Origin of the sequence: Streptococcus sp. oral taxon 071 str. 73H25AP, assembly GCF_000146755.1 — a bacterium.
Taxonomy (GTDB): Bacteria; Bacillota; Bacilli; order Lactobacillales; family Streptococcaceae; genus Streptococcus; species Streptococcus oralis_T.
This window is the reverse complement of sequence record NZ_GL397254.1, coordinates 1,715,850-1,773,520: the sequence shown is the minus strand read 5'-3', so window position 1 is coordinate 1,773,520 and position 57,671 is coordinate 1,715,850. Positions and strand designations below refer to the sequence as shown.

Here is a 57,671-nt window from a genome sequence, read left to right as displayed (position 1 = left end):
TCCAGTAAGTTGACAGAAAATACATCAACCTTGACAGCTGGAGTAGATGCGTTAGCTGGAAAAGCTCCAGAATTAGTATCAGGTATAGAAAGTTTGTCATCTGGTTCTGCTCAATTGAATAATAAGAGCCCAGAGCTAATAGCAGGTCTCACTAAATTACAATTTGGCTCTGGTCAATTAACAGATAAATCAACACAGTTACTTTCTGTGGCATCTCAACTAGGAAGTGGCGCTATGAAGATTGCAGATGGTGCTGGAAAACTAGCAGATGGTGGAACAAGCTTAACCTCTGGTCTTGAAGATTTACAGACAGGAGTTGGTTCATTAGGACAAGGATTAGGAAATGCTAATAATCAGCTCAAATCAGCATCAACAGAATCTGAAAATGCAGAAACATTATCTAATCCTCTAGTTCTCTCAAAAACAGATAATGACCAAGTTCCTGTAAATGGGATTGCCATGGCTCCTTATATGATATCAGTTGCTCTTTTTGTTGCTGCTATATCTACTAATATGATTTTTGCTAAGTTGCCTTCTGGACGTCATCCAGAGAGCCGCTGGGCTTGGTTGAAGTCTCGCTCTGAAATAAATGGGATTATAGCTGTCTTAGCAGGTGTTTTAGTTTATGGAGGTGTCCATCTTATTGGATTGACTGCGAACCATGAGATGAGGACCTTGATTCTAATTATAATCACAAGTTTAGCTTTCATGTCTATGGTTACAGCTTTAACAACTTGGAATAGCCGTATAGGAGCTTTCTTCTCTCTTATTTTACTTTTATTACAGTTAGCATCAAGTGCAGGGACCTATCCACTTGCTTTGACAAATGATTTCTTTAAGGGTGTCAATCCTTGGTTACCAATGAGTTACTCTGTATCAGGTTTACGACAAACAATCTCTATGACAGGAAATATTCATCACCAAGTGATTTTCCTTATTATAACACTAGCTTTCTTTACTGCTTTAGGTATGCTAGCTTATCAACCTAAGAAAATGGAAGAAGATTAAAAAGATTGGCCAAGGAATTGGTCAATCTTTTTCTGTCTTAGATAAATTTTGTCTGTGATTATAGATCCCAAAAAGAAGAAGGGCAGTTAGTGAGCAGGCTGCTCCAATAACAAAACCATTAGGGATAAAGGAAAGTGTAATGGTACCTTTTCCCTTTGGAACATCAACCTTCATAAAACCAGTTTGAGCCTGCTTAATTTCAAGTTTTTTTCCATCTTGGTATGCAGACCAACCTTTGTCATAAGGAATAGTGAAGAAAATAGAGGTATCTTGTTTTACTTCATATGTAGCAAAGACTTTATTTTTAGAGGTGGATACTTCTACAGGTTGTTCTTCAATTTTTTGGATTGCCTCAGTTAGGGCCTGAGTATCTAAACGATAGAAGGCTGGAGATTCAAATGATACCTGAGAATTTCCAGGGAAGCTAACACTGATATTGAAAGTTTTTTGTTCCTCAGTATAACCCAAATTAAAGAAGTTAAAGGTATTGTCAGTTGTAAAAGTCTTTTTTTCACCGTTGACAAGGATGTCAACTTTCTTTTGTTTATCGTTTGTAAAATGAAGATTTGAAAAAGAGAGATAGACCTGACTATTTTGAGGAACCTCAATTTGATAATCAATCTTTGCATCTTCATTCGCAGAACCTGTGATACTGGTTAAACCATCTGAAGTATCTGTTTTATCATGTGCTATTTGGGAGAAGTAATCTAAGTTGAGATTAGCAAGCTGGTTTATAAATAAAGCCTGATTATCTAGAGTATGATTATTAAAATTTACATCTGTGTAAATAGATTGAGTAGCAAAAGCAATGGGGAGGGAAAGTTGATTTTTATATAAGGTTAAATGATCCTTTTGATAAATCTCTTGAAAGCCATACTTATCAAGTGAAGTTTCAGAAATATTGTACTGGATTCCAAATAAACTGTCTGCTAAAAGGCTGTTATTTGCATAACGGAGATTGAGGTTGGTTCCAGAGGATTTGAATCCCAGTTTATCTAAACTAGTGCTAGCTGAGCGATTTCGTACAGACGAAAATTGAGAGATTCCATTGTAGTTAAATTTCATACTGTCATTTCCAGTCTGAATTTGCAATTTTTCAGTACGTGTAAATGGATTGTCAATTTGGGTTAGAATGGATTTCATAGCGGTGATATCTCTATTATAGGCGTTACGAGAAGCAAAGGCCCATTCTTTAGCTATTCCTTCCATTTGAGATGAAGCATTTAAGCTTATCTCAGCTGTTATAAATAAAGACAAAAGGATTGCAAATAGATTTACAGAGATAAATTTTTTAATGACTGCAAGAAGTAAAAGAGCATAAACTAGTAGAAATTCAAGAGTGAGTAGGATATTCAAATCAGTTAAAAAAGAATAGTGTGATTTAAAATAGACAGTAGCCAAAAATCCTGTTAGTACCAGAAAAAGTGAGACAAATAGATTCCATAGCTTCAGTTCTTTCAGACGATTTAAGACTTCTGCTGCAGTATAAATTAACAGAGTGGAAAAAATCCAAGCATAGCGATGCAAAAACATATTTGGGGTATGCATCCCTTGCCAAAATAAATCGAGGGCTTCTATGTAAAAGCTTGTTATTAAAAAAGTAAAGAAAATTGCATAGGTAAGTTTCACGTGAAACTTAATGGATTTTATTGTGAAAAATAGAATGGTTAAAATAAAAGGAAGCAATCCAACAAAAATCATTGGTATAGATCCATACTTAGTTGTATCAAAAGATCCAATGAATTGTTTTACGAAAATATCCAGATACCAGCTACTATCTGTTTTTAATTTTGTGATGGCAGTTAACCTCTCCCCATGAGTTTGTAAATCAAACAGTGTAGGAAGAGTCATAATCAAACTAGCCATTCCAGCTAAAAAGGAGGTAACAACAAAATCAAGAAAAGATGATTTTCGAGTTTTAAAGTCCCAAGAAATTTGGCAGAGATACCAGAAAATAAGAAACAATGCTGTCATATACCCAAAATAATAATTTTGAATAAATAAGATTGACAAACTTGTAAAGTATAGTAGGCGCTTCTTTTGTGTTATAAGTAGGTGTAAACCAGTTATAATTAAAGGAATCAAGATAAAAACATCTAGCCAGGTTTTTATCTCTAACTGACTGACAGTGAAGCTCATTAAAGCATAGGAAGTAGATAAGGTAAGTTTTAAAAATTTTGGGATATCTTTAAATAATCTATTCAAACTAAAGAAGGTTGACAGACCAATCAATCCAAATTTTAAGAGAGTGGTCAGATAGACAGCATCTGGCATATTCGACAGATTAAAAAAGTAAACCAGAGGTGAAAGAAAACTACCCAAGTAATAACTAGATAGAGCATAGAAATTCAGTCCGAGGCCACTTGTAAAGGTGTAAAACAAACTGCCATTTCCATGTAAAATATTTCGTAAAGCTACATCAAAAATAACGTATTGATGGAAACCGTCTCCTAATAGTGGAGATGTATCGCTATTCCAGTAGATACCCTGAGATAGATATACTCCTAACATAATTACTAAAGGAATAATGAAAGAGACAAAATAGGTCCAATATGTTTTAAAAAATGATTTCATGTTACCTCGTAGAATGATAGAAAACTCAGTTGGTTAATCCAACTGAGTTTTGAAGTCTTATTTAGTCTTTCCAAAGTTCTTTAACTTTTGCTTGTACTTCTGCATTTTCTAAGAATTCATCATAGGTTTCATCAATACGATCGATGACGCCATTCTTAGACAAAACAATGATGTGGTTTGCCAAAGTTTGGATAAACTCGTGGTCATGACTGGCAAAGATGATTGATTCTTTAAAGTTTTTCAATCCATCGTTTAAGCTTGAGATAGATTCCAAGTCCAAGTGATTTGTTGGATCATCAAGTACAAGGACATTTGATTTCAAGAGCATGAGTTTTGAAAGCATGACACGTACTTTTTCTCCCCCTGACAAGACGTTTACAGGTTTGTTAACCTCATCACCAGAAAAGAGCATACGACCAAGGAAACCACGTAGGAAGGTATTGTCATCTTCTTCTTTACTTGCAAATTGACGCAACCAGTCAAGGATTGACTCTCCTCCTGCAAAATCAGCTGAGTTGTCTTTTGGCAAGTAAGAACGGCTAGTAGTAACTCCCCACTTGACAGTTCCTTCATAGTCGATGTCCCCCATAATTGCACGAATCAATGCAGTCGTTTGGATGTCATTTTGTCCAATAAGAGCTGTCTTATCACCTGGACGCAAGATGAAACTAATATTGTCTAGGATAGTTTCGCCATCAATCTTTACAGTTAGATTTTCTACTGTCAAGAGATCATTACCAATCTCACGTTCTGCTTTAAAGTTGACAAATGGATATTTACGACTAGATGGCACAATCTCTTCTAATTCAATCTTGTCAAGCATTTTTTTACGAGACGTTGCCTGTCTTGACTTAGAAGCGTTGGCAGAGAAGCGAGCAACGAATTCTTGCAATTGCTTAATTTTTTCTTCTGCCTTGGCATTACGGTCTGCTAGCAATTTAGCAGCGAGCTCAGAAGATTCTTTCCAGAAGTCATAGTTTCCGACATAGAGTTTGATTTTTCCAAAGTCAAGGTCGGCCATGTGGGTACATACTTTGTTTAAGAAGTGGCGGTCATGAGATACCACGATAACAGTGTTATCAAAGTCAATCAAGAAGTCTTCTAGCCAAGTAATAGACTGGATATCCAAACCGTTAGTTGGCTCGTCCAAGAGAAGAACATCTGGTTTACCAAAAAGTGCTTTAGCAAGGAGAACCTTCACTTTTTCACCATTGGCCAATTCGCTCATGTTTTGATAGTGCAATTCTTCTGGAATGTTTAGGTTTTGAAGTAGTTGAGACGCTTCACTCTCTGCCTCCCAACCTCCAAGTTCGGCAAATTCACCTTCGAGTTCGGCAGCACGCACACCATCCTCATCAGAGAAATCTTCCTTCATGTAGATAGCATCTTTTTCCTTCATGATGCTATAAAGTTTTTCATTTCCCATGATAACGACATCAATTGCACGTTCATCTTCATAGTCAAAGTGATTTTGACGAAGAACAGAGAGACGTTCATCTGGACCAAGAGAGATGTGACCAGTTGTAGGTTCGATATCACCAGCTAAAATTTTTAAAAAGGTTGATTTTCCGGCACCATTAGCACCGATTAATCCATAAGTATTTCCTTCTGTAAATTTGATATTGACATCATCAAAAAGTTTGCGATCACTAAAACGTAGTGAAACATCAGATACTGTAAGCAATGTTTTTCTCCTATATGTGTAATATATTTATTCTACTAGAAAAGAGAGAAATATTCAAATTTTTCTTTGTCAATTTTATGTCAATTAAGTTTACAGGTTTGTTTACAAAGAGTTAGTTGTTTGATTTAAATAATTTTCTGTTATTTTAACAAAAAAATGCTATAATTGAAGAGACCATTTCGAAGGAGAAAAAAATGACGAAACCCATTATTTTAACAGGAGATCGCCCAACAGGAAAACTGCATATTGGACATTATGTTGGGAGTCTTAAAAATAGAGTATTACTGCAGGAAGAAGACAAGTATGAGATGTTTGTTTTTTTGGCGGACCAACAAGCCTTGACAGATCACGCCAAAGATCCTCAAACAATTGTAGAGTCTATTGGGAATGTTGCCTTAGATTACTTAGCAGTTGGATTAGATCCAAGTAAATCCACTATCTTTATTCAAAGCCAAATCCCAGAGTTGGCTGAACTATCTATGTACTATATGAATTTGGTGTCACTAGCTCGTTTGGAGCGCAATCCTACGGTGAAAACAGAGATTGCTCAGAAAGGGTTTGGAGAAAGTATTCCGACAGGATTTTTGGTTTATCCAATTGCGCAAGCAGCAGATATTACTGCCTTCAAGGCTAATTATGTTCCTGTAGGGACAGATCAGAAACCAATGATTGAACAAACTCGTGAGATTGTTCGTTCCTTTAATAATGCATATAACTGTGATGTCTTAGTGGAGCCAGAAGGGATATATCCAGAAAATGAGAGGGCAGGACGCTTGCCTGGTCTAGATGGAAATGCTAAAATGTCTAAATCCCTTAATAATGGTATTTATCTAGCAGATGATGCGGATACTTTACGTAAAAAAGTCATGAGTATGTATACTGATCCGGATCATATTCGAGTGGAGGATCCAGGTAAGATTGAAGGAAACATGGTTTTCCATTATCTAGATGTGTTTGGTCGTCCAGAAGATGCTCAAGAAATTGCGGATATGAAAGAGCATTATCAATGTGGTGGTCTTGGTGATGTGAAGACGAAACGTTATCTACTTGAAATATTAGAACGCGAACTTGGTCCTATTCGTGAGCGCCGTATCGAATTTGCTAAGGATATGGGTGAAGTGCACAATATGCTTCAAAAAGGTAGTGAAAAAGCTCGTGAGGTTGCAGGGCAAACTCTATCTGAAGTTAAGGGAGCAATGGGACTAAATTATTTTAAACAATAGATAAAATATGAATCGTAAAACTATCTCTTCCATAGAATAACAGGGATAGTTTTTTTATGTTTTCTGCTATAAATATAATTGACAAATTTCCATAGAATGGTATGATAGATACAATACAAAAAGAGTCAAGCTCAAAAAGAAAGAAAAGAGGAAACTTCAATGTCTAATTGGGACACTAAATTTTTGAAAAAAGGTTTTACCTTTGATGATGTATTGCTCATTCCAGCAGAAAGTCATGTGTTGCCTAATGATGCAGATTTAACAACAAAATTGGCAGATAATCTGACTTTAAATATCCCAATTATAACAGCCGCCATGGATACAGTCACAGAGAGTCAAATGGCTATTGCCATTGCTCGTGCCGGTGGTCTTGGAGTAATCCATAAAAATATGTCTATTGCGCAACAGGCAGATGAAGTTCGCAAGGTAAAACGTTCTGAAAATGGTGTCATTATTGATCCATTCTTCTTGACTCCAGAACACACTATTGCTGAAGCAGATGAACTAATGGGCCGTTACCGTATCAGTGGTGTCCCAGTAGTTGAAACACTTGAAAATCGTAAATTGGTTGGTATTCTAACAAACCGAGATCTTCGCTTTATTTCAGATTACAATCAGCCAATCTCAAATCACATGACCAGTGAAAATCTTGTTACTGCTCCTGTTGGTACAGATCTTGCAACAGCTGAGAGCATTCTTCAAGAACACCGTATTGAAAAACTTCCTTTGGTTGATGAAGAAGGTCGTCTTTCTGGTTTGATTACTATTAAAGATATTGAAAAAGTGATTGAATTTCCAAATGCAGCAAAAGATGAATTTGGTCGTCTTCTAGTTGCTGGTGCGGTGGGTGTCACTTCAGATACATTTGAACGTGCCGAAGCCCTTTTTGAAGCAGGTGCTGACGCAATTGTTATTGATACTGCACATGGTCACTCTGCTGGAGTTCTGCGTAAAATTTCTGAAATTCGTGCTCATTTCCCAGATCGTACTTTGATTGCAGGTAATATTGCAACTGCAGAAGGAGCGCGTGCTCTTTACGAAGCAGGTGTAGATGTTGTCAAAGTTGGAATTGGACCAGGTTCTATCTGTACCACTCGTGTGATTGCAGGGGTTGGTGTCCCACAAGTGACAGCAATATATGATGCGGCAGCTGTTGCGCGTGAATATGGTAAAACGATTATTGCTGATGGTGGAATCAAGTATTCTGGAGATATTGTAAAAGCCCTTGCTGCAGGTGGAAATGCAGTTATGCTTGGTTCAATGTTTGCTGGAACAGATGAAGCACCAGGTGAAACTGAGATTTTCCAAGGACGTAAGTTTAAGACTTACCGTGGTATGGGATCAATCGCTGCAATGAAGAAAGGTTCAAGTGACCGTTACTTCCAAGGTGCGGTCAATGAAGCAAACAAACTCGTTCCAGAAGGAATTGAAGGTCGTGTTGCTTATAAAGGTGCTGTAGCTGATATCGTTTTCCAAATGATTGGTGGTATTCGCTCTGGTATGGGTTACTGTGGTGCAGCTAACCTTAAAGAACTACAGGATAATGCTCAATTTATTGAAATGTCTGGGGCTGGTCTAAAAGAAAGCCATCCTCATGATGTACAAATCACTAATGAAGCACCAAACTATTCTATGTAAACAAAAAAGAACTCCTGAAAATTAGGGGTTCTTTTTTGTTTACAACAGTGTCAATTTAATTTACAGATATCTGACCGTTTTGAATATTGAAAATACTAAGGTTTTCTGGCAAGTTTTGTAAGTGATCCAAACTTGTTGTTGTGATAAAAGTTTGGATAGATTGAGAAATGGTTTCTAGTAATTTTAGTTGCCGGGTGTTATCAAGTTCGCTCATAACATCATCAAGCAAGAGTATCGGAGACTCGTTGGTAATACTTTCCATTAACTCGATCTCTGCTAGTTTGATAGAGAGAACAAGACTGCGATGTTGACCTTGACTTCCAAAACTAGCGTCCATACCATTGATGTAAAAGGTAATGTCATCTCGATGAGGGCCAACACCAGTATTCTTTTTAAACAAGTCTCTTGATCTACTTTTATCTAAAGCCATTTTAAAAGAATTCGTTAGCTGTTCTTCATCAGTGAAGTTGACAGATGATTGATAAAATATTGACAACTCTTCTGATTGATTTGAAATTTCTAAGTGTTTTTTTTGACCAAATTTTTCTAAGTCTTTGATGAATTTTATCCGATGCTTTATGACGCGACAACCATACTCTACTAACTGATCATCTAAGACCGACAGAAATGTTTCGTCAATCTTCTGGCTGGATTTTAGGTAAGTATTTCTTTGCTTGAGTATATGGTTATAGTTTGATAAGTCTGACAAGTAGATTGGTTTAATTTGTCCCAGTTCAATGTCTATAAACTTTCGACGAACGGAGGGGGCTCCTTTAATTAACTGGAGATCCTCAGGTGCGAAGAGAACCACATTCATATGTCCGATGTAGTCTGAGAGACGAGCTTGTTTTAAGTGATTGACTTTAGTTACACGCCCTTTTGGTGTTAAATCAATTTCTAAAGGGATAGAGCCTGTTTTTTTCTGTAGCAAGCCAGAAAGATGGAGTTGTTCTTCATCAAAATGAATGAGATTTTTATCTGTCCGAGTCCGATGACTACGTGTTAAGGCCAAGAAATAGATTGCTTCTAGAATGTTGGTCTTTCCTTGTGCATTTTGGCCTAAAAAGACATTTAGTTTTGGATTGAAATCAATTTTCGTCTCTTTGTAGTTGCGAAAGGTTTTTATTGTTAAATGTTGGAGCCACATGATTATCTTCCTGGAAAACGTGGAGCTTGTTTGGTTTTAGGGGATAAAGCAGTTTTTTGTTTTTCTTTCTTTACACCCTTATTCATCTCTTTGACAAGTTTAGCAATCCGCTCTTTTTCAATCTTATCTGCTTGGTATTCTTCTTGCTCTTTTAAACTTGGTTGTGTCAAGGTGATGTCAATCTTTAAATCAGGGATGTCAATTACATCTCCTATACGGATCTTTTTCCCACGTCTAGTTTCTAATTCACCATTAAAGGAAACTTGATGTTCCATCAAAAAAGATTTAATAGCACCACCGCTTTGTATAATTCCAAGCTCTTTTAGGAGGGCTTGGAGCGTAATAAATTCTTCAAATAATTTGTATTCCATAATTCACCTCAATCTAAGGTATTATACCATATTTCTTAGAATTAAGTGAGCGAAATCACTGAAAATGAAAACGATTTTTATTTTAAAAGCGGTAAAGAGAATAAGAAATATTTTCCTTTTCGTGATATAATAGAACTCTATATGTAAGGAGGTAAGGTATGGAGTTAGTGCCTGGAATTTCAGCACATTTTGTTCAATCCAAAAAGTTTAAAACAAATAAAATCACTATTCGTTTTACTGCTCCCTTATCTCTTGAGACGATAGCAGGACGCATGTTAAGTGCAAGTATGTTGGAGACGGCAAATCAAGTTTACCCAACATCACAAGTATTTCGCAGATACTTGGCAAGTTTATATGGAACTGATATTTCCACAAGTGCTTATCGTAGGGGACAGGCACATATTCTTGACTTAACGTTTACTTATGTGAAGGATGATTTTTTAAGTAAAAAGAATGTCTTGACTTCTCGAATTTTGGAATTGGTGAAACAGACTTTATTTGCTCCCTTAGCTCAAGATGGTGCTTTTGAGCCAGCCCTATTTGAAATTGAAAGAAAACAGTTGTTGGCTAGTTTAGCTACTGATATGGATGATTCATTTTATTTTGCTCATAAGGAGTTGGATAGTTTGTTCTTTCATGATGAGCGTCTTCAATTGAGATACAGTGATTTACGAAATAGCATTTCAAATGAGTCTCCGGAAAGTAGCTACACTTGCTTTCAAGATGCTCTGAAAAATGATCGAATTGATTTCTTTTTCTTGGGTGATTTTAATGAAGTAGAAATTACAGAATCACTGAAGTCATTATCCCTTACAGCTAGAGAGAATTGTGTTCCTATCCAATATTATCAATCTTATTCGAATGTCCTACGAGAGGGAATGGTTCAGAGGAATGTTGGGCAATCTATTTTGGAATTAGGCTATCATTCTCCTGTAAAATATGGTGATGATGAGCATTTGCCTATGCTTGTTATGAATGGTCTGTTGGGTGAATTTGCACATTCGAAACTCTTTACAAATGTTCGTGAAAATGCTGGAATAGCCTATTCAGTCTCTAGTCAATTGGATTTGTTTAGTGGTCTGTTAAGGATGTATGCGGGTATTGATAGAGAAAATCGAAATCAGGCTAGAAAAATGATGAATCATCAATTGCTAGATCTGAAAAAGGGCAACTTTACAGATTTTGAACTTGAACAAACCAAGGAGATGATTCGAAGATCTTTATTGATTGCTCAAGATAATCAACAGACCCTGGTTGAAAGAGCCTATTTGAATGCTCTATTTGGAAAATCAAGCTTTGATATGGATCGATTGGTGGCAAAATTAGAGAGTGTTGATAAAGAAGCGGTATGTAAAGCTGCCAACAGTTTGAAGTTACAAGCAATTTACTTTATGGAAGGAGTAGAATGACAAAGGTTACTTTTGAAGAAAAATACTATCCTGCTGTAAAGGAAACAGTCTACAAAACACAATTGTCAAATGGATTGACAGTTTCTTTACTCCCTAAACAAGATTTCAATGAGGTTTATGGGGTTGTAACGGTTCAATTTGGTTCCGTAGATGCAACTTATACAAGTTTAGACAAAGGTTTACGTCATCATCCAGCAGGAATTGCACATTTTCTTGAACATAAATTGTTTGAAAGAGAAAACTCTGAGGACATAATGGCTGCTTTTACTCGATTAGGTGCGGAAAGCAATGCCTTTACAAGCTTTACTAAAACCAGCTATCTTTTTTCAACAATTGACCATCTATTAGAGAATTTAGATTTGCTAGATGAGTTAGTCGGAGATGTTCATTTGACAGAAGAGTCTGTTTTGAGGGAACAGGATATTATCCAGCAAGAACGAGAAATGTACCAAGACGATCCAGACTCACGCTTGTTTTTTGCAACATTGGCCAACCTTTATCCTGATACTCCTTTAGCAACAGATATTGTTGGAAGTGAAAAATCAATTTCTGAGATTCAAGTTTCAAATTTAAAAGAAAACTTTACAGACTTTTACAAGCCTGTCAACATGTCACTGTTTTTAGTTGGGAATATTGATGTGGAAGTTGTTGAGGAATACTTTTCGAAAAAGGAAAAGAAAACTTTAGAACAGTTTACAGTTACAAAAGAGAAACTACCCTTGCAGCCTGTGAAGCAAACAGATAGTCTTCGGATGGAAGTTTCTTCACCCAAACTTGCTGTTGCGATTAGAGGTAACGGGCAAATAACAGAAGCTGAGTCTTATCGTTACAATATTTTATTGAAATTGCTATTTACGATGATGTTTGGTTGGACTTCTGACCGTTTTCAAAGGTTATATGAGACTGGGAAGTTAGATGCGTCATTGTCACTTGAGGTTGAAGTCAACAGTCGCTTTCATTTTGTGATATTGACAATGGATACCAAAGAGCCTGTTTCTCTGTCGCATCAATTTCGTAAAGCGATTCGTCAGTTTAGTAGTGATACGGATATTACAGAGGAACATTTAGATCTTGTTAAGAGTGAGATGTTTGGGGAGCTTTTCAGTAGCATGAACTCCTTGGAATTTATCGCAACCCAATACGATCCTATGGATCGCGGAGAAACAATTTTTGATTTTCCAAAAATTTTACAGGAAATTACTTTGGAGGATGTTCTAGAAGCTGGACATCGTTTGATTGATGATGGTGATCTAGTTGATTTTACCATCTTTCCAGCTTAAAAGATGACTAATACTAGAAAGAAGGAATGGTACGTATGAGAAAAAAACAATTGGCGAGGTTCTACGTTTAGCTAGAATTAACCAGGGATTGAGTCTGGAAGAATTACAGGAAAAAACTGAAATTCAGTTGAACTTTCTAGAAGCTATGGAGGCAGATGATTTTGATCAACTTCCTAGTACCTTCTATGCTCGTTCTTTTTTAAGAAAATATGCCTGGGCAGTAGAGTTGGATGAGAGAATTGTCTTGGATGCCTATGATTCGGGTAGTATGATTACTTATGAAGAGGTCGATGTTGATGAAGAAGACTTGTCTGGTCGCAGACGATCAAATAAGAAAAAAACGTCTTATCTCCCCTTGTTTTATTTCGTTCTATTTGCTTTGTCGATTTTAATTTTTGTGACTTACTATGTCTGGAACTACATCCAAACTCAGCCAAGTCCTTCTTCTGCAAATTATAGTGTTGTGAGCTCAACTAGTTCAGCAACCTCAACTAGTTCATCTTCTAGTAGTCAGACGTCTAGCTCATCTTCTACTACGGAATCAACTATTACAGTGTCAGGCGAAGGAAACCGCATTGAAGCTCTCTATAAAACGAGTAAGGAAACAGCTACTGTTCAGCTGGCAGTTTCAGATACGACTAGCTGGGTTAGTGTTTCAGGAAGTGAGCTGGAAGGTGGTGTGACACTATCCGCAGACAATAAAAATGCAAAAACAACAGTTTCGACGAAAGAACCTGTGACTATTACTTTGGGTGTGGTAAAGGGAGTTACTGTGACTGTGGACAATCAAACGATTGATACTTCGAAGCTGACAACTCAGACTGGAACTGTGACACTTACATTTACTACAGATTAAGGAAAAATCAATGAAAAAAGAACAAATTCCTAATGTATTAACTATTGGTAGAATTCTCTTTATACCTCTCTTTATTCTTATTTTGACTTTGGGCCATTCACAAGGAAGTCATTTGCTGGCAGCGATCATCTTTGCAGTTGCTAGTATAACGGATTATCTTGATGGCTACCTTGCTCGTAAATGGAATGTAGTTAGCAACTTTGGAAAGTTTGCAGATCCGATGGCGGATAAGCTGTTGGTTATGTCAGCTTTTATCATGTTGATTGAGTTGGGTATGGCTCCAGCTTGGGTTGTTGCTATTATCATCTGTCGTGAACTTGCGGTGACAGGCCTGCGTTTGTTGCTTGTTGAGACGGGAGGGACAGTTCTAGCAGCAGCGATGCCTGGGAAAATCAAGACCTTTAGTCAAATGTTTGCCATTATCTTTTTGCTCTTACATTGGAATTTAATTGGGCAAATGTTGCTTTATATCGCTTTGTTTTTCACTATCTACTCTGGTTATGATTATTTCAAGGGTAGCGCTTATCTATTCAAAGGGACATTTGGTTCGAAATGAAATCGATTATTGAAGTAAAAGATATGTCTTTTCGTTACAAGGAAGATCAGGATCATTATGATGTTAATAATGTCTCGTTTCACGTGAAACGGGGAGAATGGCTTTCGATTGTAGGTCATAATGGAAGTGGGAAATCGACAACTATCCGTTTGATTGATGGATTGCTTGAGGCAGAGTCTGGGGAAATCTGGATAGATGGGCAATTGCTGTCCTCTGAGAATGTTTGGGACTTACGCCGTCAAATTGGTATGGTTTTTCAAAATCCAGATAACCAATTTGTGGGGGCAACTGTTGAAGATGATGTCGCCTTTGGATTAGAAAATCAGGGACTTCCTCGAGAAGAAATGAAGAAGAGAGTGGCTGAATCTTTGGAGTTGGTAGGTATGCTGGACTTTAAGAAGAGAGAACCAGCTCGTTTATCTGGTGGACAAAAACAACGGGTGGCTATTGCAGGAGTTGTTTCCTTGAGACCAGCTATTTTAATTCTGGACGAGGCTACAAGTATGTTGGATCCCGAGGGGCGCAGAGAACTGATTCAGACAGTTCAAGAGATTCGAAAAGATTACCAGATGACAGTCATCTCCATTACGCACGACTTAGAAGAAGTTGCTATGAGTGACCGTGTCTTGGTCATGAAAAAAGGCCAAGTGGAGTCAACCAGCAGCCCAAGAGAGCTTTTTTCTCGGGATGACCTTGACCAGATAGGGTTAGATGATCCCTTTACGAATCAATTGAGAGAATCATTGAGAGAGACTGGTTATCAGTTGCCGGATGGCTATTTGACAGAAAGAGAGCTAGAGGACAAGTTATGGGAATTACTCTAGAAAATGTGAGCTTTACCTATCAAGAGGGGACTCCCCTATCTTCATCAGCCTTAACTGATGTTTCCTTGACGATTGAGGATGGCTCCTATACAGCTTTAGTAGGACACACGGGTAGTGGGAAATCAACGATTTTACAGCTTTTAAATGGCCTATTGCTACCAAGTAAGGGTTCTGTTCGAGTTTTCGATACCGTCATTACCCCTACATCAACAAATAAAGAAATTCGCCAGATTCGAAAGCAAGTCGGTCTAGTGTTTCAATTTGCTGAAAATCAGATTTTTGAAGAGACTGTTTTGAAAGATGTTGCATTTGGACCACAAAATTTTGGAGTTTCTGAGGAAGAAGCTAAGAAAATTGCGCGTGAAAAGTTAGCCTTGGTAGGCATCAATGAGTCACTCTTTGATCGCAGTCCTTTTGAACTTTCAGGTGGTCAGATGAGACGTGTGGCTATAGCAGGTATGCTAGCCATGGAACCAACTGTCTTGGTTTTGGATGAGCCAACAGCAGGGTTAGATCCTTTGGGCAGAAAAGAATTGATGACCCTGTTTAAAAAACTTCACCTTGCTGGAATGACAATCGTCCTGGTAACGCATTTGATGGATGATGTAGCTGCATATGCGGATCGGGTCTATGTTATGGAAAAGGGGTGTTTGGTCAAAAGTGGCAAACCAAGTGATGTTTTCCAAGATGTAGCCTCTATGGAAAAAGTACAGTTAGGTGTGCCTAAAATCACAGCCTTTTGCAAACGTTTGGCAGATAGAGGTGTAGCTTTTAAAAAACTGCCAATCAAGATAGAGGAGTTTAAGGAGTCGCTAAATGGATAGTATGATTTTAGGGCGTTATATACCAGGAGATTCCATCATTCATCGCTTGGATCCCCGTAGTAAATTGCTCGCTATGATCCTGTTGATTTTGATTGTATTTTGGGCCAATAATCCACTCGCCAATCTCATTCTTTTTGTAGCAACAGGTATATTTATCGCTTTGTCGGGCGTTTCTCTCTCATTTTTTGTCCAGGGATTAAAATCCATGTTTTTCTTGATTGCTTTTACGACTCTATTTCAACTCTTTTTCATTTCAAGTGGAAATGTCTTATTTGAGTTTTCTTTTATAAGAATAACGGATTATGCTTTGCAACAAGCTGGGATTATTTTCTGTCGTTTTGTCTTGATTATTTTCTTTTCTACTTTGCTAACCTTAACGACCATGCCTTTGAGTCTGGCAGCTGCAGTTGAATCTCTCTTAGCGCCTCTGAAACGTGTGAAAGTTCCCGTTCATGAAATTGGTCTCATGTTATCAATGAGTTTGCGTTTTGTTCCAACCTTGATGGATGACACGACGAGAATTATGAATGCTCAGAAGGCTCGTGGAGTTGACTTTGGTGAAGGTAGTATCGTTCAAAAAGTAAAGGCTATGATTCCGATTTTAATTCCTCTTTTTGCGACGAGCTTAAAGCGTGCAGATTCATTGGCAATAGCCATGGAAGCACGTGGTTATCAGGGAGGAAAGGGTAGAAGCCAGTATAGACAGTTGAGATGGAGTCAAAAGGATACACTGGCGATTCTTGTGATTCTGGTGCTGGGATGTCTCTTGTTTTTCTTAAAATCTTAGTGGATTTGTAAGATTGATAAAAAATCACAGTAGTAGATCTTTAGTAAAAAGGTAGGAATATGAACCGTTTTAAAAAATCAAAATATCTAATCATTGTTTTTGTCACAGTTCTAGCAGTTTCTGTACTATTAGTGACAACCTATTCAAGTGCTATTGTGACAAAATTAGGAGATGGCATTTCCTTAGTGGATAGAATTGTTCAAAAACCATTTCAGTGGTTTGATGCTTTCAAATCGGATTTGGGTCATTTGACGCAGACTTACAATGAGAATGAAAGTCTAAAAAAACAACTCTATCAATTAGAGGTAGAGTCTAATCAATCAGAACGTTTAAAAACAGAAAATGAACAACTACGTCAGCTTCTAGAGATGAAGTCAAAATTACAGGCCACAAAAACCCTAGCAGCAGATGTGATTATGCGAGCTCCAGTGTCTTGGAAGCAAGAGTTAACAATTAATGTGGGAAGTTCAAAAGGAGTTTCTGAAAATATGTTGGCCATTGCAAACGGTGGTTTGATTGGTAGTGTTTCAAAAGTAGAGGAGCATTCAACAACGGTTAACTTATTGACAAACACTGAAAATTCCGACAAAATTTCCGTTAAAATCCTGCATGGTTCTACTGAAATTTATGGAATCATCGTTGGCTATGACAAGGAAACCGAACTTCTTAAAATTAGTCAATTAAATAGTAACAGCGACATTAGCGCGGGAGATAAGGTGACGACGGGGGGGCTCGGAAACTTTAATGTTAAGGATATTCCTGTTGGCGAGGTTGTTGCCACAACACACAGCAGTGATTATCTAACGCGAGAGGTAACAGTAAAGTTGAGTGCTGACACCAAAGATCTTCATGTGGTAGAGTTAGTGGGGAATTAGCAATGAGAGTGTTAAAACAAATTGGTATTTTCTTTTTACTCCCTTTTGTTGTGCTAATTGATGCACATATTGGTCAATTAGTAGAATCCTTTTATCCACATTTTCACTTAGCCAGTCATTTCCTGTTTTTATTTCTCTTGTTTGAGACAATTGAGGTATCAGAATACTTCTATCTAGCTTATTGCTGTATGGTAGGTTTGGTGTACGATATCTATTTTTTCCACTTGATAGGAATTGCGACACTTTTATTTATCTTGATAGGTGCCTCACTTCACAAGTTTAATAGTGTGACTTTGTTGAACCGTTGGACGAGAATGTTAACAATAGTTGTGATGAGCTTCCTATTTGATATGGGTAGTTATCTCCTGGCCCTTGCTATGGGACTGACAGTAGAATCAATGCCAGTTTTCATTGTCTACAGTCTTGTCCCATCAATGATTTTAAACTTTTTGTGGATGGTGATTTTCCAGTATATTTTTGAAAAATATTATCTATAAGAAAGAAATAAAAATGTAACAAAGGCGTAATATTTATTATGTCTTTTTTTGGTATACTAGTAATGTCTTAAATAGAAGGAGTATCTACACAATATGAAGAAAAAAATCTTAGCGTCACTTTTATTAAGTACAGTATTGGTTTCACAAGCGGCGGTATTAACAACTGTTCATGCTGAAACAACTGATGAAAAAATTGCTGCTCAAGATAGTAAAATTAGTGACTTGTCAGCTAAACAAAAAGAAGCTCAAAAAGAAGTAGATGAAATCCAAACGCAAGTTACAGCTATTCAAACACAACAAGCAAGCTTGCAAGCTGAAAATGAAACACTTCAAGCGGAATCTAAAAAGCTTGAAGGAGAAATTACTGAGCTTTCTAAGAACATTGTTGCTCGTAATGAATCTTTGGAAAAACAAGCACGTAGCGCACAAACAAACGGTGCTGCAACTAGCTATATCAATACAATTGTAAATTCAAAATCAATTACAGAAGCTATTTCCCGTGTTGCGGCTATGAGCGAGATTGTATCGGCTAACAACAAAATGTTAGAGCAACAAAAAGCTGATAAAAAATCAATCTCAGAAAAACAAGTTGCAAATAATGAAGCAATCAATACTGTAATTGCGAACCAACAAACGCTTGCTGACGATGCACAAACATTGACAACAAAACAGGCGGAGTTAAAAGTTGCTGAGTTGAATCTTGCTGCAGAGAAAGCTACTGCAGAAGGCGAGAAAGCTACCTTGTTGGAACAAAAAGCAGCAGCAGAGGCAGAAGCGAAAGCAGCAGCTGAAGCAGAGGCAGCTTATAAAGCACGTCAAACAAGTCAACAACAATCAGTTGTTGCTTCTGGAAACACAAGTTTCTCAGCTCAAGTGCAAGCAACATCTACATCAGCGTCAGCATCAGCATCAGCATCTGACGACGAGGACTCAAGCTACACTCCAGCACCTACTCCAGCACCTACTCCGACTCCTACTAGACAACGTCCAACATACAGTACAAATGCTTCAAGTTATCCAACTGGTGAATGTACTTGGGGAGCTAAAACATTAGCACCTTGGGCTGGAGATTACTGGGGTAACGGAGCGCAGTGGGCTACAAGTGCAGCGGCTGCAGGATTCCGTACTGGATCAACTCCACAAGTTGGTGCGATTGCATGTTGGAATGACGGTGGATATGGACACGTAGCGGTTGTTACAGCAGTTTCATCAACAACTAGCATTCAAGTATCAGAATCAAACTATGGTGGAGATCGTACAATCGGTAACAAACGTGGATGGTTCAATCCAACTACAACTTCTGAAGGTTATGTTACTTATATCTATCCAAACTAATGAATGAAATAAAGAGGCTCGATTTGAGTCTCTTTTATTATTTTTTATCGAAAGCAAGACCGAAATCTATCAAAATCACTTGAAAATATGGCTAAAATGTGGTAGAATGAACCTTGTCGTGTAAACGATAATACTCATTCTTGATGAATTGTGAAACTGTTGCCCTCGGGTCGTTTTGCAAGTTGAAATCGAGAAGAGGAAAAAACAAAAAGGAGAAATACTCATGGCAGTAATTTCAATGAAACAACTTCTTGAGGCTGGTGTACACTTTGGTCACCAAACTCGTCGCTGGAACCCTAAGATGGCTAAGTACATCTTCACTGAGCGTAACGGAATCCACGTTATCGACTTGCAACAAACTGTAAAATACGCTGACCAAGCATACGACTTCATGCGTGATGCGGCAGCTAACGATGCGGTTGTATTGTTTGTTGGTACTAAGAAACAAGCTGCTGACGCTGTTGCTGAAGAAGCTGTACGTTCAGGTCAATACTACATCAACCACCGTTGGTTGGGTGGAACTCTTACTAACTGGGGAACTATCCAAAAACGTATCGCTCGTTTGAAAGAAATCAAACGTATGGAAGAAGAAGGAATCTTTGATGTTCTTCCTAAGAAAGAAGTTGCACTTCTTAACAAACAACGTGCACGTCTTGAAAAATTCTTGGGTGGTATCGAAGATATGCCTCGTATCCCAGATGTAATGTACGTAGTTGACCCACATAAAGAACAAATCGCTGTTAAAGAAGCTAAAAAATTGGGAATCCCAGTTGTAGCGATGGTTGACACAAACACTGATCCAGATGATATCGATGTAATCATCCCAGCTAACGATGACGCTATTCGCGCGGTTAAATTGATCACAGCTAAATTGGCTGATGCTATCATCGAAGGACGTCAAGGTGAAGATGCAGCAGCAGTTGAAGCAGAATTTGCAGCTTCAGAAGCTCAAGCAGACTCAATCGAAGAAATCGTTGAAGTTGTAGAAGGCGACAACGCTTAATTCAAATAAGTAATCATTACCTAGGAGGGCGGGGCTTAGCCCGGCTCTCCTATTTTTAAAAAATATAGGAGAATCAAAATGGCAGAAATTACAGCTAAACTTGTTAAAGAGTTGCGTGAAAAATCTGGTGCTGGTGTTATGGACGCTAAGAAAGCATTGGTTGAAGTTGAAGGTGATATCGAAAAAGCAATCGAATTGCTTCGCGAAAAAGGTATGGCTAAGGCAGCTAAGAAAGCTGACCGTGTTGCAGCTGAAGGTTTGACTGGTGTATTTGTTAACGGTAACGTTGCAGCAGTAGTTGAAGTAAATGCTGAAACTGACTTCGTTGCAAAAAATGCTCAATTCGTTGACTTGGTAAATGCTACAGCTAAAGTAATTGCTGAAGGAAAACCAGCTAACAACGAAGAAGCTCTTGCCTTGACAATGCCTTCAGGTGAAACTCTTGAAGCAGCCTATGTATCTGCAACAGCTACAATCGGTGAAAAAATCTCATTCCGTCGTTTTGCTTTGCTTGAAAAAACAGATGCACAACACTTTGGAGCATACCAACACAATGGTGGACGTATCGGTGTTATCTCTGTCATCGAAGGTGGAGATGAAGCACTTGCTAAACAAATCTCAATGCATATCGCTGCGATGAAACCAACAGTTCTTTCTTACAAAGAATTGGATGAGCAGTTCGTTAAAGATGAGTTGGCACAATTGAACCACGTGATTGACCAAGATAATGATAGCCGTGCAATGGTTGGTAAACCAGCTCTTCCACACTTAAAATATGGATCAAAAGCTCAATTGACTGATGAAGTGATTGCTCAAGCTGAAGAAGATATCAAAGCTGAATTAGTTGCAGAAGGCAAACCCGAAAAAATCTGGGACAAAATCATCCCAGGTAAAATGGATCGCTTCATGCTTGACAACACTAAAGTTGACCAAGCATACACACTTCTTGCACAAGTCTACATCATGGATGACAGCAAGACAGTTGAAGCTTACCTTGAATCAGTAAATGCTTCAGTAGTTGAGTTCGCTCGCTTTGAAGTTGGTGAAGGTATCGAAAAAGTTGCAAATGATTTTGAAGCTGAAGTTGCAGCTACAATGGCAGCAGCTTTGAATAACTAAAAAATCTGAGACAAATAGTTCTCAGCCATAAAAAAGCTAGGGATTTCCAATTGAGGAACTCTAGCTTTTTAATTTTGACTCCCTCTCTCATTGTATTTTAAGAGGTTGTTGGCCATGAGTATGAATCCCATGTTAATTCTTGCTTGACGCTTACCTCTCAGATCACATCTCTTGTAACCCCAATAACCCCAACAAGCCTTTATCTGCCCCAAAATTTTGTTTTAGAATGAGTATATAAAAAGCCCTTTAATAAGGGCTAAGTGCATTTAGGAGACTACACTTCAAATTCATAGAGTGCTGTAGACAAATAACGTTCGCCGTTATCCGGTGCTAAAGCAAGGACTTTCTTCCCTGTACCTAATTTCTTGGCAACCTCAATTGCCCCGTAAATCGCTGCAGCTGAAGAAATCCCAACAAGGAAGCCTTCTTTTCCACCAATTTCACGGCCAAGTGCTAGAGCATCATCTGACGTTACGCGGACGATACCATCATAGGCCTTTGTATCAAGTGTTTCAGGAATAAATCCAGCTGAGATGCCTTGAATTTTGTGAGGCCCTGGTTTTTCACCAGACAAGATAGCTGACTCGTCTGCCTCAACTGCATAAACTTGAATGTTTGAATTTGCTGCTTTAAGAGCGTGAGAAACACCTGAGATCGTTCCACCAGTACCAACACCACCCACAAAAGCATCTAGTCCATCAGAACCGAAAGTAGCCAGTATTTCAGCTCCTGTTGTTCTTTCGTGTACTTCTGGGTTAGCTGGGTTATTAAATTGGAGTGGAAGGAAGCCGTCACGTTCAGCAGCGATTTCCTGAGCTTTGGCAATAGCCCCTTTCATTCCTTCGCTACCAGGAGTGAGGACGAGTTCAGCACCATAGGCTTGGATAATCTTACGTCGCTCCACACTCATCGTTTCTGGCATGACGATAACAACTTTATATCCTTTAGCGGCACCAACCCATGAAAGACCGATTCCAGTATTTCCACTTGTTGCTTCAACAATAGTAGCACCGGGTTTTAGAATGCCATCCTGCTCAGCCTTTTCAATCATGCTAAGGGCAATACGGTCTTTGACTGAAGATCCTGGGTTAAAGGCCTCTAGTTTAACATAGACGTCTGCAGCACCCTCTGGAACAATATTGTTGAGTTTAACAATTGGTGTTTGTCCGATTAGTTCAGTAATATTATTGTAGATAGTCATAGATATACCTCTTTGTATAAGATGATACTAGTATAACGTGCTCTAGGCTATTTGTAAAATATAGAAATCCTATCGAAGCGATAGGATTTTTTTATATCAAAGGTCTAAGCCATTAATTTTCAATCGATTGTGATAAGCAAGTTCTAGTAAATAGGTGTAAAGGGGAAGAATATCCGTTTTCTTAGGAAATTCAAATTTGTGGTAACTAAAATGCTCATTATGTGCTTTTAGAAAGACATTCTCTAAATAAGTGATCGTAATCTCACTATCGTCTATACCTGCTCCTGCAGTTTCCATTTCAACGTTGACAATGTTCATCAAAAAGAGTGACTTAACAGACATCTTGCGACCAGTAGCGCCTTGCTTATCTGTAAAGATAATACGAATATTTGTAAAGATGATTGCGTCACGGATGAGCTTATATCCACTTTGGATTTCTTCATTCTCTAGTAGGTATTGACCATATTCTTTGATAAGAGCTTCTTTGTTTTGCTCGCTGAAGTTACCAGCAAGTCCTTGAATAAATTTCCCAAACGCCATGTATTTCTCCTTTTTTACACTAAGTTTACAGAAACTTCAACTTCTCGTAAACCTTGATCTGTTAAAGTAACCTTTCCATTAAAGAACTCTACAAGAGCAGACTTGATATTTTCTTTCTCTTCCTTATCAACATAAATTATGGTATCGATTTGATCTGTAAAGTTTGTCTCGAGTTCCATGAGATTATGTTCTTTAAGGAAATTACCATACTCTTGGTATTGAGCGTAAGACATCTGAATGGCTATGCCAGCTTGCTCTTTGATTTCAATAATGCCTATTTCTTTGACAGCCAAGGCTACATTTCCTGCGTAAGCACGAATCAAACCTCCAGCGCCTAGCTTAATCCCCCCAAAGTAGCGAGTAACTACTACGCAGACATTGGTAAGATTATGATTTTCTAAGACGCCAAGCATAGGGACTCCAGCAGTACCACTAGGTTCGCCATCATCACTCGTACGCTTGATTTCACTGCGTTCCCCTACAACAAAAGCAGAGCAGTTATGGGTGGCTTTGTAGTGTTCTTTTTTGATGGTAGTGATGAAGTTACGAGCCTCTTCTTCACTATAGACACGCTTTGCGTGACAGATAAAGCGTGACTTTTTAATTTCTTCTTGGACCTGCCCGTCCTCTTTAATTGTTCTAAATTCCATGATTTAATTGTACTAAAAAAAACCCTAAATCGCTAGATTTTTGCGAATATTAAAGTATGAAAGTAAATCCAAATTATCTCGGTCGCTTGTTTACTGAGAAAGAATTAACAAAAGAAGAATGTCAGATGGCTGAGAAACTTCCAACAATGAGAAAAGAGAAGGGAAAATTGTTTTGTCAACGTTGTAATAGTAGGATTCTAGAGGAATGGTATTTGCCTATAGGTGCCTGCTATTGCAGGGAGTGTTTGCTGATGAAGCGAGTCAGGAGTGATCAAGCCTTATACTATTTTCCGCAGGAAGATTTTTCAAAGCAAGATGTTCTCAAATGGCGTGGTCAGTTAACCCCTTTTCAGGAAAAAGTATCAGAGGGGTTGATTCGAGCAGTCGAAAAGAGAGAGCCTACCTTAGTTCATGCTGTGACAGGTGCTGGAAAGACAGAGATGATTTATCAAGTTGTTGCCAAAGTGATTGATGATGGTGGTGCAGTTTGTTTGGCAAGTCCTCGAATTGATGTGTGTTTGGAACTGTATAAGCGACTGCAGAAAGACTTTGCTTGCGATATAGCGCTACTCCATGGCGAATCAGAGCCCTATTTTCGAACTCCCTTAGTAGTTGCAACAACTCATCAGTTATTAAAATTTTATCATGCTTTTGATTTGTTGATAGTGGATGAGGTAGATGCCTTTCCTTATGTTGACAATCAAATGCTTTACCATGCTGTAAAGAATAGTGTAAAGGAGAATGGCATGAGAATCTTTTTAACAGCTACATCTACTGATGAGTTAGATAAGAAAGTTCGAATAGGAGAGTTAAAAAGGCTAAGCTTGCCGAGACGATTTCATGGAAATCCTTTGATTATTCCTAAACCTGTCTGGTTATCAGATTTTAATCGCTGTTTAGAGAAAAGTCAGTTGTCATCTAAGTTAAAGACCTACATTGAGAAACAGAGAAGAACAGGTTATCCATTGCTTATTTTTGCATCAGAGATTAAGAAAGGTGAAAAACTAAAAGAAATACTACAGGTGCATTTCCCGAATGAGAATATCGGTTTTGTATCTTCTGTCACAGAAAATCGATTAGAGCAGGTGCAAGCTTTTCGAGATGGAGAGTTGACGATATTGATCAGTACGACAATTTTAGAGCGTGGGGTTACCTTCCCTTGTGTGGATGTTTTCGTTGTAGAAGCTAATCATCGTCTCTTTACCAAGTCTAGCTTGATTCAGATTGGTGGGCGAGTTGGGCGTAGTATGGACAGACCAACTGGTGAGTTGCTCTTCTTTCATGATGGATTAAATACTTCCATCAAAAAGGCAATCAAGGAAATCAAGCAGATGAACATGGAGACAGGTTTATGAACTGTTTATTATGTGGACAGACTACCAAGTGTGAGCTGACTTTTAGTAGTCTCTTCCTTTTGAAGGACGACTGCAGTTATCTTTGCTTAGCTTGTGCTTCTAGTTTTGAGAAGATTGGTGAGAAATATTGTCCAAACTGTATGAAAACAGATATGTCAACTAAGTGTCAAGATTGTAAACTTTGGTGTAAAGAAGGAATTCGGGTTGATCATAAGGCAATCTTTACCTATAATCAAGCTATGAAAGACTTTTTCAGTCGATATAAGTTTGATGGCGATTTTTTGCTTAGAAAAGTTTTTGCTTCCGTTCTTGCTGAGGAGCTGAAAAAGTATAGAGGTTATCAATTTGTGTTGATTCCCCTAAGTCCTGAAAGATTACTTGAGAGGGGATTTAACCAAGTTGAGGGTTTGGTCGAAGCGGCAGGCTTTTCTTTTAAAGATATATTAGGAAAAAGAGAAGAGAGTGCTAGTTCTTCTAAAAGCCGTTTGGAAAGGTTGGCTACTAAAATTCCATTTTTTATTAAAGATGGGATCTCACTTCCTAAGAAGATTTTGCTGATTGATGACATCTATACAACAGGTGCAACTGTGAATCGTGTAAAACGACTTTTGGAAGAAGCGGGTGCTTTGGAAGTTAAAACCTTTTCCCTTGTAAGATGAGGAAAAAATTTGCAAAATGAAAATGAAAGCGTTATAATATAGTTAGAAAAACAAAAATGTTTAGAAAGAAGGTACTTATATGATTAAATATAGTATCCGTGGTGAAAACCTAGAAGTAACAGAAGCAATTCGTGATTATGTAGTTTCTAAACTCGAAAAGATCGAAAAGTATTTCCAACCAGAGCAAGAGTTGGATGCACGTGTGAATTTGAAAGTTTACCGTGAGAAAACAGCAAAGGTTGAAGTAACAATTCCACTTGGATCTATTACTCTTCGTGCAGAAGATGTTTCTCAAGATATGTATGGTTCTATCGATCTTGTAACAGATAAAATTGAACGTCAGATTCGTAAAAATAAGACTAAAATCGAACGTAAGAATAAAAATAAAGTTGCGACAAGTCAACTCTTTACAGATGCTCTAGTTGAAGATGCAGATGTTGTGCAACCTAAAGTCGTTCGTTCAAAACAAATTGATTTGAAGCCAATGGATTTAGAAGAAGCCCTTCTTCAAATGGATTTATTGGGACATGATTTCTTTATTTATGTAGATGTAGAAGATCAAACAACTAATGTTTTGTATCGTCGAGAAGATGGTGAAGTTGGTTTGCTCGAAGTAAAAGAATCATAAAATTGAAATAACTAATAAGAGTGGTTTACTGATTTGTAAACCACTTTTTCTTGTGCCTATAAGTAAGTAGAAAAACGAGGAAATCCTTGATAAAACAGTCAGAATCGACCCCTATAATCTGAACTTATAGGGGTGTTTATATTTATTAAGTAGACAAAATAATACCCTAAGGGATAGAATGGGGTTGTCAACAAATAGCGAATACAAAAATGTAAGCGCTCTTATAACAAATAAAGGAGTCATAACTATGGCAACAAAAGAAGAAATTTTACGCGAACTATATCCTGAGGACCTTTTTCACTATGCGGATGGTCTAACTTTGGGTGAAGCAGAGGTTTTACAAGAAACTCGCCGTTTGATTGAGAAACATCTCCGTCCGGTTATTAATGAATACTGGGAAAAACCTGATTTTCCTTTTGAAGAATTCTATGCTGTGGCTAAGGGCGCTCAAATTATGAACAATCCAAAATTGTTTGAAGGACGTGAGGGTAGCTGGAAACCATCTGAACTTTATATTGCTTTCTTGTATCTTGAACTTGCTCGCTTCGATGCTTCTATGGCAACATTCTACACCGTTCATGGTGGACTTTGCTACAACACAATTCTCTTGGGTGGTGATGAGCGTCAACAAAAAGAATTTCTTCCAAAATTAGCTGCATTTGATTGGCAAGGTTGCTTCGCTTTGACTGAACCTCTTTCAGGTTCTGATATTGCTGGAGGACTTGCAACTACTGCAGAACGTGTTGGAGACAAGTGGATTCTAAATGGTGAAAAACGCTGGATTGGTGGTTCAGATACTGCAGATGTCGTTCCTGTATTTGCTCGTGATGTTGCGGATGGCAAGGTGAAATGCTTTATCGTTCGTAAGGGAGCTCCTGGATATCATGCGGAACCAATCCCACATAAGATTGCTCTTCGTTGTGTCCGCAATGGCCATATTACTATGAAGAATGTAGAGGTTCCAGATTCAGACCGTTTGGTAAATATCAATGGTTTTGGTGATGTAGCCCGTATCTTGACCTTCACTCGTGCGGACGTTGCTCACATTGCTATGGGAGTGACTTGTGGATCTTATGTAGCAGCTCTTAAATATGCTAAAGATCGTGAACAGTTCAAACGTCCAATTGCCAAATTCCAAATTGTTCAAGAAAAATTGGCTCGTATGCAAGCAAATGCTGTAGCAGTTATTGCTTATTCAACTCGTATTGCTGAGATGCAAGAGAAAGGGAATGAATTGATGCTTAACTCTGCTCTTGCTAAGATGCACAATTCCTTGGTGATGCGCGAAACAGTTGCCCTTGCTCGTGAAACTTGCGGAGGTAATGGTATTACACTTGAGACAGACGTTGCTCGTTTCTTTGCAGATGCTGAATCAATCTATACCTATGAAGGTTCACACGAAGTGAATGCCTTGATTGTTGGTCGTGAGATTACTGGACTAGGTGCCTTTGTTTAATGTCAGAAGGGCGATTGAAGGATTTCTGTTCAATCGTCCTTGCTTCATGCACTGGATTTTTGTAAAATAAGAAGGAGAAAATAATGATATCTAAAGTGATGATTATTGGTTCTGGTCAAATGGGAAGCGGAATTGCTCAAGTATTTGCTCAGGCTGGTTTTACAGTTTACTTAAACGATATTAAAGAAGAATTTGTTCAAAGAGGCTTGAATAATATCACAAAACAATTGGAACGTTCAGTTGAAAAAGGACGGATGTCTGCGGATGAGAAGGATCAGGTATTAGCCAATTTGCTTCCATCTGTTTCATATGAAGATGCGAAAAAAGTCCAATTGGTGATTGAAGCTGCAACTGAGAATCGTGAGATTAAGTTGAATATTTTCAAACAATTGGATGAATTGACAGATCCTAAAACTATCTTAGCATCAAACACATCCTCTTTGTCAATCACGGATATAGCTGCTGCTACTAAACATCAGGAGCGCGTGATTGGAATGCACTTCTTTAATCCTGCCCCAATCATGAAACTTGTAGAGGTTATTAAGGCCTTGCAGACTTCAGAAGAAGTGGTTCAGGCGGTTCGTGAATTGACAGTGAAAATTGGTAAAACACCAGTTGATGTTAAAGATTCTTATGGTTTTGTTGTGAACAGAATTTTGATTCCTATGATCAATGAAGCCGTTTACATTCTAGGTGAAGGAGTGGCTAGTGCCGAGGAAATCGATGAAGCGATGAAACTTGGTGCAAATCATCCTATTGGACCTTTGGCTCTTGCTGACTTGATTGGGTTGGATGTTTGTTTGGCTATTATGGGCGTCCTAAACCAAGGGTTTGGTGATCAAAAATACCGTCCTGCCCCTCTTCTTAAGAAAATGGTCGAAGCAGGAAAATTGGGACGGAAGACAAAAGAAGGCTTCTTTACTTACTAGACACTGATGGAGGTAGTCATGAAAGACGTAGTTATTGTTTCGGCAGTGCGAACACCTTTAGGTTCCTTTGGCGGGAGCTTGAAGAATGTTTCTGCTGTTGATTTGGGATCTTTGGTAATTAAGAGTGCTTTGGAAAAAGCGAATATTAAACCAGAGCAGGTAGATGAAGTGATTATGGGGAATGTCCTAGGCGCAGGTTTAGGCCAAAACGTGGCTCGCCAAATGAGTATTCATGCTGGGCTTCCTGAATTTACACCAGCCTTTACCATTAATAAGGTTTGTGGTTCTGGTTTGAAGGCAGTGCAGTTAGCTGCTCAAGCGATTCAGTGCGGAGATGCAGATATTGTCGTGGCTGGTGGTGCAGAAAACATGAGCCAGGCTCCATATGTTTTGCCAAGCTTCCGTTGGGGTGGCCGTATGGGAGATTCGAAAGTGGTAGATACCATGATTAAGGACGGTTTGTCTGATGCCTTTAACGAATACCATATGGGGATTACAGCTGAGAATGTGGCAGAAGAATATGGTATTAGCCGGGATGATCAAGATGCGCTTGCTTTGGAATCACAAAAACGAGCAGTAGCGGCTATAGAATCTGGACGCTTTAAGGAAGAGATTGTTCCGGTGGTTATTCCTCAACGCAAAGGCGATCCTATCATCTTTGATACAGATGAATTTCCTAGAAAAGATGCTAGCTTGGAGAGTCTGTCCAAGCTACGCCCTGTTTTCAAAAAAGACGGTTCTGTTACAGCGGGTAATGCATCAGGTATCAATGACGGAGCAGCGGCTGTCTTGGTCATGAGCGCTGAAAAAGCTGAAGAATTAGGACTTCCAGTCATTGCGCGAATTCGTTCGTATGCAAGTGCAGGTTTGGATCCTAAGATTATGGGATGTGGACCGATTTATGCGACCCGTAAAGCTCTTGAAAAAGGTAATTTGACAGTTGATGATCTTGACTTGATCGAGTCAAATGAAGCCTTTGCTGCTCAGGCTTGTGCGGTTGGGAAAACACTTGGCTTTAACACAGATATTGTCAATGTCAATGGTGGCGCGATTGCTCTTGGTCATCCAATTGGAGCTTCAGGCTGCCGTATCTTAGTGACTCTGGTACATGAGATGATGAAACGTGATGCCAAAACTGGTTTAGCAACTCTCTGTATCGGAGGAGGGATGGGAACAGCCCTCATCGTTGAACGTTAGTTATTAGAAAACTGAACGTCATTTCCTCTTTTTCAATATTACGATTACAAAATGAGATATTGATCCGATCTCATAGTTACATACCTTATCAAGTGTCTTTCTCCGAAAGTGCTTGATAAGGTATTTTTGCTTTTCCTAAGACTTTGAGGGTATATTGAATGGCCCTATTCTATAAGCTGGACTTATAGGTCTATAAATAAAGATTAAGTAGACGGATAGGGAAAAAAGGATTATGATGAAAATGTAAGCTCTTACATTTTGTGTTGGTATTTGTTGACGCTGTACTCTGTACTCAAAATAAATCAAGTAGGAGCAAAACAATGAGTAAAACTGTTTTATTAGAGGTTAAGAATGGTCTTGGCTATCTAACAATTAACCGTCCATCGGCTTTGAACGCTTTAAGTTCAGAAGTCTTAAAGGATTTGAATCTCGTTTTAGACCAAATTGAAGCTAGCGAGGACATTCGTGTTGTCATCGTGACTGGTCAAGGGGAAAAAGCATTTGTCGCTGGAGCAGACATTAAAGAGATGGACCAAATGTCTCCAATTCAGGCTCATGAATACATGACCTATGCGAACGACACCTTTACCCGCTTATCTGAATTGACTCAGCCAACTATTTCAGTATTGAATGGTTATGCTTTGGGAGGCGGTTTAGAATTAGCTCTTTCAACTGATATCCGAATCGGCTATGACAAGACAATGGTTGGCTTCCCTGAAGTCGGCTTGGGAATCATTCCTGGTTTTGCAGGTACCCAAAGAATGTCTCGTTTGATTGGTACTAGTAAAACAAAGGAATTAATTTTCACTGCTAGAATGGTTAAAGGACAAGAAGCATATGATCTTGGAATTCTTAACAAGTTGGTATCAGCAGAAGAACTATTGCCTGCGGCAGAAGAGCTAGCAGCAGCGATTATGAAAAATGCACCGCTAGCAGTTGAAAAAGCTAAACATATTATCCAAGTTGGCTCAGAACTCCCTCTGAAAAATGCTATTCGTTTGGAAACAGAAGCGGAAGCTCTACTCTTCTCAACAGAAGATAAGATAGAAGGAATGCGCGCTTTTGTTGAAAAACGCAAAGCTGTCTTTCAACGTAAATAAGAGAGGAGATAGGTTATGAAAGTTGTAACATTGTCTGAAGCTATTTCCTTGATTCATTCAGGAGATAAAGTTGGTATTTCTGGATTTCTTGGAGTGGGAGAACCATTTGAGTTAATTGAGGAACTAGTTCGTCAAAACCAGCAAGATTTGACCTTGGTGTCTGTTGTAACCTCTCAACCAGGTAAGGAAGTTGGAGTTGGTCGTCTTTGTGAAAATCATCAGGTTACAAAGTATATTGCAGCCCATGTAGGAACATCTGCTGCTGCTCAGCATGATTATTTCTCAGGAACCATGAAAGTGGAGTTCACTCCGATGGGAACTGTCGTAGAACGCTTACATGCTGCAGGTGCGGGTCTTGGAGCAGTTTTAACGCCAACAGGTGTAGGAACAATTCTTGAAGATGAGCACGAAAAAGTAACTCGAAATGGAAAAGAATATTTGATTTATGATCCATTGAAGATTGATATTGCCTTGATTAAAGCTACTAAGGCTGATAAATATGGTAATCTTTATCTAGATGGGACTACTAAAAACATCTCTCTTCAACTCGCTCTAGCGGCTGATACAGTCATTGTTGAGACAAACGAGTTGGTTGAAGTCGGGGAAATTGATCCAAATGATATTTACATCCCTGGTATCCTAGTTGACTATGTCGTTCAAGGATTGACACCACAAGAGCATCATCAGATGATGGGAGACTTGTGGACAGAGACAAAAAAACTGGCGGGGGTGAAGTAAAATGAAAGCAAAAGAAATTATCGCAAGACGTGTAGCGCTTGAATTTAAAGATGGAGATGTGGTCAATCTTGGATTTGGGATTCCAAACGCTTCTGCTGATTATATTCCTGAAGGAGTAAATGTTATTTTGCAGGCAGAAAATGGCGCCCTTCGATTTGGAGAAACACCAACTAAGGACACCTATAATGCCAATTTAGCGAACTCTGGTGGAGCTCCTATCACATTATTACCAGGAGCAGCCTTGTTTGATCTACAAACTTCCTTTGCAATTATTCGTGGTGGACACGTGGATGCAACTGTTCTGGGAGCGCTAGAAGTCAGCCAAGATGGTAGCATTGCGAACTGGATTATCCCAGGGAAATTTGCTCCTGGTATGGGTGGTGCAATGGACTTATTGGTAGGTGCTAAGCGTGTAATCGGGGCTATTCAACACACAACTGCTGATGGGGAATCCAAGTTGTTGAAAGAATGTACCTTGCCACTTTCAGCTAAAGGAGTATTGGATCTTGTCATCACAGAATTAGCTGTTTTTGGATTCAAAGATGGTAAATTCCTGTTGAAAGAGCTGGCTCCTGGTGTGACATTAGAAGAAGTTCTTGAAAAAACAGCTGGGGAAGTCATTGTCTCAGAAGACCTAAAAACAATGCCGATTTAAGCAAAAAAAGAGCTATTTTCTGCTTAGTGTGTTATGATATAAACTAGATAGTATTGTAAGCGTTTTATATACAACGTTAAAATGAAGTATTCGAAATGTTATTTCGATAAAAAGTCAGTAGACAACTATCAAACACTAGAATAGTTGTCTAATTGACTTACTAAAATAGTGAAGGAAAGCTAGGTGATGGGTAAGTGGATATTATCCAAATGAACTATTTCATCAATATCATAGAATGCGGATGCAACCTTTCCATTGCTGCAAAGAAGATTCACATTAGTCAATCAGCCTTGAGTCAATTTGTGACAAATTTTGAAGCAGCTGAAGGGGTTCAATTATTCAATCGCAAGAATGGAAGATTAGAAAGTTTAACAGAGGCGGGACGCAAAATTTATCGTTATGCGACCGAGATTGTGAATCGACATGAAGAAATGCTTTCCATGATCCATATAGAAGCTCAAAAGCAAAAGGGCACCATTAATCTTGGTATTCCGTCCTTGATTTTACGAGTTTATTTTGCTAGTGCTTTGCCTCATTTTCTGAAAAATAATCCTCATATCCATATCCAGGTTACGGAAGGTGGAGGGAAGGAAATTCGTCAAAAAATGGTTGATGGAGATTTGAATCTCTCTATTCTGATAGAGCCTACGAGCCTGGATGCTAAAAAATATGAACAACATATCATTCAATTGGATGAATACGTTGCTTATATGGATAAGGATCATCCGCTGGCTCAGAAAAGCTTGTTGGAATGGTCTGATATTGCTGGTTATGAATTGGCAACCTTCAACAAAACATTTACGACTTATGATTTAGTGACAGAAAAACTTCGTTCACAACGAATTGAGGCTAAATTTGCTTATCTTTCCTCTACTTGGGACTTCCTAGTTGAATCAACTCATCAGACAGATTTGATTGCCCTTTTGCCAAGGCCGGTTGAATATTTTGTGGATAAGAGTCGTTTTAAGGCGGTTAGATTCAAGGATCCGATTCCATTTAATATTTGGTTTTGTAGACCCTATAAAAACTCCTACAATGAAGTAGAGTCTTATGTGTATGAAGAATTGTTGAAAGATTATTACCAACCGTTTTCTGACAACTAAGATGAGGTGAATGCGATGACCTATAATGACGTGCTGGCGCGAGAATTGAAGGCAGACGTGAAAGTGTTGATTCGGGACTATTTCAAGTCTCATGAGGATGAACAACAGTTCCCTAGAGAATTGCTTTATCAGTTTATTGAGCAATTTGATATCTTTTCCTTGCTTTTAGATAGTCAAGATTCTGTTTTGAGAACCGAGTTTTTAACCTTTATTCGCTTGATTTCAAAAGATTTTCCTGCTTTTTCTGCTGTTCTACTAACTCAGGCATGTTATGGTATCTATCCTATTTTACGATATGGGAGTCAGGAACAAAAATCGCGTTATGTAGAACCATTAGTAAGGGGAGAAATCTTAGCTGGCTTGGGATTTTCTGAAGGAAAATTGATGGACAGCTTGGAGGTTATTGCAACAACTGCAAGGAAAACAGAAACAGGTTGGTCTTTAACTGGGAAGAAGTCAATTGTATCAAATTGCCGCTATACAGATATTTTGTTAATCTTAGCCAAGGTTCAGGAAGCTAACGGAGAAGATGGATACGGATTTTTCATTGTTGATACGACTCGACCGGGAGTTGCTTTTGGAGATGATGTTGCAAAACCTGGTTTACAGGGTTTGCCTGTGAATTCGGTAACTTTTGATCAGGTCATATTGCCAGAAGATAGTCTGCTAGGATTGACGCTAAATGGGGAAACTCAGTTAAATGATATTATCAAAAAATTACAGCTAGGATTAAGCGCAATCTCTATTGGTATCTCTGAGGGAGCTTTTGAAACAGGTCTGGCTTTTGTAAAGGTCAAAAGGAGATTTGGGAAACCATTAATCGATGCGACAGTCTATCAACATCAATTCGCAGACTTGTATACTAAGCTGTGTGCGGCTGAATCTTACTTTGCTTCCTACAAGGACAGGATGAAGGCGGATTCTCTCTTTGTATCTCAGATAAAACTTTATACGACAAAAGTAGCAATTGAGATTTCTGAGGAAATTATTAGATTAATTGGACCTCTTCAAACCTTGGATGACATCCCCATAGACCGTTATCTAAAGGATGCCAAAACGATTGAAATCTATGGAAAATCTGGGGATTCGATTCGTAAAAGAATAGCAGCCCAATGGATAAAGGAGTAAAGCATGGCAGAACTCACCTTACAGGAATATCAATTTCATGATATGAAACTGATATGGCTACGTGGAGCCGATAAATTGACGGATGCAGGGACTCTTTTTGGTCCGGTTCCGAAAGTTGTGTGGTCTCGTTACTACCCAACAAATGATGCTAATATGATGGCAGAATTGACGGATCCTATTTTGATCCAGTACAAGGGTAAAAATTACTTGATAGATGCAAGTTTTGATACAGCAAAATTATCCGATAAACAAAGGCGTAACTTAGGAATCTTGTCTGAAAGTCGGGTAGAAGAAAGTTTAGCTCTTTTAGGACTATCGCCTGAAGACATTGACATCGTGCTGATGACACATATGCACCACGATCATTCTGGTGGCTTGACGTATGTGAATGATCAAGGGAAGCTGGTTTCCAAGTATCCAAACGCCAAGATTATTGTGAATGATGTCGAGTGGTATGAGATGAGAAACCCTAATGATCGAACGCGGGGAACTTATCTGAGAGAAAATTGGGAACCGATTCAAGATCAGGTGACGACTTTCTCAGAGTATATCAATGTCATTCCAGAAATCCAAATGATTCACACAAGTGGTCACAGCAATGGCCACAGTATTATCTTGCTCAAACAGGGGAAAGATACGATGATCCATATGGGGGACTTGATGTTATCACATGTTCATCGAAATCCTCTCTGGGTTCCAGCAGTTGATGATTATCCTATGAAATCAATTTTAGCCAAAAAGAAGTGGTTGCGTCAGGCTTTTGAGAATCATTATAAGTTTTTCTTTTACCATGATCAATTTTTCGCGGTGGTAGAGTTTGACAAGGATGGGAAGGAATTTGTAGATTATGTTCTACGTTCTCGCCCCCCACTTATTCCTTTTACAGATCAGCAGGATCGTAAGCCAGATTTTTTAGGATAGCAGAATATGAGGAGACAAATATAACATTTTCTTGTTGACGGGGATATTGGTGCATCATGCATCCATTTGCCAACAAGAATCAACAGAAAATAAAAGGAGGACTCATATGTCAATTACAAAACTTTTACAGATTCAATATCCAATTTTCCAAGGGGCTATGGCTCAAATCTCGCACTATCAACTAGCAGCAGCTGTTTCTGAGGCTGGAGGTCTGGGAATTATCGCTTCGGGTGGTATGACCGGAGAGCAGTTGCGAGAAGAAATTCGTGAACTGAGAAAGTTGACAGATAAGCCTTTTGGTGTCAACATCATGTTGATGATGAAAAATATCAAGGATATTGTGACTGTTATCATCGAAGAAAAGGTTCCAGTGGTAACTACAGGTGCAGGAACTCCTAAGTATATCATGCCTTACTTGAAAGAAGCAGGAATCAAGGTTATTCCAGTTATTGCCAGTGTCAAGCATGCTCAAAAAATGCAAGAATTGGGAGTTGATGCTGTAATCGCTGAAGGTTCAGAAGCTGGTGGCCATATTGGAGAGACCAATACAATGGCTCTTATCCCACAAATCGTTGATGCGGTAACGATTCCAGTCATTGCTGCAGGAGGTGTGGCAGATGGTCGTGGACTTGCTGCTGCGATTGCCCTAGGTGCACAAGGAGTTCAAATGGGAACAGTTTTTCTTGCTTCAGAAGAATGTCCAATTTCTCCAGCCTATAAAGAAGCTATTTTGGCGGCAAGTGATACAGCGACTGCGGTTACAGGCCGCATTGCGGGAGCGCCAGTTCGTTGTATTCGCAATGAGATGACGGATCACTACATTGAATTAGAGCAGAAAGGTACAAACCGAGAGGAACTGGAAGAAATTACGATCGGTTCCCTATCTAAGGCTGTCTATGAAGGTGATACAGTTCATGGTTCAATGATGAGCGGACAAATTGCGGGTTTGGTGAAAGACATCAAACCATGTAAGACTATTTTAGAATCAATTGTGAAACAGGCGCAAGAGTGCCTACAAGACATTCGACTAGAATTAGGTGAATAATGTAATCTAGGCGGAAGATTCTGCACTGATGTGGAAAAAGGAGAGCGAGGCATTTGCTATCCTTTTTTATATATGGTTTCTTTAAGAGCATCTTGCTATAATAAAAGCAGTGCTTTCTCTTTAAAGGTCGCTTTTTAAGGGCTTTTGTGATATAATAATGCGCAAGAGGTTTAGAATGAAAAAAAATAATTTAATCCCGTTTTCTGCAGTCTTACTAGGACTTGCAACTTTCGGAATCTTAACTTTGCTGATTATTTTTTCACATAATCTTGCTGTAACAATCACTGTTTTATTTTTATTTGTACTGCTTTATCTGCTTTTATTTGTATGGCAAAAAAAACAGTACGAAAAGAGCGAAATTGAACAAATCCAATATGTAAATCACCAAGCCGAAAATAGCTTGAGTACTTTGCTTGATCAAATGCCGGTGGGAGTCCTGAAATTAGACTTATCAAGTGGAGAAGTAGAATGGTTTAATCCTTATGCTGAGTTAATTTTGACAAATGAAGAAGGGGAAATTGATGTTGAGTTAATTCAAGCCATCATCAAGGCTTCTGTTGGGAATCCTGGTTCGTATGCCACCTTGGGCGAAACACGATATGCTGTCCATATGGACAAGGCTTCAGGCGTTTTGTATTTTTTTGATGTTTCTGGGGAGTACGAAGCAACTGTCGAATTGGTAACTAGCCGTCCAGTCATTGGGGTCATCTCAGTGGATAATTACGATGATTTGGAGGATGCGACGTCTGACTCTGATATCAGCCATATCAATAGCTTTGTAGCTAATTTTGTTTCAGAATTTGCTAGTAAGTATGCTATGTTTTCTCGCCGTGTGGGGATGGATCGTTTTTATTTATTCACAGATTATACAGTACTCGAGGAATTGATGAATGATAAATTCTCTGTTATTGATACTTTCCGAGAAGAATCAAAACAGAGGCAACTAGCCCTAACTTTAAGTATGGGATTTTCTTATGGTGATGGAAATCATGAAGAGATAGGGAAAATTGCCTTGCTCAACTTGAACTTAGCAGAAGTTCGCGGTGGTGACCAGGTGGTGGTCAAGGAAAATGATGAGACCAAGAATCCAGTCTACTTCGGTGGAGGAACTGCTGCGTCTATCAAACGTACTCGTACACGTACGAGAGCCATGATGACAGCCATTTCTGATAAGATTCGAAGTGTTGACCAGGTTTTTGTAGTCGGTCATAAAAATCTAGATATGGATGCCTTGGGCTCTGCTGTCGGTATGCAGTTGTTTGCAAGTAATATTATTGAAAACAGTTATGCTATCTATGATGCAGACCAGATGTCAGCAGATATCGAGCGTGCTATCCAGTTCTTAAAGAAGGAAGATACTACGAAACTCTTATCTCTTACAGATGCGATGAAGCTAGTTACAAGCCGTTCGTTATTGATTTTAGTGGATCACTCAAAGACGGCTTTGACCTTATCGAAAGATTTTTATGATTTGTTTACTCAAACCATTGTTATTGACCATCATAGACGTGATCAGGATTTCCCTGAGAATGCAGTCATCACCTATATTGAAAGTGGAGCAAGTAGTGCGAGTGAGCTGGTCACAGAATTGATTCAGTTCCAAAATTCTAAGAAAAATCGTTTGAGTCGTATGCAGGCTAGCGTACTGATGGCTGGAATGATGCTGGATACCAAGAACTTTACATCTCGCGTAACGAGTCGAACCTTTGATGTGGCTAGCTACCTGAGAACACGTGGAAGCGATAGTATTGCTATCCAGGAGATTGCTGCGACAGATTTTGAGGAGTATCGTGAGGTAAATGAACTCATTTTACAAGGTCGTAAGCTAGCTTCAGATATCTTGATTGCCCAAGCTAAGGACTCAACCACTTATGACACCGTTGTTATCAGTAAGGCTGCCGATGCTATGCTGGCCATGTCCGGTATTGAGGCTAGTTTCGTTCTGGCAAAAAATACACAAGGATTTATCTCCATCTCGGCTCGAAGCCGTAGTAAAATCAATGTGCAACGCATTATGGAAGAGCTAGGTGGCGGAGGCCATTTTAATCTAGCGGCTGCGCAAATCGAGAATATGAATCTGTCAGAAGCAGGAGAAAAATTGACTAAACTAATCTTGGATGAACTAAAGGAAAAGGAGAAAGAAGAATGAAAGTAATCTTTTTAGCAGATGTTAAAGGAAAAGGAAAAAAGGGCGAAATCAAGGAAATGCCAACTGGCTATGCTCAAAACTTCCTGATTAAAAAGAATTTGGCCAAGGAAGCGACTGCTCAAGCAGTGGGCGAGTTGCGTGGTAAACAAAAATCAGAAGAAAAGGCTCATGCTGAAATGATTGCTGAAGCAAAAGCCATCAAGGCTAAGCTTGAAGCAGAAGAAACGGTTGTAGAGTTTGTTGAAAAGGTTGGACCAGATGGCCGTACATTTGGCTCCATCACTAACAAGAAAATTGCAGAAGAATTGCAAAAGCAATTTGGTATCAAGATTGACAAACGCAATATTCAAGTGCAAGCACCAATTCGAGCAGTAGGTTTGATTGATGTACCAGTGAAAATCTATCAAGATGTTACAAGTGTCATCAATCTTCGTGTAAAAGAAGGTTAAGTTTACAATTTCTTGACAAGATTGTAAAAGGAAGGAAAGTCGGATGGCAGAAGTAGAGGAACTGCGAGTTCAACCTCAGGATATTTTGGCAGAACAATCTGTTCTGGGGGCTATTTTTATAGATGAGAGTAAGCTCGTTTTTGTCCGAGAATACATTGATTCTCGTGACTTCTTTAAATATGCTCATCGGTTGATCTTCCAAGCGATGGTAGATTTGTCGGATCGTGGGGAAGCAATTGATGCGACGACAGTTCGGACGATTTTGGATAGCCAAGGGGATCTCCAAAATATTGGTGGCTTGTCTTACCTTGTCGAAATTGTCAACTCTGTACCAACTTCAGCCAATGCAGAATATTATGCTAAAATCGTAGCCGAAAAGGCTATGCTACGTCGCTTGATTTCCAAATTGACAGAGTCTGTCAACCAAGCCTATGAGGCTTCTAAGCCTGCAGATGAAATCATCGCTCAGGCTGAAAAGGGACTCATAGATGTTAGCGAAAATGCCAATCGTAGTGGGTTCAAGAACATCCGAGATATTCTAAATATCAACTTTGGGAACCTAGAAGTTCGGTCACAACAAACAACGGATATCACGGGTATTGCAACGGGTTATCGAGATTTGGACCATATGACGACAGGTCTCCATGAGGAGGAGCTAATTATCCTAGCGGCGCGACCAGCGGTTGGTAAGACGGCCTTTGCTTTGAACATTGCGCAGAACATTGGGACTAAGTTGGACAAGACGGTAGCTATCTTTTCACTGGAAATGGGTGCAGAAAGTCTAGTAGACCGGATGCTAGCGGCCGAAGGCTTGGTGGAGTCTCATTCTATCCGTACGGGTCAATTGACTGATGAGGAGTGGCAAAAGTATACTATTGCCCAAGGAAATCTAGCCAACGCGAGTATCTATATTGATGATACACCAGGGATTCGAATCACGGAAATTCGCTCCCGTTCACGCAAACTAGCTCAAGAAACGGGCAATCTAGGATTGATTTTGATCGACTACCTACAGCTTATCACAGGGACTGGTCGTGAGAACCGCCAACAAGAAGTTTCTGAAATTTCTCGTCAGTTGAAAATCCTAGCTAAGGAATTGAAAGTTCCAGTCATTGCTCTTAGTCAGTTATCTCGTGGAGTGGAACAGCGGCAGGATAAGAGACCAGTCTTGTCTGATATTCGTGAATCGGGTTCTATCGAGCAGGATGCAGATATCGTAGCCTTTCTATACCGTGACGACTACTACGATCGTGCGGGTGAAGAAGAGGAAGGAATTCCAAATAATAAGGTTGAGGTTATCATCGAGAAAAACCGTAGTGGAGCTCGTGGAACAGTGGAATTGATTTTCCAAAAAGAATACAATAAATTTTCAAGTATCTCAAAGAGGGAGGCATAAGATGTCAGATGCATTTTCAGATGTAGCCAAGATGAAAAAAATCAAAGAAGAGATCAAGGCGCATGAGGGACAAGTCGTTGAAATGACTTTGGAGAATGGCCGTAAGCGCCAAAAAAATCGATTGGGTAAGCTAATTGAGGTTTATCCATCTCTATTTATCGTTGAATTTGGGGATGTTGAGGGAGACAAACAAGTCAATGTCTATGTTGAATCCTTCACCTACTCAGATATCTTGACAGAGAAGAATTTGATTCGCTATCTAGACCAAGAATCCTAAAATGAAGTGAGCTTTGCTCACTTTTTTCTTTTTCTCCCGAATAGTATAAAGGAGGGTAACCTCGGAAATTTATATTATTAAGGAGAATGAATGACGTTTTTTAAATCAGGAGTTAAGAAGAGTAGATGTGCTCAATTGAGTGTAGGACTGGCTACATTGTTGGTTACGAGTGCTTTTTTGTTTGGTGGAGAATCGGTTCAGGCCAACAGTGTAGCGCGTGGAGATGACTATCCGCTTCACTACAAAAATGGTAGTGTTGAAATCGATCAGTGGCGGATGTATTCTCGCCAGTGTACGTCTTTTGCGGCCTTTCGTTTGAGTAGTGTAAATGGCTTTGAAATTCCACCTGCCTACGGAAATGCGAATGAATGGGGACATCGTGCAAGGCGAGAAGGCTACCGTGTGGATACTAAGCCAGAAGTTGGGGCCATTGCTTGGTCGACAGAAGGTTATTATGGGCACGTGGCCTGGGTATCAAATGTATCAGGGGATACGATTGAGATCGAAGAGTATAATTATGGGGTTCGAGAAAAGTATAACCGTCGAAAAGTCAGGGCTAGTTCGATGACAGGTTTTATTCATTTCAGGGATTTATCTGCCAGCCATAGTGCGGGTGAGAATGCTCGTAGCCCAGAACTTCCGTCTAGTGGGACAATAGTATTCACGGGGAAATCGCCTATTATGGACCAACCGTCACGTACAGGACAGGTTATTGACTACTATTATGCTGGTGAGAGTGTGAGTTATGATCAAGTTCTTGAAAAGGATGGTTATAAGTGGCTCGGTTATTTGTCTTATAGCGGTTCTAGAAGATATGTGCAGTATGCAGAGCTAAGCAATACAGAAAAGGGCTGGAAAAAAGAAGGAGGGAGTTGGTATTACCGAGAGAATGGGAAACTCGCAACTGGTTGGAAGAAAATAAATGGCAGTTGGTATCACTTTAAAGACAATGGAACCATGTCAACAGGTTGGGTGAAGGATAGTTCGCATTGGTACTATCTAAAGGCATCAGGGGAGATGCAGACGGGATGGCTCAAGGAAAATGGAACATGGTATTATTTGGAGAGTTCAGGGGCTATGAAGTCTAGCCAGTGGTTCCAGGTAGGAGGAAAGTCTTATTACGTCAATGCTTCGGGGGCTTTAGCAGTGAATACTACTGTAGATGGCTATCGAGTGGATAGTAATGGAGCTAGAATCTAGAAAGAATATAAAAAAGAGGGCTTCACTACCATTTGCCTATTCTTTCCGATGGTATTTTTCCTTGCTTTCCTTTATAATGGGTGTATGGACAAGAAAAAATTATTATTAATTGATGGATCTTCTGTTGCCTTTCGAGCTTTTTTTGCGCTCTATCAACAGCTGGATCGATTTAAAAATGCTAATGGTCTTCATACCAATGCAATCTATGGCTTTCAACTTATGTTGAATCATGTCTTGGAGCGAGTTGAACCCAGCCATGTTTTGGTAGCTTTTGATGCAGGTAAGACGACTTTCCGAACAGAGATGTATGCAGACTACAAGGGGGGGCGTGCTAAAACTCCAGATGAGTTTCGTGAGCAATTTCCCTTCATTCGTGAGTTGCTAGACCATCTTGGAATTCGCCATTATGAGTTGCCACAGTATGAAGCGGATGATATCATCGGGACTCTTGGTCGTTTGGCTGAGAAAGATTCCTTCGATGTGACAATCGTTAGCGGAGACAAGGACTTGATCCAGTTGACCGATGAGCGTACGGTGGTCGAGATTTCCAAGAAAGGTGTGGCTGAGTTTGAGGCCTTTACACCAGCTTACCTTATGGAAAAGATGGGCCTCACACCAGCTCAGTTTATAGATCTCAAGGCCCTGATGGGGGATAAGTCTGATAATATCCCTGGCGTCACTAAAATTGGTGAAAAGACGGGCATCAAGCTCTTGCTGGAACACGGCTCGCTCGAGGGTATTTATGAAAATATCGATGGGATGAAGGCTTCTAAGATGAAGGAAAATCTCATCAATGACAAGGAACAAGCCTTCCTGTCTAAAACCTTGGCGACCATTGAGACTCAGGCACCGATTGAAATTGGCCTTGATGATTTGGTCTATAGTGGACCAGATGTGGAAAATCTCGGAAAATTCTATGATGAGATGGGCTTCAAACAACTCAAGCAAGCTCTAAATGTTTCATCAACGGATGCGCCTGAAAGTTTGGATTTCACTATTGTTGACCACGTCAGTCAAGACATGCTGAGCGCAGAATCTATCTTCCACTTTGAGCTTTTTGGTGAGAATTACCATACAGATGATTTGGTTGGTTTTGCCTGGTCTTGTGGGGATAAACTTTACGCTACAGATAAACTTGATCTCTTGCAGGAGCCTATTCTCAAGAATTTTCTAGAAAAAACACCTCTGAAAGTGTATGACTTTAAGAAAGCGAAGGTTCTTTTAAATCGCTTGGACTTGAACCTGCAGGCCCCTGCTTTTGACAGTCGCTTGGCCAAGTACCTTCTCTCTACTGTCGAGAACAATGAAATTTCAACCATTGCGAGTCTCTATGGTCAGACTTACATGGTCGATGATGAGACCTTCTACGGCAAGGGGGTCAAGAAGGCAATTCCTGAACGGGAAAAATTCTTGGAACACCTAGCTCGCAAGGTTGCTGTATTGGTAGAGACAGAGCCTGTTTTGATTGAAAAACTCAGTGAACATGGGCAGTTAGATCTCCTCTATGACATGGAGCAACCTCTGGCTTTTGTCCTTGCCAAGATGGAAATTGCTGGGATCAAGGTCAAAAAAGAAACCCTACTTGAGATGCAAGCTGAAAATGAGGTCGTCATTGAGCAACTCACTCAAGAGATTTACGAACTGGCTGATGAGGAGTTTAATATCAACTCCCCTAAGCAGTTGGGCGTCCTTCTCTTTGAAAAACTCGGCCTTCCTCTAGAATACACCAAGAAAACCAAGACAGGTTACTCGACAGCAGTGGATGTGCTGGAGCGTCTGGCTCCTATTGCACCGATTGTCAAAAAAATTCTAGACTACCGTCAGATTGCTAAGATTCAATCCACCTATGTGGTTAGCTTGCAGGATTGGATTTTAGATGATGGCAAGATCCACACGCGCTATGTGCAGGATTTGACCCAGACCGGGCGTTTGTCTAGTGTGGATCCAAACTTGCAAAATATTCCTGTGCGTTTGGAACAAGGCCGCCTCATTCGTAAGGCTTTTGTGCCAGAGTGGGAGGATAGTGTACTACTCAGCTCGGACTATTCACAGATTGAGTTGCGCGTTTTGGCTCATATCTCTAAAGATGAGCACTTAATTAAGGCCTTCCAAGAGGGAGCAGATATCCATACCTCGACGGCCATGCGGGTCTTTGGAATTGAACGTCCTGAGGATGTGACTCCAAATGACCGTCGCAATGCCAAGGCCGTCAACTTTGGAGTGGTTTACGGGATTTCAGATTTTGGTTTGGCGAACAATCTTGGTATTAGTCGTAAGAAGGCCAAAGCCTACATTGATACCTACTTTGAGCGTTTTCCTGGGATTAAAAACTATATGGAAGAAGTGGTACGTGAAGCGCGTGATAAGGGATATGTAGAGACCCTCTTCAAGCGTCGTCGAGAGCTACCAGATATCAATTCGCGCAACTTTAACATTCGTGGTTTTGCAGAGCGAACTGCCATTAACTCCCCTATTCAGGGTTCGGCAGCAGATATCCTCAAGATTGCTATGATCCAGCTAGACAAAGCTCTAGTTGAAGGTGGTTATCAGACCAAGATGCTCTTGCAAGTGCATGATGAAATCGTCCTTGAAGTTCCGAAATCAGAACTAGCAGCTGTCAAAGTACTAGTGAAACAAACCATGGAAGAAGCCATCCAACTCAGTGTTCCCCTTATCGCAGATGAAAATGAAGGGGCAACCTGGTACGAGGCTAAATAAGAAAGCTATGATAGAGTTTGAAGCGCGTGCCTTCAAGCTCTTTTTCATGATTTTCTGTAAGCAGTTTCCTTGACTTTTCCTTGTATTTGCGTTACTATATGTCCATATAAGATATGGGAGTCTGTGTACAGTCTGAGAGGAAGTGTTAAACTTCGACCGCACCTGATCTGGGTAATGCCAGCGTAGGGAACGATACTTAGCCGAATTCTGCACCTTTTCCATATATGGAAGGGGTTTTCTTTTTGTCAAAAGGAAACCTGAGAAGAGGAGGTTTTTATGAAAGCAAGCATTGCCTTGCAAGTCTTGCCCCTATCACAGGGGATTGATCGAATTGCTATTATCGATCAAGTGATTGCTTATCTGCAAGCTCAGTCCGTGACCATGGTGGTGACACCCTTTGAAACGGTCTTGGAAGGGGAGTTTGATGAGCTTATGCGCATTCTCAAAGAAGCTCTTGAAGTGGCCGGGCAGGAGGCAGATAATGTCTTTGCCAATGTCAAAATAAATGTAGGAGAGATTTTAAGTATTGATGACAAACTTGAAAAGTATACTGAGACGACACATTAGTCTATTGGGTTTTCTAGGAGTCTTGTCAATCTGGCAGTTAGCGGGAGTATTCAAACTTTTACCCAAGTTTATCCTGCCAACTCCTCTTGAGATTCTCCAGTCCTTTGTTCGTGACAGAGAATTTCTCTGGTACCATAGCTGGGCGACCTTGAGAGTGGCTTTGCTAGGTCTAGTCTTAGGAGTCTTGATTGCCTGTCTTATGGCGGTGCTCATGGATAGTCTCTCTTGGCTCAATGACTTGATTTATCCCATGATGGTGGTTATCCAGACCATTCCGACCATTGCCATAGCGCCTATCTTGGTCTTGTGGTTGGGTTATGGGATTTTACCCAAGATTGTCTTGATTATTCTGACGACAACCTTCCCTATCATTGTTAGTATCTTGGACGGTTTTAGGCATTGTGACAAGGATATGCTGACCTTGTTTAGTCTGATGCGAGCAAACCCTTGGCAAATCCTTTGGCATTTTAAAATCCCGGTCAGTCTGCCCTACTTTTATGCAGGTCTGAGGGTCAGTGTCTCCTACGCCTTTATCACAACCGTGGTGTCTGAGTGGTTGGGAGGTTTTGAAGGTCTTGGTGTTTATATGATTCAGTCTAAAAAACTGTTTCAGTATGATACCATGTTTGCCATTATTATTCTGGTGTCGATTATCAGTCTTCTAGGTATGAAGCTGGTCGATATCAGTGAAAAATATGTGATTAAATGGAAACGTACTTAAAATAGAGCGTTTTTGAAAAAGAAAAGAGGAAATGAAAATGAAGAAAACATGGAAAGTGTTTTTAACGCTTGTAACAGCTCTTGTAGCTGTCGTGCTTGTGGCTTGTGGTCAAGGAACTGCTTCTAAGGACAACAAAGAAGCAGAAGTTAAGAAGATTGACTTTATCCTAGACTGGACGCCAAATACCAACCACACAGGTCTTTATGTAGCAAAGGAAAAAGGCTATTTCAAAGAAGTTGGAGTGGATGTTGACTTGAAATTGCCACCAGAAGAAAGTTCTTCAGACTTGGTGATCAATGGCAAGGCACCATTTGCTATCTATTTCCAAGACTACATGGCTAAGAAATTAGAAAAAGGGGCAGGCATCACTGCCGTTGCCGCTATCGTTGAGCACAACACATCAGGAATCATCTCACGTAAATCGGACAATGTCAGCAGTCCAAAGGACTTGGTTGGGAAGAAATACGGAACTTGGAATGACCCGACTGAACTTGCTATGTTGAAAACCTTGGTGGAATCTCAAGGTGGAGACTTCGAAAAGGTCGAAAAAGTACCAAACAACGACTCAAACTCCATCACACCAATTGCCAATGGCGTCTTTGACACTGCTTGGATCTACTATGGGTGGGACGGTATCCTTGCCAAATCTCAAGGTGTAGACGCCAACTTCATGTACTTGAAAGACTATGTCAAGGAATTTGACTACTACTCACCAGTTATTATCGCAAACAACGACTATCTCAAAGACAACAAGGAAGAAGCTCGTAAAGTCATCCAAGCCATCAAAAAAGGCTACCAATATGCTATGGAACATCCAGAAGAAGCTGCGGATATTCTCATCAAGAATGCACCTGAACTCAAGGAAAAACGTGACTTTGTCATCGAATCGCAAAAATACTTGTCAAAAGAATACGCAAGTGACAAGGAAAAATGGGGACAATTTGATGCTGCTCGCTGGAATGCCTTCTACAAATGGGACAAAGAAAATGGTATCCTTAAAGAAGACTTGACAGACAAAGGCTTCACTAATGAATTTGTAAAATAATGACAGAAATTAGACTAGAACACGTAAGCTATGCCTATGGCGATGAAAAGATTTTAGAGGACATCAACCTGCAGGTGACTTCGGGTGAAGTGGTTTCTATCCTAGGTCCAAGTGGTGTTGGAAAGACCACTCTCTTTAACCTAATCGCTGGGATTTTAGAAGTCCAGTCTGGGCGAATTGTCCTTGATGGCGAGGAAAATCCTAAGGGGCGCGTGAGTTATATGTTGCAAAAGGATCTCCTCTTGGAGCACAAGACGGTGCTTGGCAATATCATCCTGCCCCTTTTGATCCAAAAGATTGATAAGGCAGAAGCCATTGCTCGAGCGGATGACATCCTTGCGACCTTCCAGTTGACAGCTGTACGGAACAAATATCCTCACGAACTTAGTGGTGGAATGCGCCAGCGTGTGGCCTTGCTTCGTACCTACCTTTTTGGGCACAAACTCTTTCTTTTAGACGAAGCCTTTAGCGCCTTGGATGAGATGACCAAGATGGAGCTTCACGCTTGGTATCTGGAGATTCATAAGCAGTTGCAGCTAACGACCTTGATCATCACGCATAGTATCGAGGAGGCCCTCAGTCTCAGCGACCGCATCTATATCTTGAAAAATCGCCCTGGGCAGATTGTTTCAGAAATTAAACTAGATTGGTCTGAAGATGAGGACAAGGAAGTCCAAAAGATTGCCTACAAACGTCAAATCTTGGCAGAATTAGGTTTAGATAAGTAGAAAAATAGGGAGTTGGTGAAGATTATCCTTTACCAGCGCCCTTTTTGTCTATAAATGGAAATTCTTATAGATAAAAAGTGATATAATTGACGTATGGTGATGTGATGAAAAAAGAAGAAATTAAAACATATTTAGATACAGATCTTGAATTTAATGTTAATGGCCGAGGTGCTTGTTTCTTATCCAGCATTTGTGTAGTTGGATATGATTATGAAGGTCAGCAGTTTAATGCGATTGATGAAGCTATGGAAGCTAAGGTTTTTGATAGTAAAAGTTTAGTGGATATTTGGGATGAAGTTTTACCACAAGTATTTTAAAATAAAAATATGGTCACATTATTTCAAGAGATAATAGAAAGAGCTTGAATGATGTTAAATAATGAATTACATGACTACGATAAACCAGACTCATCCGATGAAATAGATGAACTCATTATTTCGGAGTCCAATCTTGAAGGGTACAGTGATTTTTACAAAGAAAGTGAAGAGTCAAAAGTTTGGTGGATTGATAAGATAGATGTTAGAGGAGAGCTATTGTTCAGTTTTGATCAGCAAAAAATTTATAATCTTTTTCTTGATTATCCTCACAATATGACGGAAGAAGAAGTTAAAATTTTTGATATCGAAAATCCATTTTGGAGAGATTTTTTTTCGGATAGAATGTCACAAACTATACATTTATTCGTAAGAATTGAATGATATGACTGAAAAAGATTATACACAATAGTAAACATGCTTAGATACAACTAGACTATTTTTGATGTTCAGTCACCTCCCTCATAATTCATTTTTGATGGATACTGTGATATAATTAAGATACGAAGGATAGAGGTTGAGAATCTGTCACCAACGCGCCATTTAGCTAGTGGGTCGAGAAATGCAGGAGCCTCGACAGTCCTGTCTATCCTTGCAAATAAATCAGCCCTTAGAAACAAATCTAAGGGCTTTTTGACCGGTCGATTTTATCAGCAATTTCAACTTTTAAAATTTCATTTTCAAATAATCTCATCCATCGTAAACCTGTTTTAACAGATAAAGCATTATACTCTTCATCAAAAGTATGCTTATCTTCAAAAAGACAAATTCCCTCAAAGGTCTGGTTATCAACGTCTGTCATCGTTACAACTTTATTGTTAAACTTTCTAAGTCCCATTTTTATTTTCCTGATTTTGTAGTACTATAGTTTGTTATATTATTGGAATCCCTTTAACGTAAGCTTCCTTAGCTTTTGCTAGTGTCATCTTGTTTGGGCCTCCATCAATGTTGGTTTCCCCCGTATTTTGCCAATTACAATGATCACAAATGTCATAAACAGCGGTCAATGTTCCGCAAACTGGACAATGTACGTATTCTTCATCATTAATCATTACTAAGTTTTCTTTACCAGTCTTATTCATAATTATTTACTCCTAATTATTGTTTTTAAAATAGTGAAACCAGAAATATTAATTAGCTAGAACTAAATATTTTTATATTAAATTCTCTTATCTTTCTAAACTTTTCTGAGATAGGCTTTCTTAGCTTCTGCAAGAGTTATAGTATCATTATACTTCAGCATTGGAGCTATTGCTAATGATTGAGAGAGTTTTCTAGATATGCTATAATATTACCAGGTAATAAAAAAAGCACGTCTGACCGTGCTAGTTTCTTGCCTGCTGAACTCGTCAATATTACGCCCTTTTCAGGGCTCTTTTTTGTGGACTTTTTTAGGAACTTTCAAGAAAAACTAAGGCGATTTAATGCCTAAATGTTTTTAAAGAAAGTCAGTATTTTCAAGGGATGAGCTCTAAAAATTTGACTTATAGAGTGTTAAATGATAGCATAGTCAAAGATAGTCAAGGTTCAAAGAAGGAGTTTGATTTACTATGAGATTTAAAAATACATCAGATCATATCGAAGCCTATATCAAGGCGATTTTAGACCAGTCTGGTATCGTGGAATTGCAGCGGAGTCAGTTGGCGGATACCTTTCAGGTTGTGCCAAGTCAGATCAACTATGTCATCAAGACACGTTTTACTGAAAGCAGAGGTTACTTGGTTGAGAGCAAGCGAGGTGGTGGAGGCTACATTCGCATTGGGCGGATTGAGTTTTCCAGTCATCATGAAATGCTCCGCGATTTGCTTTACTCGATTGGTGAGCGAGTTAGTCAGGAGATTTATGAGGATATTCTCCAGCTTTTGGTGGAGCAGGACTTGATGACCAAGCAGGAAATGACCTTGCTGACTTCAGTAGCAACAGATCGTGTCCTAGGGGAAGAATCCTCAGCTGTCCGTGCCAATATGCTCCGACAGCTATTACAAGAGGTAGATAGAAAAGAGAAGTAAGATGAACTATTCAAAAGCATTGAATGAATGTATCGATAGTGCCTACATGGTTGCTGGCCATTTTGGAGCTCATTACCTAGAGTCTTGGCATTTATTGATTGCCATGTCCAATCACAGTTACAGTGTGGCAGGTGCAACTCTAAATGATTATCCTTATGAAATGGACCGTTTAGAAGAGGTTGCGTTGGAACTGACTGAAACGGACTATAGCCAAGACGAAACCTTTACGGAATTGCCCTTTTCCCATCGTTTGGAGGTTCTCTTTGCAGAAGCAGAGTATGTGGCCTCAGTAGTCCATGCAAAGGTGCTAGGGACAGAGCATGTTCTCTATGCGATCTTGCATGATGGTAATGCCTTGGCAACTCGCATCTTGGAGAGAGCAGGCTTTTCTTATGAAGACCAGAAAGATCAGGTCAGAATTGCTGCTCTTCGTCGCAATCTAGAAGAACGTGCAGGATGGACAAGAGAAGATCTCAAGGCTTTGCGTCAACGTCATCGCACAGTAACTGACAAGCAAAATTCTATGGCCAATATGATGGGCATGCCTCAAGCTCAAAGTGGTGGTCTAGAGGACTACACGCATGACCTGACGGAGCAAGCGCGCTCTGGCAAGTTAGAGCCAGTTATCGGTAGAGACAAGGAAATCTCACGTATGATTCAGATTTTGAGCCGGAAGACCAAGAATAATCCTGTCTTGGTTGGTGATGCGGGTGTCGGGAAAACAGCTCTGGCACTTGGACTTGCTCAGCGTATTGCCAGTGGGGATGTACCTGCGGAAATGGCAAAGATGCGCGTGTTAGAGCTTGATTTGATGAATGTCGTTGCGGGGACACGTTTTCGTGGTGACTTTGAAGAGCGTATGAACAACATCATCAAGGATATCGAGGAAGATGGCAAAGTAATCCTCTTTATCGATGAACTCCACACCATCATGGGTTCTGGTAGCGGTATTGATTCGACTCTGGATGCGGCCAATATCTTGAAGCCAGCCTTGGCTCGTGGAACTTTGAGAACGGTTGGTGCAACCACTCAGGAAGAATACCAAAAACACATCGAAAAAGATGCAGCCCTTTCTCGTCGTTTTGCCAAAGTGACGATTGAAGAGCCAAGTCTAGCTGACAGCATGACCATTTTGCAAGGTTTGAAAGCTACCTATGAGAAACACCACCGTGTGCAAATCACAGATGAAGCTGTCGAAACGGCTGTTAAGATGGCGCATCGTTACTTGACTAGTCGTCACTTACCAGATTCTGCTATCGACCTCTTGGATGAGGCGGCAGCAACTGTGCAAAACAAATCCAAGCATGTGAGAATGGACGAATCCGACTTGAGTCCAGCTGACAAGGCCTTGATGGATGGCAGGTGGAAACAAGCAGGCCAGCTAATCGCAAAAGAGCAGGAAGTCCCTGTCTATAAAGACTTGGTAACAGAATCTGAAATTTTAACCACCTTGAGTCGTTTGTCAGGGATCCCAGTCCAAAAGCTGACGCAAACAGATGCTAAGAAATACTTGAACTTGGAAGCGGAGTTGCACAAACGTGTCATTGGTCAAGATCAAGCTGTTTCAAGTATTAGCCGTGCCATTCGCCGCAATCAGTCTGGTATTCGCAGTCACAAGCGCCCGATTGGTTCCTTTATGTTCCTAGGACCGACGGGTGTCGGGAAGACCGAATTGGCCAAGGCCTTGGCAGAAGTTATTTTTGATGACGAATCAGCCCTTATCCGCTTTGATATGAGTGAGTATATGGAGAAATTTGCGGCTAGCCGTCTCAACGGTGCCCCTCCAGGCTATGTGGGGTATGAAGAAGGTGGGGAGTTGACCGAGAAGGTTCGCAACAAACCATACTCCGTACTCCTCTTTGACGAGGTAGAGAAGGCCCACCCAGACATCTTTAATGTCCTCTTACAGGTTCTGGACGACGGTGTCTTGACAGATAGCAAGGGGCGCAAGGTTGATTTTTCAAATACCATTATCATCATGACGTCAAACCTTGGTGCAACAGCTCTTCGTGATGACAAGACGGTCGGCTTTGGGGCCAAGGACATTCGTTTTGATCAGGAAAATATGGAAAAACGAATCTTTGAAGAGTTGAAAAAAGCTTATCGACCAGAGTTTATCAACCGTATTGATGAAAAGGTGGTCTTCCACAGTTTGGATAGCGACCACATGCAGGAAATTGTCAAGATTATGGTGAAACCATTGATTACTAGCCTGGCAGAGAAGGGTATCGATTTGAAACTACAAGCTTCGGCACTGAAGTTGCTAGCTAGTCACGGTTACAATCCAGAAATGGGAGCTCGCCCACTTCGCAGAACCCTGCAAACAGAAGTGGAGGACAAGTTGGCAGAACTTCTTCTTAAGGGAGAATTAGTGGCAGGAAAGACCCTCAAGATTGGTGTCAAAGCTGGTCAATTAAAATTTGATATTGCTTAAAAATGGAGAATCAGGAGTTGTCCTGATTCTTTTTGTATTTATTTTTAAAAAACCAAAGGAAATAAGTTGACAATATGTAAATATTGGTTATAATAAGAATAAATAGATATTAAGATTTGTATAGAATGAAAAAGAGCAGAGTTTCCTGAAATTTCCACCATTTCAATAGAGCCCTGTTTCTTTTTTTGCGTATGAAATGAAAATAATGTAAACCTAGCCAAAGAGTGAATTTTAGATAGGTTAAGAAGGGAAATAGATGAACATTTTAGTTGTAGATGATGAGGATATGATTAGAGAGGGAGTAGCTGCTTTTTTGAGAGAAGAAGGCTATCATGTTATTCTAGCAAAGGATGGACAGGAGGCTTTGGAGAAATTTCATGAGTTCCCTATTCATCTGATGGTCTTGGATCTGATGTTACCGAAGCGGAGTGGATTTGAGGTGTTAAAAGAAATTAATGGAAATCATGATATTCCTGTAATCGTCTTAAGTGCGCTCGGAGATGAGGAAACTCAGATGCAGGTATTTGACCTTTATGCTGATGATCATGTGACGAAACCATTTTCACTGGTGCTCCTAGTCAAACGGATTCAAGCCTTGCTTAGGCGTTACTATGTTGTGGAGGATATTTGGCATTATCAAGATGTGACAGTGGATTTTACATCCTACCAAGCTCGAGTCAAGAACGAGGAGGTTGCAATTAAGCCGAAAGAATTGTTGGTTTTAAAATGTTTAATCCAACATAAGAACCAGGTCTTGAGTAGAGAGCAGATACTCGAGTCTATCTCAAATGATTTTGCAGATTTGCCTCTTGATAGAGTAGTTGATGTTTACATTCGAAATCTTCGTAAGAAGTTGGATCTGGATTGTATTGTAACAGTGAAAAATGCCGGATATAAAATTAGCTTATGATAAAAAATCCTAAATTATTAACCAAATCATTTTTAAGAAGTTTTTCGCTTTTAGGTGCAATCGCTTTGGTCATCCATATTGCCATCTATCTGACCTTCCCTTTTTATTACATTCAGCAAGAGGGTGAGAAGTTTAATGAGAGTGCGACTATTATGAGCAAGTACTTAGAAGGCAAAAATTTTCATGAACTGCCTAGTTTGCTGGAGTCCTATTCGAAATCTCTTCGCATCTCTGCCCATTTGAAAGATGATGTACTGGATAAGAGAATTTCCCTTGTGCACGACTTGGAAATAAAGGAAGGAAGTCCCACTAACTATATCGTAACGATTGACCGTCAGATTACGACAGCTGATGGTAAAAAGGTAACCATTCAATTTATTCAAGGTGTGGATATTTATAAAGAGGCAACACGGATTATGCTTCTCTATCTCCCGTATACCTTTTTAGCAACGCTTGTATTTGCCTTTCTCTTTTCCTACTTCTATACGAAACGTTTATTGGAGCCTCTCTTTTATATCTCAAAAGTTACAGGTAAGATGCAGGAGTTGGATCATGATATTCGCTTTGATGAAACGCGAAAGGATGAAGTTGGGGAAGTTGGAAAGCAAATCAATGATGTGTATGAAAACTTGCTGGCGGTCATTGATGAATCTGAGAGAAGAAATGAACGGATTGTCAGGTTGCAAAAGCAGAAAGTTTCTTTTGTTCGTGGAGCGTCACATGAGTTGAAAACCCCTTTAGCCAGTCTTCGAATTATTCTAGAGAATATGCAGTACAATATTGGGGATTATAAAGACCACCCTAAGTATATAGCAAAGAGTATCGATCAAATTGATCAAATGAGCCACTTGCTCGAAGAAGTTTTGGAGTCCTCTAAGTTCCAAGAGTGGACAGAGTGTAGCGAGACCTTGATAGTCCAGACTATTTTGACGGATGTTTTATCTCGCTATCAGGAATTAGCACGCTCAAGAGGAATAGAAATTGAAAATCAATTGACAGATGCTACTAGGGTCGTCATGAGTCTCAAGGCATTGGATAAGGTTTTGACAAACCTGATTAGTAATGCAATTAAATATTCAGATAAAAATGGGCGCGTAATCATATCCGAGCAAGATGGCTATCTTTCTATCAAAAATACCTGCCAACCTCTTAATCAAGAAGAGTTGAATCATTTGTTTGATATTTTTTACCACTCTCAAGTTGTCACAGACAAGTCTGAAGGGTCTGGTTTAGGACTCTATATCGTGAATAACATCCTAGAAAGTTATCAAATGTCCTATAGTTTTCTCCCTTATGAACAAGGAATGGAATTTAAAATTTGCTTGCAAGCAGATTAGTTGTATAAAGCAAAAGAACGGAAATCTCTCCGTTCTTTTTTGTTAAAGTTCACATAGGTTTAACATGAGAATATTATTTTAAATATAGAAAAAAGAAAGGATACTGGTATGGTATTTGCGATTATTTTAGTAACCTTCCTCGTTCGATTGATTTTTTTAAAACGTTCGATGGAGAATGAAAAACGAATCCTTAGCAATGGCGGGAAAGAATTTGGAGTTGAGAATACAAAACGATTAACGATGGCTCATATTGTTTTCTATCTCTCCTGCTTTGTTGAAGCAATGGTACATAAGACAAGGTTTGATGGCATGAGCATGGTTGGTTTAGTCTTGCTTATTTTTTCTATGCTGATGTTGATGTTGGTGATTCACTTGTTGGGAGATATTTGGACAGTAAAGCTAATGCTTGTTAATAATCACAAATTTATAGATCATCCTCTCTTTCGAATTGTGAAACATCCCAATTACTTTTTAAATATTCTTCCTGAGCTAGTTGGTTTAGCTTTGGTGAGTCATGCTTACGTAACTTTTATCTTTATTTTTCCTGTCTATGCGGTTATTCTTTATCAAAGAATAGCAGAAGAAGAGAAATTACTGCAAGAAGTTATCATTCCTAATGGAAGAATGAAAGGATAGCGAAAATAATATAGCAAATTTCACATACAATTCATATTGGCAGGATATACTATAGTTAATTAAAATCATGGAGGATATAGATATGTTTAAATCAAATCATGAACGAAGAATGCGTTATTCCATTCGTAAATTTAGTGTAGGAGTAGCTAGTGTACTAGTAGCTAGCTTCTTTATGGGGAGTGTTGCTCATGCTGGTGAGATGAGCTCTAGTGCATCCACAAATAGTGCCAAGGTCACTGAGCAAACTTCATCTAAGAGTAAGGCAGGAGAAAACAAAGAAACTTCTTCTGAAAATAATAAAAAAACAGAACCAGCTAGAGAAACTTTGAAAGATGCAAAAGAAAAATTAATAAAAGAGCTAGCGGAAAGTGACCTTCCTGTAGATAAAAAAACAACCTATAAGCAGAAAATTGAACAGGCGAATGATACAGGAAGCTTGCTTTCGATAGATAATGATTTTCACCTAGATTTACTAAAACATCATGAAAAGCAGCATATGGAACAAGAAAGGAAGGAAAAAGAAAATCAATCGAAAGATGAAAACAAGGTGGTTCCTCCGACTAAGGAGAGCTCGGAACAGTCTCGAGATACTTCTACAAAAGAGAACACAGGTGCGGTCGCTGAAATTCAAAAACGTTTAAAAGAAGAAATCAGAAAAGGTACCCTACCAACTGAGCGGAAAGATTCCTTGATAAAAGAGATTGAGGGAGAAGATGACCGTGATAACCTAGAAACTTTGGAGAATAGTTATAGAGAACTGGAAGATACTTTCAAAAAAATCAATGAAGAACTCGACCATCAAAAGAAATTGATTAGCGATATGGCAACTACAAAAGGTATCACTGAAGAGGATAAAAGTTCTTTAGTAGGCGAAATCAATAAAATCAAAGAGCGAGTTGTAAATGATTTTAAGAACGAGTCGGATAAATCACTCCAAACGATTAAACAAGAAGTTATTGCTGATCTAGGTAAGTTATTCAAATCTTACAAAGCCTACGTTGAAAAAGAAATTCAAAACTACGTCAATCAACAAGTGGACGAAAACATAAAGGAGAAAAAACTAAACAAAGAAGAAGCAAACGAGGATGCCACAATCAAACAGTTACGCGAGTTGGGAAAAAAGGCGCTTCAGCAACTCGATCAGGCCGCGAAGAATGAAGAGGTGCTGAAGGCTAAACACAGTCTTCTTGATGAGATTGCAAAACTCAAGTCATCTAATGGCAATAAAGAGACAACGAAACCGAGAGACAAACGAAGTGCTAAGGAGACTAATCAGCAAGATTTAGCTAAACAAATTTCAGAAGCTAATCTATCGCTTTCTAATCACATGAGTGAGCTGTTGGATAGAACTAAAAAAGATCTGAAATCTGAGGATGAGTCTAAATTTGATGAATTAATTAAAAATGCCTTAGGAATTGTAAATAAATATAGATCAGAGCTTTCTAAAGCTCAAACAAAAGAGGAACTAAATCGGATTCTAGAAACAGCGAAGTCAGAGCTAAATGCTGCTGTGGAGGAATTCAAAAAAGGGTTAACGAAACCAACTGAGCCTCAAAGAAAGCCTGATATGGAAGGTCATATTCCTCCAACTAAAGATGGGAAATCTCAGACACCGACTGAAGAAACGAAAGAGATAGAATCTTTGAAGAATAAGGCTAAGGAAGAGCTAAAAAAACTAGAGCAAGCTTTGGCTGAAGTGAATAACTATCCAGAGTTACCAGAAAATAACAGTGATTATAAGGTGCAGAAAAAAGATATTTGGGAGGATTCTAAAAAGATTGCTCCTGATAAAATAAAAGCATTTAGAGAACAGTTAGAAAAAGGTTCATACACTGCCAAAACTCTCCAAACGTTTATAGATGACTTTATCTATTATCAAATCCATGCACAAATCGAAAAGATGACAAGACAAGTCGCTTTGTATCGAGAAAAATACGCGAAAATTCCTAGTCTAGAAAAAGAATTTGAATCAGGTATTAAGCAAACGTGGAGTAAGAATTATGCTACCTTAGAAGGGAAATATCTAGCGGATTACTTTAAGAATGAATTTCTTCCATCCTTTAATAAGATTCAGCAGATTGTGGAACTTCAGAAGGCTATCAGTCAGCTTGAAGAAGAAATGAAGACAGTTCCAGATGGAGCTAAGTTAACAGGAGAAGCTGGTTCTGCTTATGAAAAGGTCAGAAATCGTGCAAGCGAAATCATTAAACAAGGGAAAGAGCTTCTAGAACAAGTAAATATTACAGAAAAGCAGCTAGATACTCAGATAGGAGAGCTTCAGAAGAGCTTATCTGAATTGAAGGTAGCGAAGGCCAACTTAGTGCCAAAGAAAGAAGATAAGAAAGAAATTCCAAAACCAGATTTGCAACCAAGTCCTAAACCAGAAGGCAAGAAACCACACACGCCGGCACAACCCGGTGCTGAAAATCAGAAGCCATCTGCTCCAAAACCAGATTTGCAACCAAG

Annotated in this window: 55 protein-coding genes and 1 riboswitch (1 of these 56 only partly in view); of the genes, 46 read left to right on the top strand and 9 right to left on the bottom strand. The window is 39.4% G+C overall.

The features are described from left to right. On the top strand, nucleotides 1-1,008 hold the 3' end of the coding sequence (locus tag HMPREF9189_RS10815; RefSeq protein WP_025168539.1) for a YhgE/Pip domain-containing protein. It extends 1,647 nt beyond the left edge of the window; only the last 1,008 of its 2,655 coding nucleotides appear in the window; its start codon lies off the left edge, out of view; the stop codon is at nucleotides 1,006-1,008. Between the two features lie 21 nt (nucleotides 1,009-1,029). Here HMPREF9189_RS10815 and HMPREF9189_RS10810 read toward each other — a convergent pair whose 3' ends face one another. Together HMPREF9189_RS10810 and HMPREF9189_RS10805 are read right to left on the bottom strand one after the other, a co-directional pair. Continuing rightward, on the bottom strand, nucleotides 1,030-3,582 hold the full coding sequence (locus HMPREF9189_RS10810) for a YfhO family protein (protein WP_000834493.1): 2,553 nt from the start codon (nucleotides 3,580-3,582) through the stop codon (nucleotides 1,030-1,032). 61 nt (nucleotides 3,583-3,643) lie between these two features. Next, nucleotides 3,644-5,266, bottom strand: coding sequence for an ATP-binding cassette domain-containing protein (locus HMPREF9189_RS10805; RefSeq protein ID WP_000958777.1), 1,623 nt, complete (start codon nucleotides 5,264-5,266; stop codon nucleotides 3,644-3,646). 194 nt (nucleotides 5,267-5,460) lie between these two features. On the opposite strand from HMPREF9189_RS10805, the gene trpS reads away from it, so the two are divergent. Continuing rightward, nucleotides 5,461-6,489, top strand: coding sequence for a tryptophan--tRNA ligase (gene trpS, locus HMPREF9189_RS10800; protein WP_000165467.1), 1,029 nt, complete (start codon nucleotides 5,461-5,463; stop codon nucleotides 6,487-6,489). Between the two features lie 159 nt (nucleotides 6,490-6,648). After that, a complete protein-coding gene (gene guaB, locus HMPREF9189_RS10795; RefSeq protein ID WP_000073421.1) occupies nucleotides 6,649-8,127 on the top strand; it encodes an IMP dehydrogenase in 1,479 nt (492 codons plus the stop codon). Nucleotides 8,128-8,182: 55 nt separating this feature from the next. On the opposite strand, the gene recF is transcribed toward guaB, so the two are convergent. Further along, a complete protein-coding gene (gene recF / locus HMPREF9189_RS10790; RefSeq protein ID WP_000266695.1) occupies nucleotides 8,183-9,274 on the bottom strand; it encodes a DNA replication/repair protein RecF in 1,092 nt (363 codons plus the stop codon). A 2-nt stretch (nucleotides 9,275-9,276) separates the two neighbouring features. After that, complete coding sequence (gene yaaA / locus HMPREF9189_RS10785) at nucleotides 9,277-9,645, bottom strand: S4 domain-containing protein YaaA (RefSeq protein WP_000455881.1); 369 nt, start codon at nucleotides 9,643-9,645, stop codon at nucleotides 9,277-9,279. A 158-nt stretch (nucleotides 9,646-9,803) separates the two neighbouring features. Between yaaA and HMPREF9189_RS10780 the strand changes: the two genes are divergently transcribed. From HMPREF9189_RS10780 to tsf, 12 genes are all read left to right on the top strand, one after another. After that, nucleotides 9,804-11,054, top strand: coding sequence for an EF-P 5-aminopentanol modification-associated protein YfmF (locus tag HMPREF9189_RS10780; protein WP_000424577.1), 1,251 nt, complete (start codon nucleotides 9,804-9,806; stop codon nucleotides 11,052-11,054). Next, entirely contained in the window at nucleotides 11,051-12,334 is a 1,284-nt protein-coding gene (locus tag HMPREF9189_RS10775; protein ID WP_000170126.1) for an EF-P 5-aminopentanol modification-associated protein YfmH, read from the top strand. Before HMPREF9189_RS10780 ends, HMPREF9189_RS10775 begins: the two co-directional genes overlap by 4 nt. Nucleotides 12,335-12,344: 10 nt before the next feature. Further along, on the top strand, nucleotides 12,345-13,190 hold the full coding sequence (gene rodZ, locus HMPREF9189_RS10770; protein ID WP_029692966.1) for a cytoskeleton protein RodZ: 846 nt from the start codon (nucleotides 12,345-12,347) through the stop codon (nucleotides 13,188-13,190). 10 nt (nucleotides 13,191-13,200) lie between these two features. Then, nucleotides 13,201-13,746, top strand: a complete 546-nt coding sequence (pgsA, locus tag HMPREF9189_RS10765) for a CDP-diacylglycerol--glycerol-3-phosphate 3-phosphatidyltransferase (RefSeq protein WP_000712150.1) — start codon at nucleotides 13,201-13,203, stop codon at nucleotides 13,744-13,746. Then, on the top strand, nucleotides 13,743-14,570 hold the full coding sequence (locus tag HMPREF9189_RS10760; RefSeq protein WP_000835738.1) for an energy-coupling factor ABC transporter ATP-binding protein: 828 nt from the start codon (nucleotides 13,743-13,745) through the stop codon (nucleotides 14,568-14,570). Before pgsA ends, HMPREF9189_RS10760 begins: the two co-directional genes overlap by 4 nt. Then, on the top strand, nucleotides 14,555-15,394 hold the full coding sequence (locus tag HMPREF9189_RS0102285; protein WP_000513204.1) for an energy-coupling factor transporter ATPase: 840 nt from the start codon (nucleotides 14,555-14,557) through the stop codon (nucleotides 15,392-15,394). Before HMPREF9189_RS10760 ends, HMPREF9189_RS0102285 begins: the two co-directional genes overlap by 16 nt. Further along, nucleotides 15,387-16,181 carry an energy-coupling factor transporter transmembrane protein EcfT gene (locus HMPREF9189_RS10755; RefSeq protein WP_000377879.1) on the top strand — a complete coding sequence of 265 codons (795 nt, stop codon included), beginning with the start codon at nucleotides 15,387-15,389 and terminating at the stop codon, nucleotides 16,179-16,181. The genes HMPREF9189_RS0102285 and HMPREF9189_RS10755 overlap by 8 nt, the downstream gene beginning before the upstream one ends. Before the next feature lie 59 nt (nucleotides 16,182-16,240). After that, a complete protein-coding gene (gene mreC / locus HMPREF9189_RS10750) occupies nucleotides 16,241-17,056 on the top strand; it encodes a rod shape-determining protein MreC (protein WP_001078967.1) in 816 nt (271 codons plus the stop codon). Between the two features lie 2 nt (nucleotides 17,057-17,058). Next, nucleotides 17,059-17,553 carry a rod shape-determining protein MreD gene (mreD, locus tag HMPREF9189_RS10745; protein ID WP_001264828.1) on the top strand — a complete coding sequence of 165 codons (495 nt, stop codon included), beginning with the start codon at nucleotides 17,059-17,061 and terminating at the stop codon, nucleotides 17,551-17,553. Between the two features lie 93 nt (nucleotides 17,554-17,646). Beyond that, on the top strand, nucleotides 17,647-18,888 hold the full coding sequence (gene pcsB / locus HMPREF9189_RS10740; protein WP_000726985.1) for a peptidoglycan hydrolase PcsB: 1,242 nt from the start codon (nucleotides 17,647-17,649) through the stop codon (nucleotides 18,886-18,888). 223 nt (nucleotides 18,889-19,111) lie between these two features. Continuing rightward, nucleotides 19,112-19,891: a 30S ribosomal protein S2 gene (gene rpsB, locus HMPREF9189_RS10735; RefSeq protein ID WP_002876048.1), complete on the top strand. Its 780-nt coding sequence runs from the start codon at nucleotides 19,112-19,114 to the stop codon at nucleotides 19,889-19,891. Nucleotides 19,892-19,969: 78 nt separating this feature from the next. After that, complete coding sequence (tsf, locus tag HMPREF9189_RS10730) at nucleotides 19,970-21,010, top strand: translation elongation factor Ts (RefSeq protein WP_000808085.1); 1,041 nt, start codon at nucleotides 19,970-19,972, stop codon at nucleotides 21,008-21,010. A gap of 274 nt (nucleotides 21,011-21,284) precedes the next feature. Here the strand turns inward: tsf and cysK are convergent, their stop codons facing one another. The 3 genes from cysK to HMPREF9189_RS10715 all read right to left on the bottom strand — a co-directional run bounded on the left by cysK (nucleotide 21,285) and on the right by HMPREF9189_RS10715 (nucleotide 23,401). Next, entirely contained in the window at nucleotides 21,285-22,211 is a 927-nt protein-coding gene (gene cysK, locus HMPREF9189_RS10725) for a cysteine synthase A (RefSeq protein ID WP_000158484.1), read from the bottom strand. 96 nt (nucleotides 22,212-22,307) lie between these two features. Beyond that, nucleotides 22,308-22,751, bottom strand: a complete 444-nt coding sequence (locus HMPREF9189_RS10720) for a PH domain-containing protein (RefSeq protein ID WP_000863904.1) — start codon at nucleotides 22,749-22,751, stop codon at nucleotides 22,308-22,310. A gap of 14 nt (nucleotides 22,752-22,765) precedes the next feature. Next, a complete protein-coding gene (locus tag HMPREF9189_RS10715) occupies nucleotides 22,766-23,401 on the bottom strand; it encodes a YigZ family protein (protein ID WP_000395758.1) in 636 nt (211 codons plus the stop codon). 56 nt (nucleotides 23,402-23,457) lie between these two features. Here HMPREF9189_RS10715 and HMPREF9189_RS10710 point away from each other — a divergent pair, with 56 nt between their 5' ends. The 25 genes from HMPREF9189_RS10710 (at nucleotide 23,458) to HMPREF9189_RS10590 (ending at nucleotide 48,263) form a co-directional block, all read left to right on the top strand. After that, nucleotides 23,458-24,756 carry a DEAD/DEAH box helicase gene (locus HMPREF9189_RS10710; RefSeq protein WP_009755474.1) on the top strand — a complete coding sequence of 433 codons (1,299 nt, stop codon included), beginning with the start codon at nucleotides 23,458-23,460 and terminating at the stop codon, nucleotides 24,754-24,756. Next, nucleotides 24,753-25,415, top strand: a complete 663-nt coding sequence (locus HMPREF9189_RS10705; RefSeq protein WP_000995715.1) for a ComF family protein — start codon at nucleotides 24,753-24,755, stop codon at nucleotides 25,413-25,415. The genes HMPREF9189_RS10710 and HMPREF9189_RS10705 overlap by 4 nt, the downstream gene beginning before the upstream one ends. Before the next feature lie 79 nt (nucleotides 25,416-25,494). Next, complete coding sequence (gene raiA / locus HMPREF9189_RS10700; RefSeq protein WP_000599116.1) at nucleotides 25,495-26,043, top strand: ribosome hibernation-promoting factor, HPF/YfiA family; 549 nt, start codon at nucleotides 25,495-25,497, stop codon at nucleotides 26,041-26,043. A 247-nt stretch (nucleotides 26,044-26,290) separates the two neighbouring features. Then, nucleotides 26,291-27,499 (top strand): acyl-CoA dehydrogenase family protein, encoded by a 1,209-nt coding sequence (locus HMPREF9189_RS10695; protein ID WP_000201480.1) that lies wholly within the window; start codon nucleotides 26,291-26,293, stop codon nucleotides 27,497-27,499. 80 nt (nucleotides 27,500-27,579) lie between these two features. Beyond that, complete coding sequence (locus tag HMPREF9189_RS10690; protein WP_025168538.1) at nucleotides 27,580-28,428, top strand: 3-hydroxybutyryl-CoA dehydrogenase; 849 nt, start codon at nucleotides 27,580-27,582, stop codon at nucleotides 28,426-28,428. Between the two features lie 18 nt (nucleotides 28,429-28,446). Continuing rightward, nucleotides 28,447-29,625, top strand: coding sequence for an acetyl-CoA C-acetyltransferase (locus tag HMPREF9189_RS10685; RefSeq protein ID WP_000656060.1), 1,179 nt, complete (start codon nucleotides 28,447-28,449; stop codon nucleotides 29,623-29,625). A 320-nt stretch (nucleotides 29,626-29,945) separates the two neighbouring features. Further along, nucleotides 29,946-30,725: an enoyl-CoA hydratase-related protein gene (locus tag HMPREF9189_RS10680; protein WP_000048044.1), complete on the top strand. Its 780-nt coding sequence runs from the start codon at nucleotides 29,946-29,948 to the stop codon at nucleotides 30,723-30,725. 15 nt (nucleotides 30,726-30,740) lie between these two features. Next, nucleotides 30,741-31,463 (top strand): CoA transferase subunit A, encoded by a 723-nt coding sequence (locus HMPREF9189_RS10675; RefSeq protein WP_000869890.1) that lies wholly within the window; start codon nucleotides 30,741-30,743, stop codon nucleotides 31,461-31,463. 1 nt (nucleotide 31,464) lies between these two features. After that, a complete protein-coding gene (locus HMPREF9189_RS10670; RefSeq protein ID WP_000644735.1) occupies nucleotides 31,465-32,118 on the top strand; it encodes a 3-oxoacid CoA-transferase subunit B in 654 nt (217 codons plus the stop codon). A gap of 194 nt (nucleotides 32,119-32,312) precedes the next feature. Beyond that, nucleotides 32,313-33,221, top strand: coding sequence for a LysR family transcriptional regulator (locus tag HMPREF9189_RS10665; RefSeq protein WP_009755472.1), 909 nt, complete (start codon nucleotides 32,313-32,315; stop codon nucleotides 33,219-33,221). 15 nt (nucleotides 33,222-33,236) lie between these two features. Then, complete coding sequence (locus HMPREF9189_RS10660; protein WP_000221880.1) at nucleotides 33,237-34,349, top strand: acyl-CoA dehydrogenase family protein; 1,113 nt, start codon at nucleotides 33,237-33,239, stop codon at nucleotides 34,347-34,349. A 3-nt stretch (nucleotides 34,350-34,352) separates the two neighbouring features. Next, complete coding sequence (locus HMPREF9189_RS10655) at nucleotides 34,353-35,270, top strand: MBL fold metallo-hydrolase (RefSeq protein ID WP_000829417.1); 918 nt, start codon at nucleotides 34,353-34,355, stop codon at nucleotides 35,268-35,270. A 64-nt stretch (nucleotides 35,271-35,334) separates the two neighbouring features. Then, a complete protein-coding gene (locus HMPREF9189_RS10650; protein ID WP_255261175.1) occupies nucleotides 35,335-36,315 on the top strand; it encodes a nitronate monooxygenase in 981 nt (326 codons plus the stop codon). A 175-nt stretch (nucleotides 36,316-36,490) separates the two neighbouring features. Then, nucleotides 36,491-38,464: a DHH family phosphoesterase gene (locus HMPREF9189_RS10645; RefSeq protein ID WP_000739975.1), complete on the top strand. Its 1,974-nt coding sequence runs from the start codon at nucleotides 36,491-36,493 to the stop codon at nucleotides 38,462-38,464. Next, the gene (gene rplI, locus HMPREF9189_RS10640; RefSeq protein WP_000864201.1) at nucleotides 38,461-38,913 is read left to right on the top strand and encodes a 50S ribosomal protein L9; all 453 of its coding nucleotides are present in this window, start codon (nucleotides 38,461-38,463) and stop codon (nucleotides 38,911-38,913) included. Before HMPREF9189_RS10645 ends, rplI begins: the two co-directional genes overlap by 4 nt. A gap of 43 nt (nucleotides 38,914-38,956) precedes the next feature. Beyond that, nucleotides 38,957-40,309: a replicative DNA helicase gene (gene dnaB / locus HMPREF9189_RS10635; RefSeq protein ID WP_000852476.1), complete on the top strand. Its 1,353-nt coding sequence runs from the start codon at nucleotides 38,957-38,959 to the stop codon at nucleotides 40,307-40,309. A 1-nt stretch (nucleotide 40,310) separates the two neighbouring features. Next, entirely contained in the window at nucleotides 40,311-40,586 is a 276-nt protein-coding gene (locus HMPREF9189_RS10630) for a Veg family protein (protein WP_001278158.1), read from the top strand. Nucleotides 40,587-40,676: 90 nt separating this feature from the next. Further along, nucleotides 40,677-41,786, top strand: a complete 1,110-nt coding sequence (locus HMPREF9189_RS10625) for a CHAP domain-containing protein (protein ID WP_000142556.1) — start codon at nucleotides 40,677-40,679, stop codon at nucleotides 41,784-41,786. Nucleotides 41,787-41,870: 84 nt separating this feature from the next. Then, complete coding sequence (polA, locus tag HMPREF9189_RS10620; RefSeq protein WP_025168537.1) at nucleotides 41,871-44,504, top strand: DNA polymerase I; 2,634 nt, start codon at nucleotides 41,871-41,873, stop codon at nucleotides 44,502-44,504. Between the two features lie 103 nt (nucleotides 44,505-44,607). Further along, nucleotides 44,608-44,710, top strand: a riboswitch (TPP riboswitch). Nucleotides 44,711-44,780: 70 nt separating this feature from the next. Further along, nucleotides 44,781-45,071, top strand: coding sequence for a thiamine-binding protein (locus tag HMPREF9189_RS10615; RefSeq protein WP_000647672.1), 291 nt, complete (start codon nucleotides 44,781-44,783; stop codon nucleotides 45,069-45,071). Further along, complete coding sequence (locus tag HMPREF9189_RS10610) at nucleotides 45,034-45,792, top strand: ABC transporter permease (RefSeq protein WP_009729585.1); 759 nt, start codon at nucleotides 45,034-45,036, stop codon at nucleotides 45,790-45,792. The genes HMPREF9189_RS10615 and HMPREF9189_RS10610 overlap by 38 nt, the downstream gene beginning before the upstream one ends. A 37-nt stretch (nucleotides 45,793-45,829) precedes the next feature. After that, nucleotides 45,830-46,837 (top strand): ABC transporter substrate-binding protein, encoded by a 1,008-nt coding sequence (locus HMPREF9189_RS10605; RefSeq protein WP_000754552.1) that lies wholly within the window; start codon nucleotides 45,830-45,832, stop codon nucleotides 46,835-46,837. Next, nucleotides 46,837-47,565: an ABC transporter ATP-binding protein gene (locus HMPREF9189_RS10600; RefSeq protein WP_000136202.1), complete on the top strand. Its 729-nt coding sequence runs from the start codon at nucleotides 46,837-46,839 to the stop codon at nucleotides 47,563-47,565. Before HMPREF9189_RS10605 ends, HMPREF9189_RS10600 begins: the two co-directional genes overlap by 1 nt. 104 nt (nucleotides 47,566-47,669) lie before the next feature. Next, nucleotides 47,670-47,882 (top strand): hypothetical protein, encoded by a 213-nt coding sequence (locus HMPREF9189_RS10595; RefSeq protein WP_000711257.1) that lies wholly within the window; start codon nucleotides 47,670-47,672, stop codon nucleotides 47,880-47,882. A gap of 48 nt (nucleotides 47,883-47,930) precedes the next feature. Then, the gene (locus HMPREF9189_RS10590) at nucleotides 47,931-48,263 is read left to right on the top strand and encodes a hypothetical protein (protein ID WP_000979448.1); all 333 of its coding nucleotides are present in this window, start codon (nucleotides 47,931-47,933) and stop codon (nucleotides 48,261-48,263) included. A 238-nt stretch (nucleotides 48,264-48,501) separates the two neighbouring features. On the opposite strand, the gene HMPREF9189_RS10585 is transcribed toward HMPREF9189_RS10590, so the two are convergent. Continuing rightward, a complete protein-coding gene (locus HMPREF9189_RS10585) occupies nucleotides 48,502-48,717 on the bottom strand; it encodes a hypothetical protein (RefSeq protein ID WP_000524293.1) in 216 nt (71 codons plus the stop codon). Nucleotides 48,718-48,751: 34 nt separating this feature from the next. Continuing rightward, nucleotides 48,752-48,961: a CPCC family cysteine-rich protein gene (locus HMPREF9189_RS10580; RefSeq protein WP_001044018.1), complete on the bottom strand. Its 210-nt coding sequence runs from the start codon at nucleotides 48,959-48,961 to the stop codon at nucleotides 48,752-48,754. Between the two features lie 468 nt (nucleotides 48,962-49,429). On the opposite strand from HMPREF9189_RS10580, the gene HMPREF9189_RS10575 reads away from it, so the two are divergent. The 6 genes from HMPREF9189_RS10575 to HMPREF9189_RS10550 form a co-directional block, all read left to right on the top strand. Continuing rightward, complete coding sequence (locus HMPREF9189_RS10575) at nucleotides 49,430-49,888, top strand: CtsR family transcriptional regulator (protein ID WP_001211262.1); 459 nt, start codon at nucleotides 49,430-49,432, stop codon at nucleotides 49,886-49,888. A gap of 1 nt (nucleotide 49,889) precedes the next feature. After that, nucleotides 49,890-52,322: an ATP-dependent Clp protease ATP-binding subunit gene (locus tag HMPREF9189_RS10570; protein WP_001109652.1), complete on the top strand. Its 2,433-nt coding sequence runs from the start codon at nucleotides 49,890-49,892 to the stop codon at nucleotides 52,320-52,322. A 256-nt stretch (nucleotides 52,323-52,578) separates the two neighbouring features. Beyond that, the gene (gene bgrR / locus HMPREF9189_RS10565; protein ID WP_001024193.1) at nucleotides 52,579-53,232 is read left to right on the top strand and encodes a response regulator transcription factor BgrR; all 654 of its coding nucleotides are present in this window, start codon (nucleotides 52,579-52,581) and stop codon (nucleotides 53,230-53,232) included. After that, nucleotides 53,229-54,569 (top strand): sensor histidine kinase BgrS, encoded by a 1,341-nt coding sequence (gene bgrS, locus HMPREF9189_RS10560; protein WP_009755468.1) that lies wholly within the window; start codon nucleotides 53,229-53,231, stop codon nucleotides 54,567-54,569. Before bgrR ends, bgrS begins: the two co-directional genes overlap by 4 nt. Before the next feature lie 108 nt (nucleotides 54,570-54,677). Next, a complete protein-coding gene (locus tag HMPREF9189_RS10555) occupies nucleotides 54,678-55,205 on the top strand; it encodes an isoprenylcysteine carboxyl methyltransferase family protein (RefSeq protein WP_000230687.1) in 528 nt (175 codons plus the stop codon). A gap of 82 nt (nucleotides 55,206-55,287) precedes the next feature. Continuing rightward, a partial coding sequence (locus tag HMPREF9189_RS10550) for a GAG-binding domain-containing protein (protein WP_000477124.1) occupies nucleotides 55,288-57,671 on the top strand: 2,384 nt, incomplete at its 3' end.

Bases quoted from the DNA above. Each gene is read 5' to 3' on its own strand.
- mreD (WP_001264828.1), top strand. From the start codon at position 17,059: ATGAGAGTGTTAAAACAAATTGGTATTTTCTTTTTACTCCCTTTTGTT.
- HMPREF9189_RS10810 (WP_000834493.1), bottom strand. From the start codon at position 3,582: ATGAAATCATTTTTTAAAACATATTGGACCTATTTTGTCTCTTTCATT.
- HMPREF9189_RS10570 (WP_001109652.1), top strand. From the start codon at position 49,890: ATGAACTATTCAAAAGCATTGAATGAATGTATCGATAGTGCCTACATG.
- HMPREF9189_RS10600 (WP_000136202.1), top strand. From the start codon at position 46,837: ATGACAGAAATTAGACTAGAACACGTAAGCTATGCCTATGGCGATGAA.
- HMPREF9189_RS10590 (WP_000979448.1), top strand. From the start codon at position 47,931: ATGATGTTAAATAATGAATTACATGACTACGATAAACCAGACTCATCC.
- HMPREF9189_RS10715 (WP_000395758.1), bottom strand. From the start codon at position 23,401: ATGGAATTTAGAACAATTAAAGAGGACGGGCAGGTCCAAGAAGAAATT.
- tsf (WP_000808085.1), top strand. From the start codon at position 19,970: ATGGCAGAAATTACAGCTAAACTTGTTAAAGAGTTGCGTGAAAAATCT.
- yaaA (WP_000455881.1), bottom strand. From the start codon at position 9,645: ATGGAATACAAATTATTTGAAGAATTTATTACGCTCCAAGCCCTCCTA.
- mreC (WP_001078967.1), top strand. From the start codon at position 16,241: ATGAACCGTTTTAAAAAATCAAAATATCTAATCATTGTTTTTGTCACA.
- HMPREF9189_RS10775 (WP_000170126.1), top strand. From the start codon at position 11,051: ATGACAAAGGTTACTTTTGAAGAAAAATACTATCCTGCTGTAAAGGAA.
- HMPREF9189_RS10660 (WP_000221880.1), top strand. From the start codon at position 33,237: ATGACCTATAATGACGTGCTGGCGCGAGAATTGAAGGCAGACGTGAAA.
- HMPREF9189_RS10585 (WP_000524293.1), bottom strand. From the start codon at position 48,717: ATGGGACTTAGAAAGTTTAACAATAAAGTTGTAACGATGACAGACGTT.
- bgrR (WP_001024193.1), top strand. From the start codon at position 52,579: ATGAACATTTTAGTTGTAGATGATGAGGATATGATTAGAGAGGGAGTA.
- HMPREF9189_RS10705 (WP_000995715.1), top strand. From the start codon at position 24,753: ATGAACTGTTTATTATGTGGACAGACTACCAAGTGTGAGCTGACTTTT.
- HMPREF9189_RS10675 (WP_000869890.1), top strand. From the start codon at position 30,741: ATGAAAGTTGTAACATTGTCTGAAGCTATTTCCTTGATTCATTCAGGA.
- HMPREF9189_RS10615 (WP_000647672.1), top strand. From the start codon at position 44,781: ATGAAAGCAAGCATTGCCTTGCAAGTCTTGCCCCTATCACAGGGGATT.
- HMPREF9189_RS10655 (WP_000829417.1), top strand. From the start codon at position 34,353: ATGGCAGAACTCACCTTACAGGAATATCAATTTCATGATATGAAACTG.
- pgsA (WP_000712150.1), top strand. From the start codon at position 13,201: ATGAAAAAAGAACAAATTCCTAATGTATTAACTATTGGTAGAATTCTC.
- HMPREF9189_RS10580 (WP_001044018.1), bottom strand. From the start codon at position 48,961: ATGAATAAGACTGGTAAAGAAAACTTAGTAATGATTAATGATGAAGAA.
- HMPREF9189_RS10670 (WP_000644735.1), top strand. From the start codon at position 31,465: ATGAAAGCAAAAGAAATTATCGCAAGACGTGTAGCGCTTGAATTTAAA.
- raiA (WP_000599116.1), top strand. From the start codon at position 25,495: ATGATTAAATATAGTATCCGTGGTGAAAACCTAGAAGTAACAGAAGCA.
- HMPREF9189_RS10710 (WP_009755474.1), top strand. From the start codon at position 23,458: ATGAAAGTAAATCCAAATTATCTCGGTCGCTTGTTTACTGAGAAAGAA.
- HMPREF9189_RS10595 (WP_000711257.1), top strand. From the start codon at position 47,670: ATGAAAAAAGAAGAAATTAAAACATATTTAGATACAGATCTTGAATTT.
- HMPREF9189_RS10755 (WP_000377879.1), top strand. From the start codon at position 15,387: ATGGATAGTATGATTTTAGGGCGTTATATACCAGGAGATTCCATCATT.
- guaB (WP_000073421.1), top strand. From the start codon at position 6,649: ATGTCTAATTGGGACACTAAATTTTTGAAAAAAGGTTTTACCTTTGAT.
- HMPREF9189_RS10760 (WP_000835738.1), top strand. From the start codon at position 13,743: ATGAAATCGATTATTGAAGTAAAAGATATGTCTTTTCGTTACAAGGAA.
- trpS (WP_000165467.1), top strand. From the start codon at position 5,461: ATGACGAAACCCATTATTTTAACAGGAGATCGCCCAACAGGAAAACTG.
- HMPREF9189_RS10575 (WP_001211262.1), top strand. From the start codon at position 49,430: ATGAGATTTAAAAATACATCAGATCATATCGAAGCCTATATCAAGGCG.
- HMPREF9189_RS10610 (WP_009729585.1), top strand. From the start codon at position 45,034: ATGACAAACTTGAAAAGTATACTGAGACGACACATTAGTCTATTGGGT.
- HMPREF9189_RS10555 (WP_000230687.1), top strand. From the start codon at position 54,678: ATGGTATTTGCGATTATTTTAGTAACCTTCCTCGTTCGATTGATTTTT.
- HMPREF9189_RS10645 (WP_000739975.1), top strand. From the start codon at position 36,491: ATGAAAAAAAATAATTTAATCCCGTTTTCTGCAGTCTTACTAGGACTT.
- recF (WP_000266695.1), bottom strand. From the start codon at position 9,274: ATGTGGCTCCAACATTTAACAATAAAAACCTTTCGCAACTACAAAGAG.
- HMPREF9189_RS10720 (WP_000863904.1), bottom strand. From the start codon at position 22,751: ATGGCGTTTGGGAAATTTATTCAAGGACTTGCTGGTAACTTCAGCGAG.
- HMPREF9189_RS10625 (WP_000142556.1), top strand. From the start codon at position 40,677: ATGACGTTTTTTAAATCAGGAGTTAAGAAGAGTAGATGTGCTCAATTG.
- bgrS (WP_009755468.1), top strand. From the start codon at position 53,229: ATGATAAAAAATCCTAAATTATTAACCAAATCATTTTTAAGAAGTTTT.
- rplI (WP_000864201.1), top strand. From the start codon at position 38,461: ATGAAAGTAATCTTTTTAGCAGATGTTAAAGGAAAAGGAAAAAAGGGC.
- pcsB (WP_000726985.1), top strand. From the start codon at position 17,647: ATGAAGAAAAAAATCTTAGCGTCACTTTTATTAAGTACAGTATTGGTT.
- HMPREF9189_RS10630 (WP_001278158.1), top strand. From the start codon at position 40,311: ATGTCAGATGCATTTTCAGATGTAGCCAAGATGAAAAAAATCAAAGAA.
- HMPREF9189_RS0102285 (WP_000513204.1), top strand. From the start codon at position 14,555: ATGGGAATTACTCTAGAAAATGTGAGCTTTACCTATCAAGAGGGGACT.
- polA (WP_025168537.1), top strand. From the start codon at position 41,871: ATGGACAAGAAAAAATTATTATTAATTGATGGATCTTCTGTTGCCTTT.
- HMPREF9189_RS10695 (WP_000201480.1), top strand. From the start codon at position 26,291: ATGGCAACAAAAGAAGAAATTTTACGCGAACTATATCCTGAGGACCTT.
- HMPREF9189_RS10605 (WP_000754552.1), top strand. From the start codon at position 45,830: ATGAAGAAAACATGGAAAGTGTTTTTAACGCTTGTAACAGCTCTTGTA.
- dnaB (WP_000852476.1), top strand. From the start codon at position 38,957: ATGGCAGAAGTAGAGGAACTGCGAGTTCAACCTCAGGATATTTTGGCA.
- HMPREF9189_RS10780 (WP_000424577.1), top strand. From the start codon at position 9,804: ATGGAGTTAGTGCCTGGAATTTCAGCACATTTTGTTCAATCCAAAAAG.
- cysK (WP_000158484.1), bottom strand. From the start codon at position 22,211: ATGACTATCTACAATAATATTACTGAACTAATCGGACAAACACCAATT.
- HMPREF9189_RS10685 (WP_000656060.1), top strand. From the start codon at position 28,447: ATGAAAGACGTAGTTATTGTTTCGGCAGTGCGAACACCTTTAGGTTCC.
- HMPREF9189_RS10680 (WP_000048044.1), top strand. From the start codon at position 29,946: ATGAGTAAAACTGTTTTATTAGAGGTTAAGAATGGTCTTGGCTATCTA.
- rpsB (WP_002876048.1), top strand. From the start codon at position 19,112: ATGGCAGTAATTTCAATGAAACAACTTCTTGAGGCTGGTGTACACTTT.